Source organism: Terrihabitans rhizophilus (genome assembly GCF_033898525.1).
GTDB classification, from domain to species: domain Bacteria; phylum Pseudomonadota; class Alphaproteobacteria; order Rhizobiales; family Methylopilaceae; genus Flaviflagellibacter; species Flaviflagellibacter rhizophilus.
In genome coordinates, this window is sequence record NZ_JAXAFJ010000007.1 from 110933 (window position 1) to 165250 (window position 54318).

56 protein-coding genes and 1 tRNA gene (2 of these 57 only partly in view) are annotated in these 54318 nt (G+C 65.9%); 28 read left to right on the top strand and 29 right to left on the bottom strand.

Going from position 1 to position 54318, the window contains the following annotated elements:
* From SCD90_RS12250 to SCD90_RS12280, 7 genes are all read right to left on the bottom strand, one after another.
* Positions 1 to 357: the 5' end (the start) of a sulfate ABC transporter substrate-binding protein gene (locus SCD90_RS12250; protein ID WP_319844970.1), read on the bottom strand. It extends 636 nt beyond the left edge of the window; 357 of the gene's 993 nt are visible here — the first part of the coding sequence; it begins with the start codon at positions 355 to 357; its stop codon lies off the left edge, out of view.
* Positions 358 to 481: 124 nt separating this feature from the next.
* Entirely contained in the window at positions 482 to 1198 is a 717-nt protein-coding gene (locus SCD90_RS12255) for a phosphoadenylyl-sulfate reductase (protein WP_319844971.1), read from the bottom strand.
* 1 nt (position 1199) lies between these two features.
* Positions 1200 to 2630, bottom strand: coding sequence for a siroheme synthase CysG (gene cysG, locus SCD90_RS12260; protein WP_319844972.1), 1431 nt, complete (start codon positions 2628 to 2630; stop codon positions 1200 to 1202).
* A gap of 74 nt (positions 2631 to 2704) precedes the next feature.
* Positions 2705 to 3562 (bottom strand): LOG family protein, encoded by an 858-nt coding sequence (locus SCD90_RS12265; protein WP_425265683.1) that lies wholly within the window; start codon positions 3560 to 3562, stop codon positions 2705 to 2707.
* Between the two features lie 58 nt (positions 3563 to 3620).
* Complete coding sequence (locus SCD90_RS12270; protein WP_319844973.1) at positions 3621 to 4157, bottom strand: hypothetical protein; 537 nt, start codon at positions 4155 to 4157, stop codon at positions 3621 to 3623.
* 100 nt (positions 4158 to 4257) lie between these two features.
* Positions 4258 to 5526: an NAD(P)/FAD-dependent oxidoreductase gene (locus SCD90_RS12275; RefSeq protein ID WP_319844974.1), complete on the bottom strand. Its 1269-nt coding sequence runs from the start codon at positions 5524 to 5526 to the stop codon at positions 4258 to 4260.
* A complete protein-coding gene (locus SCD90_RS12280; protein WP_319845034.1) occupies positions 5523 to 6917 on the bottom strand; it encodes a glutamine synthetase family protein in 1395 nt (464 codons plus the stop codon). The genes SCD90_RS12275 and SCD90_RS12280 overlap by 4 nt, the downstream gene beginning before the upstream one ends.
* Positions 6918 to 7212: 295 nt before the next feature.
* Here SCD90_RS12280 and SCD90_RS12285 point away from each other — a divergent pair, with 295 nt between their 5' ends.
* The 4 genes from SCD90_RS12285 to SCD90_RS12300 are packed head-to-tail and all read left to right on the top strand — an operon-like array spanning position 7213 to position 11272.
* Positions 7213 to 8280, top strand: coding sequence for a polyamine ABC transporter substrate-binding protein (locus SCD90_RS12285; RefSeq protein ID WP_425265686.1), 1068 nt, complete (start codon positions 7213 to 7215; stop codon positions 8278 to 8280).
* A 55-nt stretch (positions 8281 to 8335) separates the two neighbouring features.
* A complete protein-coding gene (locus SCD90_RS12290; protein WP_319844976.1) occupies positions 8336 to 9496 on the top strand; it encodes an ABC transporter ATP-binding protein in 1161 nt (386 codons plus the stop codon).
* A 10-nt stretch (positions 9497 to 9506) separates the two neighbouring features.
* Complete coding sequence (locus tag SCD90_RS12295) at positions 9507 to 10427, top strand: ABC transporter permease subunit (protein WP_319844977.1); 921 nt, start codon at positions 9507 to 9509, stop codon at positions 10425 to 10427.
* Positions 10424 to 11272 (top strand): ABC transporter permease, encoded by an 849-nt coding sequence (locus SCD90_RS12300; protein WP_319844978.1) that lies wholly within the window; start codon positions 10424 to 10426, stop codon positions 11270 to 11272. The genes SCD90_RS12295 and SCD90_RS12300 overlap by 4 nt, the downstream gene beginning before the upstream one ends.
* Before the next feature lie 55 nt (positions 11273 to 11327).
* Here the strand turns inward: SCD90_RS12300 and bfr are convergent, their stop codons facing one another.
* From bfr to SCD90_RS12315, 3 genes are all read right to left on the bottom strand, one after another.
* The gene (bfr, locus tag SCD90_RS12305; RefSeq protein WP_319844979.1) at positions 11328 to 11810 is read right to left on the bottom strand and encodes a bacterioferritin; all 483 of its coding nucleotides are present in this window, start codon (positions 11808 to 11810) and stop codon (positions 11328 to 11330) included.
* Between the two features lie 89 nt (positions 11811 to 11899).
* Positions 11900 to 12187: a (2Fe-2S)-binding protein gene (locus SCD90_RS12310; protein WP_319844980.1), complete on the bottom strand. Its 288-nt coding sequence runs from the start codon at positions 12185 to 12187 to the stop codon at positions 11900 to 11902.
* An 81-nt stretch (positions 12188 to 12268) separates the two neighbouring features.
* Positions 12269 to 14818 carry a PAS domain-containing sensor histidine kinase gene (locus SCD90_RS12315; RefSeq protein WP_319844981.1) on the bottom strand — a complete coding sequence of 850 codons (2550 nt, stop codon included), beginning with the start codon at positions 14816 to 14818 and terminating at the stop codon, positions 12269 to 12271.
* Between the two features lie 189 nt (positions 14819 to 15007).
* Here SCD90_RS12315 and SCD90_RS12320 point away from each other — a divergent pair.
* The 3 genes from SCD90_RS12320 to SCD90_RS12330 all read left to right on the top strand — a co-directional run bounded on the left by SCD90_RS12320 (position 15008) and on the right by SCD90_RS12330 (position 16651).
* Positions 15008 to 15084, top strand: a tRNA-His gene (locus SCD90_RS12320).
* Between the two features lie 44 nt (positions 15085 to 15128).
* Positions 15129 to 15341: a DUF4287 domain-containing protein gene (locus tag SCD90_RS12325; protein WP_319844982.1), complete on the top strand. Its 213-nt coding sequence runs from the start codon at positions 15129 to 15131 to the stop codon at positions 15339 to 15341.
* A 107-nt stretch (positions 15342 to 15448) separates the two neighbouring features.
* On the top strand, positions 15449 to 16651 hold the full coding sequence (locus SCD90_RS12330; RefSeq protein WP_319844983.1) for an MFS transporter: 1203 nt from the start codon (positions 15449 to 15451) through the stop codon (positions 16649 to 16651).
* Here the strand turns inward: SCD90_RS12330 and SCD90_RS12335 are convergent.
* Positions 16629 to 17525, bottom strand: a complete 897-nt coding sequence (locus tag SCD90_RS12335) for a LysR family transcriptional regulator (RefSeq protein WP_319844984.1) — start codon at positions 17523 to 17525, stop codon at positions 16629 to 16631. The genes SCD90_RS12330 and SCD90_RS12335 overlap by 23 nt on opposite strands.
* A 93-nt stretch (positions 17526 to 17618) precedes the next feature.
* On the opposite strand from SCD90_RS12335, the gene SCD90_RS12340 reads away from it, so the two are divergent.
* Both SCD90_RS12340 and SCD90_RS12345 read left to right on the top strand, forming a co-directional pair.
* Positions 17619 to 19115, top strand: coding sequence for a CoA-acylating methylmalonate-semialdehyde dehydrogenase (locus tag SCD90_RS12340; protein ID WP_319844985.1), 1497 nt, complete (start codon positions 17619 to 17621; stop codon positions 19113 to 19115).
* A gap of 76 nt (positions 19116 to 19191) precedes the next feature.
* Complete coding sequence (locus SCD90_RS12345; protein ID WP_319844986.1) at positions 19192 to 20451, top strand: cytochrome P450; 1260 nt, start codon at positions 19192 to 19194, stop codon at positions 20449 to 20451.
* A gap of 14 nt (positions 20452 to 20465) precedes the next feature.
* Here the strand turns inward: SCD90_RS12345 and SCD90_RS12350 are convergent, their stop codons facing one another.
* The 3 genes from SCD90_RS12350 to SCD90_RS12360 all read right to left on the bottom strand — a co-directional run bounded on the left by SCD90_RS12350 (position 20466) and on the right by SCD90_RS12360 (position 22743).
* Positions 20466 to 21755 carry a Gfo/Idh/MocA family protein gene (locus SCD90_RS12350; protein WP_319844987.1) on the bottom strand — a complete coding sequence of 430 codons (1290 nt, stop codon included), beginning with the start codon at positions 21753 to 21755 and terminating at the stop codon, positions 20466 to 20468.
* 176 nt (positions 21756 to 21931) lie between these two features.
* Positions 21932 to 22423: a BA14K family protein gene (locus SCD90_RS12355; protein ID WP_319844988.1), complete on the bottom strand. Its 492-nt coding sequence runs from the start codon at positions 22421 to 22423 to the stop codon at positions 21932 to 21934.
* 125 nt (positions 22424 to 22548) lie between these two features.
* Positions 22549 to 22743: a hypothetical protein gene (locus SCD90_RS12360; RefSeq protein WP_319844989.1), complete on the bottom strand. Its 195-nt coding sequence runs from the start codon at positions 22741 to 22743 to the stop codon at positions 22549 to 22551.
* Positions 22744 to 22839: 96 nt separating this feature from the next.
* On the opposite strand from SCD90_RS12360, the gene thiE reads away from it, so the two are divergent.
* Entirely contained in the window at positions 22840 to 23475 is a 636-nt protein-coding gene (gene thiE / locus SCD90_RS12365; protein ID WP_319844990.1) for a thiamine phosphate synthase, read from the top strand.
* A gap of 48 nt (positions 23476 to 23523) precedes the next feature.
* Here thiE and SCD90_RS12370 read toward each other — a convergent pair whose 3' ends face one another.
* Complete coding sequence (locus tag SCD90_RS12370) at positions 23524 to 24282, bottom strand: L,D-transpeptidase (protein WP_319844991.1); 759 nt, start codon at positions 24280 to 24282, stop codon at positions 23524 to 23526.
* 212 nt (positions 24283 to 24494) lie between these two features.
* Here SCD90_RS12370 and yihA point away from each other — a divergent pair, with 212 nt between their 5' ends.
* The 7 genes from yihA (at position 24495) to SCD90_RS12405 (ending at position 29756) form a co-directional block, all read left to right on the top strand.
* A complete protein-coding gene (gene yihA / locus SCD90_RS12375) occupies positions 24495 to 25157 on the top strand; it encodes a ribosome biogenesis GTP-binding protein YihA/YsxC (RefSeq protein ID WP_319844992.1) in 663 nt (220 codons plus the stop codon).
* Positions 25154 to 25525 carry a DUF423 domain-containing protein gene (locus SCD90_RS12380; protein ID WP_319844993.1) on the top strand — a complete coding sequence of 124 codons (372 nt, stop codon included), beginning with the start codon at positions 25154 to 25156 and terminating at the stop codon, positions 25523 to 25525. The genes yihA and SCD90_RS12380 overlap by 4 nt, the downstream gene beginning before the upstream one ends.
* 54 nt (positions 25526 to 25579) lie before the next feature.
* Positions 25580 to 26470, top strand: coding sequence for an acetylglutamate kinase (gene argB / locus SCD90_RS12385; RefSeq protein WP_319844994.1), 891 nt, complete (start codon positions 25580 to 25582; stop codon positions 26468 to 26470).
* Positions 26470 to 27192 (top strand): pyrimidine 5'-nucleotidase, encoded by a 723-nt coding sequence (locus SCD90_RS12390; RefSeq protein WP_319844995.1) that lies wholly within the window; start codon positions 26470 to 26472, stop codon positions 27190 to 27192. Before argB ends, SCD90_RS12390 begins: the two co-directional genes overlap by 1 nt.
* Before the next feature lie 199 nt (positions 27193 to 27391).
* Positions 27392 to 27679, top strand: coding sequence for a co-chaperone GroES (gene groES, locus SCD90_RS12395; protein ID WP_319844996.1), 288 nt, complete (start codon positions 27392 to 27394; stop codon positions 27677 to 27679).
* 48 nt (positions 27680 to 27727) lie between these two features.
* Positions 27728 to 29383, top strand: coding sequence for a chaperonin GroEL (groL, locus tag SCD90_RS12400; protein WP_319844997.1), 1656 nt, complete (start codon positions 27728 to 27730; stop codon positions 29381 to 29383).
* Between the two features lie 196 nt (positions 29384 to 29579).
* Entirely contained in the window at positions 29580 to 29756 is a 177-nt protein-coding gene (locus tag SCD90_RS12405) for a DUF1328 domain-containing protein (protein ID WP_319845035.1), read from the top strand.
* A 69-nt stretch (positions 29757 to 29825) separates the two neighbouring features.
* Here SCD90_RS12405 and hisG read toward each other — a convergent pair whose 3' ends face one another.
* On the bottom strand, positions 29826 to 30809 hold the full coding sequence (hisG, locus tag SCD90_RS12410) for an ATP phosphoribosyltransferase (protein ID WP_319844998.1): 984 nt from the start codon (positions 30807 to 30809) through the stop codon (positions 29826 to 29828).
* Entirely contained in the window at positions 30806 to 31957 is a 1152-nt protein-coding gene (locus SCD90_RS12415; RefSeq protein ID WP_319844999.1) for an ATP phosphoribosyltransferase regulatory subunit, read from the bottom strand. The genes hisG and SCD90_RS12415 overlap by 4 nt, the downstream gene beginning before the upstream one ends.
* A 121-nt stretch (positions 31958 to 32078) precedes the next feature.
* On the opposite strand from SCD90_RS12415, the gene SCD90_RS12420 reads away from it, so the two are divergent.
* On the top strand, positions 32079 to 32357 hold the full coding sequence (locus tag SCD90_RS12420) for a hypothetical protein (protein WP_319845000.1): 279 nt from the start codon (positions 32079 to 32081) through the stop codon (positions 32355 to 32357).
* Here the strand turns inward: SCD90_RS12420 and hisS are convergent.
* Positions 32354 to 33823 carry a histidine--tRNA ligase gene (hisS, locus tag SCD90_RS12425; RefSeq protein ID WP_319845001.1) on the bottom strand — a complete coding sequence of 490 codons (1470 nt, stop codon included), beginning with the start codon at positions 33821 to 33823 and terminating at the stop codon, positions 32354 to 32356. The genes SCD90_RS12420 and hisS overlap by 4 nt on opposite strands.
* Positions 33824 to 34026: 203 nt before the next feature.
* Here hisS and SCD90_RS12430 point away from each other — a divergent pair, with 203 nt between their 5' ends.
* Positions 34027 to 35310, top strand: coding sequence for an MFS transporter (locus tag SCD90_RS12430; protein ID WP_319845002.1), 1284 nt, complete (start codon positions 34027 to 34029; stop codon positions 35308 to 35310).
* A gap of 2 nt (positions 35311 to 35312) precedes the next feature.
* On the opposite strand, the gene SCD90_RS12435 is transcribed toward SCD90_RS12430, so the two are convergent.
* Entirely contained in the window at positions 35313 to 35762 is a 450-nt protein-coding gene (locus tag SCD90_RS12435) for a hypothetical protein (protein WP_319845003.1), read from the bottom strand.
* Positions 35763 to 35916: 154 nt separating this feature from the next.
* Between SCD90_RS12435 and SCD90_RS12440 the strand changes: the two genes are divergently transcribed.
* Complete coding sequence (locus SCD90_RS12440; RefSeq protein ID WP_319845004.1) at positions 35917 to 36780, top strand: TIGR01459 family HAD-type hydrolase; 864 nt, start codon at positions 35917 to 35919, stop codon at positions 36778 to 36780.
* Between the two features lie 8 nt (positions 36781 to 36788).
* Here SCD90_RS12440 and xseA read toward each other — a convergent pair whose 3' ends face one another.
* On the bottom strand, positions 36789 to 38465 hold the full coding sequence (gene xseA / locus SCD90_RS12445) for an exodeoxyribonuclease VII large subunit (RefSeq protein ID WP_319845005.1): 1677 nt from the start codon (positions 38463 to 38465) through the stop codon (positions 36789 to 36791).
* Between the two features lie 94 nt (positions 38466 to 38559).
* Between xseA and purD the strand changes: the two genes are divergently transcribed.
* Positions 38560 to 39846: a phosphoribosylamine--glycine ligase gene (gene purD, locus SCD90_RS12450; RefSeq protein WP_319845006.1), complete on the top strand. Its 1287-nt coding sequence runs from the start codon at positions 38560 to 38562 to the stop codon at positions 39844 to 39846.
* A 42-nt stretch (positions 39847 to 39888) separates the two neighbouring features.
* Positions 39889 to 41733 carry a monovalent cation:proton antiporter-2 (CPA2) family protein gene (locus SCD90_RS12455; RefSeq protein ID WP_319845007.1) on the top strand — a complete coding sequence of 615 codons (1845 nt, stop codon included), beginning with the start codon at positions 39889 to 39891 and terminating at the stop codon, positions 41731 to 41733.
* Positions 41734 to 41750: 17 nt separating this feature from the next.
* Here the strand turns inward: SCD90_RS12455 and SCD90_RS12460 are convergent, their stop codons facing one another.
* Positions 41751 to 42065, bottom strand: coding sequence for a DUF1127 domain-containing protein (locus SCD90_RS12460; RefSeq protein WP_319845008.1), 315 nt, complete (start codon positions 42063 to 42065; stop codon positions 41751 to 41753).
* 119 nt (positions 42066 to 42184) lie between these two features.
* Here SCD90_RS12460 and SCD90_RS12465 point away from each other — a divergent pair, with 119 nt between their 5' ends.
* A complete protein-coding gene (locus SCD90_RS12465) occupies positions 42185 to 43066 on the top strand; it encodes a LysR family transcriptional regulator (RefSeq protein WP_319845009.1) in 882 nt (293 codons plus the stop codon).
* Between the two features lies 1 nt (position 43067).
* Here SCD90_RS12465 and SCD90_RS12470 read toward each other — a convergent pair whose 3' ends face one another.
* The 6 genes from SCD90_RS12470 to SCD90_RS12495 all read right to left on the bottom strand — a co-directional run bounded on the left by SCD90_RS12470 (position 43068) and on the right by SCD90_RS12495 (position 48294).
* Positions 43068 to 43985 (bottom strand): DMT family transporter, encoded by a 918-nt coding sequence (locus SCD90_RS12470; protein ID WP_319845010.1) that lies wholly within the window; start codon positions 43983 to 43985, stop codon positions 43068 to 43070.
* 35 nt (positions 43986 to 44020) lie between these two features.
* Entirely contained in the window at positions 44021 to 44440 is a 420-nt protein-coding gene (locus tag SCD90_RS12475) for a DUF4345 domain-containing protein (protein ID WP_319845036.1), read from the bottom strand.
* Positions 44440 to 45810 carry a glutamate--cysteine ligase gene (locus SCD90_RS12480; protein ID WP_319845011.1) on the bottom strand — a complete coding sequence of 457 codons (1371 nt, stop codon included), beginning with the start codon at positions 45808 to 45810 and terminating at the stop codon, positions 44440 to 44442. The genes SCD90_RS12475 and SCD90_RS12480 overlap by 1 nt, the downstream gene beginning before the upstream one ends.
* A gap of 71 nt (positions 45811 to 45881) precedes the next feature.
* Positions 45882 to 46580: a L,D-transpeptidase gene (locus SCD90_RS12485; RefSeq protein ID WP_319845012.1), complete on the bottom strand. Its 699-nt coding sequence runs from the start codon at positions 46578 to 46580 to the stop codon at positions 45882 to 45884.
* Positions 46581 to 46672: 92 nt separating this feature from the next.
* Positions 46673 to 47473, bottom strand: a complete 801-nt coding sequence (locus SCD90_RS12490; RefSeq protein ID WP_319845013.1) for a 16S rRNA (uracil(1498)-N(3))-methyltransferase — start codon at positions 47471 to 47473, stop codon at positions 46673 to 46675.
* An 8-nt stretch (positions 47474 to 47481) separates the two neighbouring features.
* Positions 47482 to 48294 (bottom strand): lytic murein transglycosylase, encoded by an 813-nt coding sequence (locus tag SCD90_RS12495; RefSeq protein WP_319845014.1) that lies wholly within the window; start codon positions 48292 to 48294, stop codon positions 47482 to 47484.
* A 95-nt stretch (positions 48295 to 48389) separates the two neighbouring features.
* Here SCD90_RS12495 and ubiA point away from each other — a divergent pair, with 95 nt between their 5' ends.
* Complete coding sequence (gene ubiA / locus SCD90_RS12500; protein WP_319845037.1) at positions 48390 to 49340, top strand: 4-hydroxybenzoate octaprenyltransferase; 951 nt, start codon at positions 48390 to 48392, stop codon at positions 49338 to 49340.
* Here the strand turns inward: ubiA and SCD90_RS12505 are convergent, their stop codons facing one another.
* Complete coding sequence (locus SCD90_RS12505) at positions 49341 to 49907, bottom strand: DUF6101 family protein (RefSeq protein ID WP_319845015.1); 567 nt, start codon at positions 49905 to 49907, stop codon at positions 49341 to 49343.
* 318 nt (positions 49908 to 50225) lie between these two features.
* Here SCD90_RS12505 and SCD90_RS12510 point away from each other — a divergent pair, with 318 nt between their 5' ends.
* From SCD90_RS12510 to lpxK, 4 genes are all read left to right on the top strand, one after another.
* The gene (locus tag SCD90_RS12510; protein WP_341849674.1) at positions 50226 to 50993 is read left to right on the top strand and encodes a 3'(2'),5'-bisphosphate nucleotidase CysQ; all 768 of its coding nucleotides are present in this window, start codon (positions 50226 to 50228) and stop codon (positions 50991 to 50993) included.
* A 61-nt stretch (positions 50994 to 51054) separates the two neighbouring features.
* Positions 51055 to 51768: a lysophospholipid acyltransferase family protein gene (locus SCD90_RS12515; RefSeq protein ID WP_319845017.1), complete on the top strand. Its 714-nt coding sequence runs from the start codon at positions 51055 to 51057 to the stop codon at positions 51766 to 51768.
* Positions 51761 to 53050 carry a 3-deoxy-D-manno-octulosonic acid transferase gene (locus tag SCD90_RS12520; RefSeq protein WP_319845018.1) on the top strand — a complete coding sequence of 430 codons (1290 nt, stop codon included), beginning with the start codon at positions 51761 to 51763 and terminating at the stop codon, positions 53048 to 53050. The genes SCD90_RS12515 and SCD90_RS12520 overlap by 8 nt, the downstream gene beginning before the upstream one ends.
* Complete coding sequence (lpxK, locus tag SCD90_RS12525) at positions 53050 to 54078, top strand: tetraacyldisaccharide 4'-kinase (protein ID WP_319845019.1); 1029 nt, start codon at positions 53050 to 53052, stop codon at positions 54076 to 54078. Before SCD90_RS12520 ends, lpxK begins: the two co-directional genes overlap by 1 nt.
* Before the next feature lie 7 nt (positions 54079 to 54085).
* On the opposite strand, the gene SCD90_RS12530 is transcribed toward lpxK, so the two are convergent.
* On the bottom strand, positions 54086 to 54318 hold the 3' portion of the coding sequence (locus tag SCD90_RS12530; RefSeq protein ID WP_319845020.1) for a DUF2093 domain-containing protein. It continues 10 nt past the right edge of the window; only the last 233 of its 243 coding nucleotides appear in the window; the start codon falls outside the window, past its right edge; the stop codon is at positions 54086 to 54088.

Sequence of the window (54318 nt, forward strand, 5' to 3'; positions counted from 1 at the left end):
CACGATGGTCGAGGTGTAGGGTGCCGCATTGTCGGGCAGGCGCTTCTGCCAGTCCTTCGCGATGTAGCCCTTGTCGGAAATCGCATCCACGTCATAGGCGAGCGCCAAGGTCACGACGTCGGACTCGATGCCGTCGATGACGGAGCGGGCCTGCTTGCCCGAGCCGCCATGGCTCTGCTTCACCGTGACGGTGTCCTCGGGGTGCTCGGACTTCCACTTGGCGGCGAACGCCTTGTTGAAGGCGACGTAGAGCTCGCGCGTCGGGTCATAGGACACGTTCAGCAGCGAGATATCCGCCGCGAATGCGGGAGCGGCGATGAGCGCCGCTGCCACCGTCAAGGTCAACTTCCTGAACATCGAAGCCCCCTAATCCGTCTATTCGGATGTTGTTCGAAGGCGCTATGTCTACCCAGCTGGTACCGGGTGTCAACATTAAACATCACAGGATTGGTAGATTTATTATTCTACACACTTAAGATGTTTAACCCGGAATGTGGATGCCGCATTCGGTCTTGCCCGTGCCTCGCCAGCGGCCGGCACGCGGCGCCTCGCCGTCCTTCGTGCGGCTCGTGCAGGGCATGCAGCCGATGGAGGAGAAGCCAAGGGGCTGCAGCGGATGCAGGGGGAGGTGATGGCTTACGAAATAGGACTGGATGTCCTGCGCGTTGAAGTTGGCGAGCGGGTTCACCTTGATGCGGGGCCCATCGGCTTCGACCATCGGCAAGGCAGCGCGGCTGTCGCCGTGATAGCGCTTGCGCCCGTTCAGCCAGGCGCCGAAACCGTTCAGCGCCCGCCCGAGGGGCGCGACCTTGCGGAAGCCGCAGCAGGCATTCGTGTCAGTGGCCCACAGCATGTTCTCAGGGTCGAGCCGCGCCTGTTCCTCGACATCCGGTGTGAAGATACGGATGTCCTTCAGGCCGATCTCCTCACGCAACTGATCGCGATAGGCGAGAGTCTCCTCGAACAGCATCCCCGTATCGAGAAACAGCACCGGCACATCCGGGTCGATCTGCGCCACCATGTGCAGCAACACGGCGGATTCCGTGCCGAACGAGGAAACGGAGGCGATGCCGCCTTCGAACCGCTCTGCGAGGATGGCCTCAAGCACCTGCAGAGGCTGCTTGTCGGTGAGGCGCGCATCCAGATCGCGCGCTCTCTCCACGAGGTCTGCGGACGAGGTCTCAGCAAGATCGAACATGCTAGTTCACGCTTTCCAGTGAAGCTGTCTGTGGTGATGTGGCGGTGCCGGCACGAGAGCGCCAGGGCCGGGACCGGCGCACCACCTGCCCGACGATGAGGAGGGCTGGGCCGTGCCCGGCCTGTTCCACCAAGGCTGGCAGTTCGTGGAGCCATCCCGCCACGTAAGCCGCGTCCGGCCGTGTTCCCCGCGCCAGAACGGCCACCGGCGTTTCCGCGCTCATGCCCGCGCCGATCAGCCCGTCCGAGATCAGGGGCGCACTGGCCTTGCCCATATAGATGGCCAGTGTCGTGTCGGTGCCGGTTAGGCTTGCCCAATCGACGGCCGCCGCATCGGCTGCGCGGTGGGCGGTGAGGATCGTCAGCCGCGCGGCTTCCCGGCGCTGCGTTAGGGGAAGCTCGGCCTCAGCGGCGCAGCCGAGCGCGGCGGTGATGCCGGGAACGACGACCACCTGGATGCCTGCGTCCTGCAGGGTTTCCATCTCCTCGCCGCCGCGTCCGAAGACAAAGGGATCGCCGCCCTTGAGGCGAACGACGCGCAGCCCGCGCTGGGCCGCGGAGACAAGTTCGAAATTGATGGCGTCCTGCGCCACGCACGGCATGCCGGCACGCTTGCCGACGAAGATGCGCTCGGCGTCGCGCCGCGCGAGATCAAGCACCTCGGCACTGACGAGGTCGTCGTGAAAAATGATATCGGCATCCTGCAGCACGCGTAGTGCCTTCAGCGTCAGCAGTTCCGGGTCGCCGGGGCCGGCGCCCACGAGGTAGACCGTGCCCTGCCGCGGCACGGGACCTTCGGCCTCGGTCTGCGCGATCAATCCGTCGAGCGCAGCCGTGCCCTCTTCCATGCGGCCTGCGAGCACCGACGCACCGATCGGGCCGTCCACAACGGTCTCCCAGAACTTGCGGCGGTCCGCGACGTCCGGGGCCGCTTGCCCCAGCCGCTCGCGGCGGGAGCCGATGAGGTCGGCTAGGGCGCCGAGGCGAGCAGGAAGCAGGCTTTCCAGCCGTGCGCGCAGGCGTCGCGCCAGCACGGGTGCCGCGCCCTCCGTGCCGATGGCAGCCAGGACAGTGCCGCGATCGATGATGGCCGGCGTGATGAAGCTGCACAGTTCGGTGCGATCCACCACGTTCACCGGTACGCCGAGTTCTCGGGCGCGGGCGGAGATGGTGCCATCCACCGGGTCGCCGGCGGAACTCACCACGAGGCTCGCGCCGGTCAGGTCGACCGTCTGCGGGTTGCCTGCGGGATGAAGGGTAACGTGCCCTTCCTCCGCCAGCTCCTGTATCTCGTGCGAAGGGGAATCCGTATGGACGCGGATGTGCGCGCCCGTCTTCATCAGCAGGCGGATCTTGTTCAGCACCGGCTCGCCGCCGCCGAACACCAGCACCGGACGATCCTTGAGATCGATGAAGATAGGAAAATAGCGCATCGGTCCCGGCCCGGCCCCGATTTGGGCCCAGCCGGTCACATAACACCGCGCCTCTGCCGGTTAAAGGGGCTGAACTACAGGTCTGGATTGTTGAACGATGTGAGGCCGCGCTTCATCAGGCAATCCCAGGCCTCCTCGGCACTCGATGCGAACTCGAAGAGCTGGAGATCGTCGGCCTCGATCATGCCTTCCTCCAGAAGGGCTTCGAAGTTGATGATCCGCGTCCAGTAGTCCCGGTCGAACAGGACGATGGGAACCGTCGGTGCCTTGCCGGTCTGCCTCAGCGTCAGGATCTCGAACAATTCGTCGAGCGTGCCGAAGCCGCCGGGAAACACGACGAGCGCGGATGCCCGCATGGCCAGATGCATCTTCCGCATCGCGAAGTAGTGGAAGAGAAAGGTGAGATCGGGCGTGGAATAGGCGTTCGGCTCCTGCTCGAAGGGCAGGCGGATGTTGAACCCCACCGAAGGCGCGCCGGCGTCGCACGCGCCGCGATTGGCTGCTTCCATGATGCCGGGTCCGCCACCGGTCGCAATCACATTGTGGCGCTTGCCGTCCTTCGGATGGAGCGCGCCTCCCTCCCGCGACGCGATTTCGGCAAAGCGGCGAGCTTCCTCGTACCAGCGTGCCGAACTGCTTCCCGGCCGTGGGCGTGTTCCCGCCGGTAGCGGTGCGCTGGCGTCCCGGGGATGAGGGCTTCCGCCCGGCAGGATGCGCGCGCTGCCGAACACGACGATGGTGGAGCACACGCCCCACCGGCGCAGGCCTTCCTCCGCCTTGGCGTATTCCAGCAAAAAGCGCACGCCGCGCATCGAATCTCCCATGAGGAAGGCCGGATCGGCGGCGGCGAGACGGTAGGCCATGGCCTCCATCTGCGGATTGTTGTGCGGGTGCGGCCCGGCCTCGGGCGGCTTGCTATCGAACGGTTTCATGAGTGCAGGAACGCAAAAGGCCGGACCAAAGGTCCGGCCTTGTTCGTCGCGGAGCGGATCAGTAGCCGGTGCGGGCGCTGACCAGATAGCCGCCTTCGGTGTGGCACACCACGTTCGAGGTGCGCTCGTAGCGCGGATAGATCAGGGTGACTTCGGCTTCCACGCGATGGCCGCCATCCGGCTTCGGGCTCACCGAATCGATGGCGCCGACTTCCGAGTCGAAGGCTCCGTCGCGGCGGGCGGTGTCGAGCAGGCCACGGGCGCAGGCGCGCACGGCCTCGTCGGCGGTTTCATCCACGCGCCGTTCAACATAGACGCGACGCGGAGGCGGGGGAGGTGCTTCCTCGATGTAGACGCGATCCGGCTCACGAGCGGCGCTGGCAATGGCGGCACCCGCGATGAGGCCCACCCCGAGACCGACCCCGACTGCGGCACCGCTTCCGTGGTGATGGCGATGATCGACCTTGATGAGTGCGGGCGCGGACTCGATGGCTGCTGCACGCAGCGACACCGTCGGCATGGCGCTGGCCGGAAGGCTGGCGAAGACAATCGCGGAAGCGGCCGCCGAAGAGATGAGGAGACGAGAGAGACGCATGACAGATGACCCTGTGCCCCGTCCGGAGCCGGTGCGGCCCCCCTCGGACCGCTGATGCCGTATCATGCGGGAATATGGCTGAATGACGGGTGAACGCCGGTCAGAACCTGTCGCGCGCCGCATAGTAGAGCATGGCCAGCACCAGCAATGGCTGGCGCAGCGCCGCGCCGCCCGGAAATGCCGGAACCGGCAGGCGGGAGAGCAGCTCGAAATCCCGGCTGTTGCCCAGCACCGTCTCGGCCAGCACCGCACCGGCGAACGGCGCGAGCGCGACGCCCTGACCGGAATAGCCGGCGGCGATCAGAACATTGCCGTCCATGCGCCGCACCAGCGGATAGCGCGTCTGGGTAATGCCGACCACGCCGCTCCAGGCATAGTCGAACCGCAGCGCCGCATGATCCGGGAACACCCGCTTCAGCGCCTCGTGCACCAGCCGGGCAGGATCCCGGACGGGTGTGGTCGAATAGCTTTCACCGCCACCGAACAGGAGACGGCGATCTTCGGTCGGCCGAAAATAGTTCACGACGAAACGGCTGTCCGCCACCGCCATGTCGGTGGCGAGGTAATCGTCCAGCCGCGCGCCCAGCGGTTCGGTAACCGCAACGGTACTGGCGATGGGCAGGATGCGTGCATCGGCGTCCGCGGAGAGGCCTTTCATCAGGCTGTCGCCCGCCAGGATCAGCCAGTCGGCGGTGACGACACCGGCCGGCGTGTGGATGCGAACCGGACTTCCCGGCTCCACGCGCAAGGCTTCCGTCTGCTCGTGCAGCGCCACGCCCAGCCCGGCTGCGGCTTCTGCAAGGCCGCGCACGAAGGCCAGCGGGTTCAGATGTCCCCCGCCATAATCCACCATGCCGCCGTGATAGCCGGGAGCTTTTACAAGCGCCTGAAGTGCGTTGCGGCCGATGGGCGCCACGCCTTCATACCCGTACCGCGCCCTTAGATGCTCCGCATAGGCATGCGTGTGAGGCACGAACCTGGCGCGATGGTCGGCATAGATGAGGCCGCGTTTCCGGCCGCATTGAATATCGTACCGGCTGATGCAGCCGTCGAGATGGGCGATGGCTGCCTGGCCGAGGTCCCAGAGCTGGCGCGCAACCTTTTCGCCGAAGGCCTTCTCCAGCGCGAACTGGTCCCGTCTCAGGCCGGAATGGATTTGTCCGCCGTTTCGCCCCGAGGCTCCGGAGCCCGCCGCTCCTTTCTCGAGGACGACGACGCGCAATCCACGCTCGGCCAGCCGCAAGGCAGCGCCGAGCCCGGTGAAACCCGCCCCGACCACGCAGACATCGGCCCGCACATCACCGTCGAGAGGCGGAAAGGCCCTGAGCGACGGGGTCGACGCGTCGTAATAGGTGGCGGGCCGGCTCACACGTTCAGCAGGAGATATTCCCGCTCCCACGGGCTGATCACCCGCATGAACGTCTCGTATTCACCGCGCTTCAGGGCCGCATAGGTCGACGTGAAGGTGGGCCCCAGCAGTGCGCCCAACTCATCGCATTCCTCGAACGCCGAGACCGCCTCGAGCAGCCCGCGTGGAAGGGCGTAGTCCAGCCCGTGCGCGGAGCCTTCGACGGGCGCCGTCGGCTTCTCCGCCTCGATCAGGCCGAGATAGCCACAGGCGAGGCTCGCTGCGAGCGCGAGATAGGGATTGGCATCGGAGGAGGGGATGCGGTTCTCCACGCGCCGTGCGGCGGATCCGGCGGGCGGGACTCGAATGCCCGTGGTGCGGTTGTCGTAGCCCCATGCCACGTTGATGGGCGCGGTCGCGGCCTTGGTGAGCCGGCGATAGGAGTTCACGTAAGGCGCAAGGATGCACATGACCTTGGGCAGGTATTTCTGCTGGCCGGCGATGAAGTGGAAGAAGGCTTCCGTCGGCTCGCCGTCCTCGCCGGAGAAGATGTTGCGGCCCTTCTCGTCCCACACGGATTGGTGGATGTGCATGGCCGAGCCCGGCTCGTTGGCAATCGGCTTGGCCATGAAGGTGGCGTAGATGTTGTGTGCCAGAGCCGCCTCGCGGATCGTGCGCTTGAACATGAACACCTGGTCGGCCAGCGCCAGCGGATCGCCGTGGCGCAGGTTGATCTCCATCTGCGCCGCCCCCTCCTCATGGATGAGGGTGTCGATGGCGAGGCCCTGTGCCTCCGAGAAATCGTAGATGTCCTCGAACAGGTCGTCGAACTCGTTCACCGCCGAGATGGAGTAGGAGACGCGCCCCGTTTCCGGTCGACCGGAGCGGCCGATGGGTGGCTCGAGCGGGTAATCGGGGTCGGTGTTCGGCTTGACGAGATAGAACTCGATCTCCGGCGCGACGACGGCATTCCAGCCCTTCTTGGCGTAAAGATCGATGACGCGCCGCAGCAATTGGCGTGGCGCCACCTCCACCGGCTCACCGCGCCGGCTGAAGCAGTCGTGGATCAGCTGCGCGGTGGGGTCGCTCGCCCACGGCACCACGGCGAGCGTAGAAAAGTCCGGAACGAGGACGAGATCGGCGTCGGCCGGATCGCCCGCGCCCGGCACGTCGTCGTCCGGGTACTCGCCGGAGATGGTCTGGTGGAAGATGGACGAGGGCAGGTTCATCGCCGGGGCGTTGAAGAACTTCGACACCGGCATGATCTTGCCGCGTGCCACGCCGGCCTGGTCCGGCACGACGCATTCAAGTTCCTCGATACCGCGTGCCTTCAGCCACGTTCGGGCTTCGTTGACATCGGCAACGCCGCGCAGGGAAGCGGCGGTATCCTTGGGGGCTTTTTTCTTGCTCATCATACTTTGCGTCGGCCAAAGCCTTGTCCCCAGTCATTGGACAGGCATGGCCCGGACCCGAGGTCCGGTGGCGCTCCGTTCTGGTGCGGCGGGCGATGTCGCCCTCCGATCAGGCGGCATGGTGCCGGTCGGCGGCGAGGGCGTCAACCGCGGCGCGCGATGTTGAAGCGTCAGCCGACTGGATGCTTGTGCGATGCGCAGGGGCTTCGTAACCTGCGGCCACGACTTGGTTCTTCCTTTCGTGAAGTGAGCCCGGAACATGAGATTTCGCCTGCTTCGACCCTTCGCCGCCGTCATGGCTGCCGCAATCTCGCTCGGGGCCGCCGGCGGCGCCGCGGCCGAGGAAATCCGCATCTACAACTGGTCGGACTATATCGACGACCAGATCCTGAAGGATTTCACGGCCGAGACGGGCATCAATGTCGTCTACGACACGTTCGACACCAACGAGTTGCTGGAAACCAAGCTGCTTACCGGTTCGACCGGCTACGACATCGTGGTGCCGACGGCGACCTTCCTGAGCCGCCAGATCAAGGCCGGCGTGTTCCAGAAGCTCGACAAGTCGAAGCTGCCGAACCTCAAGAACATGTGGCCCGAGATCCAGGAACGCGTGGCGGTCTACGACCCGGGCAACGAGTATTCCATCACCTATATGTGGGGCACCACCGGCATCGGCTACAATGTCGACAAGGTGAAGGCGGCGCTGCCGAACGCTCCGGTGAACTCCTGGGGTCTCGTCTACGATCCGGCAAACGCCGAAAAGCTGGCATCCTGCGGGATCATGGTGCTGGACTCGGCCGAAGACGTCCTGCCCTCCGTCATGAACTTCGTCGGCGTGACGCCTGACTTCAAGAACAACGCGGACATCGAGAAGGCCGGGGAGCAACTGGACAAGGTGCGGCCGCACATCCGCAAATTCCATTCGGACGAGTGGAAGAACGCGCTGGCCGATGGCGACATCTGCGCGGCGGTGGGATATTCCGGCGACGTCTTCCAGGTGGCCACCCGCGCCGAGGAAGCCGGCAAGGGCGTCAAGATCCAGTACGTGATCCCGAAGGAGGGCGCGCAGCTCTGGTTCGACCAGTTCGCGATCCCTGCCGACGCCCCGAATCCGGAAGGCGCGCTCAAGTTCCTCGACTACATGATGCGGCCGGAGGTCATCGCCAAGGCGACCAACTACGTGGCCTATGCCAACGGCAACCTTGCCTCGCAGCAGTTCGTGGACAAGGAAATCCTCGACAATCCGGCCATCTATCCGGACGCCGAGACGCTGAAGCGCCTCTACACCGTGTCCACAGTCGAGGATCCTCGCCTGCAACGTGTCATCACGCGGACATGGACGCGGGCCAAGACCGGCCAGTAATCCCGATCTCCAGTGGCGTGGCGGGCGCATCTGCCCGCCACCGGAGCCTCCCACCATGCCGTCTGCGCCCACCAAAGCCGCGCTCGGTCCGGTTCGCCGAGCTTTCAGTCCATGGAACGACCCCTCTGCCATCCCGCTGATCCGGTTCGAGAACGTCACTAAGAGGTTCGGTGATTTTACGGCGGTCGATGACCTCACCCTGAACATCTACGAGCGCGAATTCTTCGCGCTGCTCGGCCCCTCGGGCTGCGGCAAGACCACGCTCATGCGCATGCTCGCCGGCTTCGAGGAGCCTACATCCGGGCGCATCCTGCTGGCGGGGCAGGACCTTGTCGGCGTGCCGCCCTACAGACGGCCTGTGAACATGATGTTCCAGTCCTACGCCTTGTTCCCGCACATGAACGTGGCCGACAACGTGGCCTTCGGCCTGAAGCAGGCCAAGATGCCGAAGCCGGAGCGCGAGGCGCGTGTCGAGGAGATGCTCAAGCTGGTGAAGCTGGAGTCCTTTGCCCGCCGCAAGCCGCACCAGCTCTCCGGCGGACAGCGCCAGCGCGTGGCGCTGGCGCGGTCGCTGGCCCTGAAGCCCAAGGTGCTGCTGCTGGACGAGCCGCTAGGCGCGCTGGACCGAAAGCTTCGCGAGGAGACCCAGTTTGAACTGACGGATCTTCAGGTCACGCTCGGCATGACCTTCCTCATCGTCACGCACGACCAGGAAGAGGCTATGACGGTGGCAGACCGCATCGCGCTCATGAATGCGGGGCGCATGGTGCAGGTCGCCACGCCCGGAGAGATCTACGAGCAGCCGGCCTCCCGCTACGTCGCGGACTTCATCGGCGACGTGAACATCATCCCCGGCCGCTACGATGCGGGGGAGGGCGATGCTCGCCTCGTCAGCGAATGGAGCGATGCGCCTATCAAGGTGCCGTTTGCGCCCCAGTTGTCATCGGGAGCGGAGACCTGGCTGGCCCTGCGCCCTGAGAAGATGTCCATTTCGCTGGATGCCCCGCCGCCGGGCACCACCAATGTGCTGCCCGGCGAGGTGTGGGACATCGGCTATCTCGGCGACCTGTCCGTCTACCGGGTGAAGGTGGCGAGCGGTGACATCGTGAAGGTGTCGGTCGCCAACCGCACCCGTCTCGTCGAGCGTCCCATCAGCTGGGAAGACAAGGTCTGGCTTACCTGGTCGCCCGAACAGGGCGTTCTCCTGACCGCCTAGGGGTCCAGACATGGCCGAGAAAAGCTTAGCGGGCGGCTGGATGCGGCGGCTGGAACTGTGGGTGCCGTTCCTCTGGCTGCTCGCGTTGTTCCTCGTGCCGTTCCTGATCGTCGTCAAGATCAGCCTGTCCACCGGCGCCATTGCACAGCCGCCCTACACGCCGGCGTTCAACCTTGCGGTGGATGGTCTTGCGGGCACCTGGGTGAAGATCAAGAGCTTCTCGCTCGACAGCTACCTCTTCCTCGGCAGCGACGAGCTCTACCTGAAGGCCTATCTGTCGAGCCTGCGCATCGCCGCCATCTCGACCGTGCTGCTGCTCCTGATCGGCTACCCCATCGCCTATGCCATGGCGCGCGCGCCGAAAAGCATCCGGCCCATGCTGCTGATGCTGGTGATCCTGCCGTTCTGGACCTCGTTCCTGATCCGCGTTTATGCCTGGATCGGGATCCTGAAACCGGAAGGACTGCTCTCCACCTTCCTGATCCATCTCGGCGTGATCGACCAGCCGCTCGCGATCCTCAACACCGAAACCGCGGTCTTCATCGGCATCGTCTATTCCTACCTGCCGTTCATGGTGCTGCCGCTCTATGCCAGCCTGGAGAAGCTGGACGACACACTGCTGGAAGCCGCCGCCGATCTGGGCTCGCCGCCGGTCCGGGCGTTCTGGCAGATCACCTTTCCGCTTTCGCTGCCGGGCGTCGTCGCCGGCTGCTTCCTGTGCTTCATCCCCGCCGTCGGCGAGTTCGTCATCCCCGATCTGCTCGGCGGCTCCAGCACGCTGATGATCGGGCGCACGCTCTGGAACGAGTTCTTCCTGAACCGCGACTGGCCGGTGTCCGCTGCGGTGGCGGTCCTGCTCCTGCTCGTCCTCGTCGTCCCCATCGTGATCTACCAGCACTACCAGCAGCGGCAGATGGAGATCGACCGATGAGGAAGGGCCTGACCTCCTTCAACCTCGTGGCCCTGACTTTGGGCTTCGCCTTCCTCTACATCCCCATCCTCATCCTGGTGATCTACAGCTTCAACGCATCGCGGCTCGTGACGGTCTGGGGCGGTTTCTCCACGCAATGGTATGGCGCCATGCTGCGCAACCAGGGCCTGCTGGATGCCGCCTGGGTCACGGCGCGCGTCGGCCTGCTCTCGGCCACCGTTGCGACGGTGCTCGGCACCTTGGCCGCCCTGGCGCTGGTGCGGCACGGGCGCTTTCGCGGGCGGACAGTGTTCTCGGGGCTGATCTATGCGCCGCTCGTCATGCCGGAGGTCATCACCGGTCTTTCGCTGTTGCTGCTGTTCGTTTCCATGGATGTCGCGCGCGGCTTCTGGACGGTGGTGCTGGCCCACATCACCTTCTCCATGTGCTACGTCGCCATCGTCGTGCAGTCGCGCCTCTTGAGCTTCGACCGCTCGCTGGAAGAGGCCGCGCAGGATCTCGGGGCCACGCCGGCGAAGACGTTCTTCGTCATTACCCTGCCGATCATCGCGCCGGCCGTGATCTCGGGCTGGATGCTGGCCTTCACCCTGTCGCTGGACGATCTCGTCATTGCCAGCTTCACCACCGGCCCGGGCGCGACGACGCTGCCCATGCGCATCTACTCGTCCGTGCGGCTGGGCGTGACGCCGGAGATCAACGCCGTCTGCACCATCCTCATCGGCATTGTGGCCAGCGTCGTCATCGTGGTCTCCATCATGACCAAGCGCGCCGCCGTGGAGCGTGAGCGAGCGGAGCGGATGGCTGCGCAGGGTGGCGCTGCCCCTGTTCTCGCGAAGGCCGGCTGACATAAAAAAGCCCGGGCACTGGCCCGGGCTTTTGCATTGTCTCTCGCAGAAGAGATCAGTCGTGATCGAGGCTGCCGATGTGGTGCTGCGAGTAACGCTCCACGCCTATCTGGCGGATCGTCTCAAGCTGCGTCTCGAGGAAATCGATGTGACCTTCCTCATCGGTCGCCAGTTCCTCGAAGAGGCCCTTGCTCACGCGGTCATTGATGCTGTCGCAGTACTTCGCGGCTTCGAGGTACAGCGAGCGCGCCTCGTTCTCGGCGGCAAGGTCGGCCTCGAGGATCTCTACGACGGACTGGCCGATGCGCAGCGGATCGAGCACCTGCAGGTTCGGGAAGCCGTCGAGGAAGATGATGCGGTCGATGAAGCGGTCGGCATGCTGCATCTCCTCGATGCTCTCCGCGCGCCACTTCTTGGCGAGGTCCTTGAACCCCCAATCGTCGAACAGGCGATAGTGAAGCCAGTACTGGCTGACGGCGGTCAGCTCGGAACGAAGGCCGCGGTTCAGGTACTCAATGACTTTCTGGTCACCCTTCACGGTGAATTCTCCTCGCCTGCAACGTTAGAAGCGTTCTAAACAAGCGGCGGGGCGAAAGCAAGCGCCTGCGGGCTTCTGTCCGCTAGAATTCACTCGGCAGCGTCGAGTTCCGCAAGCTCGCTGATGTGGGGGAGAACGTCGTTGTCCGCATGCACGTCATGCGCATGGTCATGGTTGGGACATACGGCGCAGGCGGCGGGGCAAACGGCCAGCGCTTCATTGATGATGGAGCGGATGGTGCGCGAACAGCGGCCGCACTGTGGGCTGCAGCCAAGGCAGCGATAGACCTGCCCGGGCGTGCGCGGAGCCTGCTCGGGAGACGTGCACGCGTCGCGGATGGCGCGTTCGCTCAGGACGTTACAGGAACAGACGATCATCGGACCCGCTGCAAACTACGCAGTTTAGAAGAAATCTAAACTACAGCTACTAGCTGTAAAATAAATATTCCGGCGGCGGAGTCAATGAGGTCGGTTGATCACTTGCGCGGGAGGGAACACCACCTCGGCGAGGGTGCCGGAACCCACAGCGCTTTGCAGTGAAAAGCTGGCGCGATTGGCTTCGACGAGCGCTTTGGTCAGCGGCAGGCCGAGCCCCGTGCCGCCCTGCGTGCCGACATTGCCGACCTGACGGAACGGTTCGAGGGCAGTGCTGATCTCCGCTTCCGTCATGCCGAGCCCGGTATCGCGAATGCGAATCATCGCCTGACCCATCTCGGTCATCGCCGTGGAGACGATGACCTGTCCACCCGACGGCGTGTACCGCACCGCATTCGACAGCAGGTTCAGCGCGATCTGCTTCAGGCTGCGGGCATCGCCGAGCACCTGGGGCAGCTCCCCTGCCAGCATGGTGCGGATGATGATGCGGCCCCGGCTTGCCTGTGGCTGCAACAAGGCCACCGACTGGGTCAGGATCTCGTTCAGATCCACCTTTTCGAAGTCCAGTTCGAGGCGGCCGGCCTCGATCTTGGAAAGGTCGAGGAGGTCGTTCACCAGACTGATGATGTGCTGCCCCGACGCGTGGATATCGCGCAGATAGTCGCGATACCGGTCGTTGCCGAGCGGGCCGAACCGCTCCTCGATCATCAACTCCGTGAAGCCGGTGATGGCATTCAACGGCGTGCGGATTTCGTGGCTGATGCGTGCCAGGAAGTCGGACTTCTGCCGGCTCATGCGCTCCGCCTTCACCTTGGCGGAGCGCAATTCCTCTTCGGTCCGTCGCACCGGCGTCAGGTCTCGCATCACGGCGCAGAAGCGCGGTTCGCCCGCTTCGTCGATGCGCCCGCATGTCATGAACAGGGGCATGGTGCCGCCGCGGCGCGCGATGCCGACGACGTCACGGCCATCGTTCAGCACGGCTGCGAGGCCGTTGCCGCGCAGTCCGGCGAGGTAATCGAGCGTCGTCCTGTGGCTCTCGGCGGAAAGCAACATGGAGACGTCGCGGCCTTGCAGCTCCGCTGCCTCGTAGCCGAACAGGGCCTCGGCGCTGCGGTTCACCGACAGGATGCGGCCCTTGCCGTCGAGGACGAGGACGCCGTCGGTCGCCGTGTCGAGGATCGCGGAAAGCTCGCGTTCGCCCGACGACCTTTCTTTCGCAGGCTCGGTCTGCCTGACGATGATGAGGCTTGCGGGGAGGCCGCCCCAGAGCACGCTTTTCAGCCGCGCTTCCACAGCGACCGAGCGTCCGTCGAGCCGACGCAGCCAGACGCCACCACCTTCATCGTCCCTCCGGTTGCCGTCGATCAGTCCGTCCGCGCCTGCTTCCTCCAGGTCTGCAAGGGTGCCGGCCCCGACCAGATTGAGGAAGGCTGCATTGGCGTGGAGCGGCTCGCCGGATCTGTGAACAAGAAGCGCCCCCGGCAACATATCGAGCAAGCCTCGGAGCTCGGACTCGGCGTCCCTTTCGCGCTTCGACGGAGCGGCATGGGCCGGCTCCGGCAGATCTGCTGGCAGATCATCGGCCTGCTCCGCGTGTTCGCCCCGGCTGGGCCACGCCGCTCCAAGTGCCTGAGCGATCTGCTGGAAGGCCGATCGCTCGCTGGGCTGCAGGTTCGGACGTTCGACGCCGGGGAAAACGATGATGGGCGAGGGCGCCTGCTCGTTGTCCTGCTCGGCGGTCGGGGCTGTTTCGGCCCCTTCCGCAGCCAGTGCGCGGTCGTCAGCCGGGCCTTCGCCCAGGCTGTCTTCGTGGTCCCGCTCCGTGAACGAGGGAGCGGTTTGCTCCGGCTCGACGGCATTCGCGGAGGTGGCAGGTCCGATCTCCGGAGGGAGCGCAACCGGGTCTGTCGGCGATAAGGCCTCTGCCCAGGGTTCGTCACGGACGATCCCGAACCCGCGAAAGCCGATGAAGGCACGGTCGCGGTCGAACATCGGCAATCCGGAGAGCTCGACCGTCGCTGACCGCTCGCGGGCGGCTCTCCAGCCGATGCTCACGCCGCTCCACGTGTCGCGCCCGTTTAGCAGGGCGCGCAGGCGGGAGGTGTCCGAGAGGGCGGATCGCTCCAGCAGGCCCTCCCAGTTCTCACCGGGCGAACAGCCAAGTTCATCCGGGAAGTGGGTGATCCGGCCATCCTGATCAGACTGCCAGGTGAAGCGGCGAGGAGGCCGGACCTCGGCTACTAGCCGCTCGGGCAGTGGTGCCGGATGGGGGCGCTCGTCGGCAGGCGGTGCCACCGGCCTCGCCGGCACGTAGCGGTCGAGAGCGGTGACCAGAAGGGCGCCCAGTCCCGCAACGTCGATGCGTTCCACGCGCACAGTCAGCAAGGGTGCGTTCCCGCCATCGTGGAGTCGCACGCGCACCAGTCGGAAACCGGCTCCCTGCAATGGCCATCGCCGCACGTCCTGCAGCAGCGAAGACCAGGCCGTGGCGCAATCGAGGAGATCCCGTGCCGCGGCATTGGCCCACATCGGCTCGTCGCTCGACGCATCAACCACGAACGCAGGCAGATCGCTTTCCACCCGGGAGGCAAGCTGCGGAAGCGCCCCGAGCAGTGGGCGGGAGGGATGGGCCATGTTCGCCAAGGTTAATAAGGATTTAACGGATTAGATCATGCTTTCCCGATGTGCGCACCAGCCCCTGTGGTGCACAGGGTATTTCGCTGATCGCATGGTTAACGCCGCGACGGCTAAAAACGCGCGAGGATCACTCTTGCCCGCAGGCGCGAATTCTCCTAGGTAAGCGCGGATCGGCCAAGCCGTCGTGCAGCTATAGCTCAGTTGGTTAGAGCACCAGATTGTGGATCTGGGGGTCCCCCGTTCGAGCCGGGGTAGCTGTACCATCTTCCTCCATTGGCACCGCTGATGCCGTCGAAGCTGAACCTCCATGGCTGACGAGCCCGTCAAGGGACCTGCATCCTACTTCCCGTCCATCGAGAAGAAGTACGGCAAACCGATCGCGGAATGGCTTGAGGTGATCCGTACTCACCAGCCTGCGAAGCACATGGAATTAGTCGCCCTGCTGAAGACGGACCACGGCCTGGGGCACGGCCACGCCAATGCGCTCGTGGCCTATGCTCTCGCCGCGGAGAAGGGCTAGTCCCCTCGTCGGTGATAGCTCCGCATCCGGCGGACCAAGACCATTTCTGTATTGACCGTTAAGTGCCGTTCCTGTCCAAGCGTGGATCTTTCACGCATGGTCAGAGCATGACGCGCCGAACATTGAGCCGCGAATCCGCATTCTGGGTATCGGCAGCTGTGGTCGTTCACACCCTGTGGACCAGCGCGGCCCCCAGCATGACTTATCCTCTCTACGCGGAGAGGTGGGACCTGACTCCGACGATGACGACGGCGATCTTCGCCGTCTATCCCATCGCTGTGGTCGCGGCGCTGATCCTCTTCGGGGACCTTTCCGATCATGTGGGCCGCCGCACGGCCATGCTTCTCGGTGTGGCGAGTTCGGCGCTTGGCGTGTTCCTGTTCGCCGTGGCGCCGGATTATCTGTGGGTGCTTGTCGGTCGTGCGTTCATGGGCGTCGGCGTCGGACTCTCGACCAGCCCCGCCACCGCCGCGCTTGTCGAGTTCGGTCCACCCGACAGCGGTACCCGGGCAAGTGTCGTGACCACGGCGGCTCAGGCCGTAGGGCTCGCGCTGGCGCTTCTGATCGGCGGAGCGCTCATCGAATACGCGCCGTTTCCGACGCACCTGAATTTCTGGGTGCTGTTCGGCGTCCTCGCTGCGATCTTCATGGCTGCCTGGTTCTTGCCTCATCACACATCGGGAGAGGCGAAGGGACGGTGGCGGCCGCGTGCGCTGTCGGTGCCGCGCAGCCTGTGGAAGATCTTCGCGGCTTCGACCATCGCGGCTACGGCAGGCTTTGCTATCGGAACGCTGATGCTGTCCCTCGGCGCCCAGATCGCTCGCGATCTGGTGGGCTCCGACAATGTGCTGGTCAACGGTGCCTGCCTTGCCTTGTTCGCAGGCGTGGTGGGCGTGGCGGCCCTTGTCTCGAAGCGGTTTTCCGCGCGGATCCTCATCGTCGCGGGCGGGCTTGCAGCGGCCTTGTCCATGGCGCTCATCGCAATCTCCGCGGCGCTTCATTCATTGCCAATTTTCCTGGCGGCGGCGGTTGCGGCTGGGGCCGGCTACAGCCTGATGTTCGTGGGTGGGCTCGCGCTCATCAATGCCCACGCGCCGGTGCATCACCGCGCCGCGACGCTCTCCGCCCTCTACTTCGTGGCTTATCTCGTGCAGGGCGTGTCGGCGCTCCTGCTTGGCCGCGCCGCCACCCTGTGGGGGCTTGAGCGCGCAATGGATCTCGGCGGCGCCACGACCGCTGCTATGAGCCTTGCCGCCGCCGGGCTTGCGCTTCTCTATGCCCGCCCGGTCAGCCCGCCGCTTCGCGGATGAAGGTCTCGCGATCCCGTGCCACGGCTTGCAGGATGCATGCGTAGACCTCCTGGACGCGCCGGGTGCCGTGGGTGTCCGGATGGGTGGTCATCCAATAGCTGCGGCGAAAGTGGAGGTGCGGAAGCACACGCCTGAGATCCTGGTGCCGTGCGGCCACGTAGTCGTGAATGATGCCCACGCCGTGGCCAGCGCGGATGGCCGCCAGCTGTCCGGCCACGCTGCCGCATTCGAACCGTCGCGGCATCAGGCGGCGCAGGGTCGCGGCGTAATCGAGCGCACTGCTGTAGGAGAATTCCTCCACCTGCGTCACATGCAGGCGCGTTCGCAGGTCCTCCTCCGAGACGATCGCTCCGATCCGCTCTAGGTGCGATGCCGCTGCGTAGACCCCGAGCGTGTAGTCGCTGAGCTTTCGGGTGACGAGGCGTCCCCGGTTCGGCCTGTCCAGCACGATGGCGATGTCGGCTTCACGCCGCGACAGCGAGAAGGTGCGGGGCAGGGGCACCAACTGCACGACGAGGTCCGGATGCTGTTCGCCCAAGCCAGCGAGGGCCGGCGCCAGCACGCTGTTGCCGAGACCCTCGGGCGCGCCCACTCGAACGGTACCGCTGACGGCGGTCGAGGTGCCGGAGAGGGCCGCGGCTGCGCGGAGAAAAGCGCTCTCGGCGGCCTCGGCGGCCACGAGGAACTGTTCGCCCGCAGGTGTCAGGGCGCAGCCGGCGTTGAGGCGCTCCACAAGCTTGGTGCCGAGATCCGTTTCCAGCGCGGTCAACTGCCGTGCCACGGTGGCGTGGTTCACCCCCAGCCGTCGTGCGGCACCGAGCAACTGTCCCGTGCGGGCGACGGCGAGAAAGATGCGGGCCTGATCCCAGTCCATCGGCTACGGTTTCCGCACAACAAGGCTGCATTATCGCGCCTTGAGCTGCAGTTCTCAACTTGCTCTGCTGCAAGAAAGCGGAGCTCGGCAGCAATGATCACGATCAACCATTTCATCGGTGGCCGTCAGGCCGAGGGGCGCGGCACCCGCACGAGCGCCGTCTACAATCCGGCGACCGGCGCGCAGACGGGCAGCATCACCATTGCGGATGCCGACGAGGTGCGCGCCGCCATAGCCCGGGCGCAGGATGCGTTCCCGAAATGGGCCGCCACGACGCCGCTGCGCCGCGCCCGCATCCTCAACGCCTTCCTGCGCATTCTGGATGAACGGATCGACCAGCTTGCCGCCGTCATCACGGCCGAGCACGGCAAGGTGCTGAGCGACGCCAAAGGCGAGATCCAGCGCGGCATGGAGGTGGTGGAGTTCGCCACCGCAGCCCCGATCCTGCTGAAGGGCGAGTTCACCGAGAATGTCGGCACCCGCGTCGACAGCCATTCCCTGCGCCAGCCGCTTGGCGTGGTGGCCGGCATCACGCCGTTCAACTTTCCGGCAATGGTCCCGATGTGGATGTTCCCGGTCGCCTTGGCCTGCGGAAACTGCTTCGTGCTGAAGCCTTCGGAGCGCGATCCTTCGGCTTCGCTGCTCATCGCGGAATGGCTGACGGAGGCCGGGCTTCCGGACGGCGTGTTTACCGTCCTGCAGGGCGACAAGGAGACGGTCGACGCGCTGCTGGCCGATCCCGGCATCGTGGCCGTCAGCTTCGTCGGTTCGACGCCGATCGCACGTCACATCTACCAGACCGCCACGGCGGCCGGTAAGCGCTGCCAAGCCTTGGGCGGCGCCAAGAACCACATGATCATCATGCCGGATGCCGACATGGATCAGGCCGTCGATGCCCTGATGGGCGCGGCCTATGGCTCCGCCGGGGAGCGCTGCATGGCGATCTCGGTCGCCGTTCCGGTTGGCGAGAAGACGGCCGATGCCCTGATGGAGCGGCTGGTGCCCCGCGTTCGCGCCCTGAAGATCGGACCCGGCACCGATCCCGAGGCCGAGATGGGGCCGGTGGTGACGAAGCCGCACATGGAGCGCATCAAGGGCTATATCGATGAAGGAGTGGCCGCTGGCGCGGAGCTCGTCGTCGACGGGCGCGGCTTCCGGATGCAGGGCTACGAGGACGGCTACTTCGTCGGCGGCACGCTGTTCGACCGCGTGACGGAAGATATGTCGATCTACCGCGAGGAGATCTTCGGGCCCGTGCTGTCCGTGGTGCGCGCCGACAGCTACGCCACCGCCGCGCGACTCATCAACGAGCACGAATTCGGCAACGGCACGGCCATCTTCACCCGCGATGGTGATGCAGCGCGCGAGTTCGCCCACCAGATCCAGGTCGGCATGATCGGCATCAATGTCCCGATCCCGGTGCCGATGGCGTTCCATTCCTTCGGCGGCTGGAAGGCCTCGATGTTCGGCGATCACCACATGCACGGCTCCGAAGGCGTGCGCTTCTACACGAGGCTCAAGACCATCACGACGCGCTGGCCGACGGGCATCCGCTCGGGCGCCGATTTCATCATGCCGACCATGAAGTAGGCCCGTGCGGGAGGGTACCGTCCGGAACCCTCCCATCCGCCGCTTGGTTTTCCGGTCTGAAGGCCGGGACACCACTTTGGCAGTTAGACAGACCATCCCGCGTGCGCGGGAATTCGACAGCTCGCTCGCCTTCCTGCGCGAGGGCTACACCTTTGTGTCCAGCCGCTGCGACGCGCTGGGAAGCGACCTGTTCCGCACGCGCATCATGATGTCGCCTGTCGTGTGCATGCGAGGCGCCGAGGCAGCCGGCAGATTCTACGAGGGCGATCGGTTCACACGGAAGCGCGCAATGCCGCCCCACGTGCTGTGGCTGCTGCAGGACCAGGGCAGCGTGCAGACGCTGGACGCGGAGGAACACCGCCATCGCAAGCGTGTGTTCCTGAGGATGCTGCTGGATCCCGAGGCCATTGCGCGGTTGGCCCGGACGTTCCGGGGTGAACTGAACCGTGTGGTGCGCAGCGACGGGGCGCATTCCGCGCTGTCCGTGCAAGACATGATGCAGGAGGCACTGGCGCGCGCAGCGGCCCTCTGGGCCGGCGTTCCCTTTGCCGAGGAGGAAGCCGCTGCCCGCATGCGTGAACTCGCCGCGATGGTGGAGAATGCCGGCTCGATCGGCCCCTCGAACTGGGGCGCCATCCTCCTGAGGCAGAGGACCGAACGCTGGGGCAAGGGCAAGATCGAGGATATCCGCGATGGACGTCTGAGCATCGCTGACGATGCTCCGGCCGCGATCATCGCGTCGCACCGGGACTTGGGCGGCGAATTGCTGCCTGCGTCTATCGCGGCCGTAGAACTCATCAACATCCTGCGCCCGACTTTGGCCGTGGCGAACTTCATCACCTTCGCGGCCTTGGCCTTGCACGAGCATACTCGCTGGGTCGAAATATTCCGGGAGGACGGCCATGACGAGCTCCGCCCCTTCGCGCAGGAGGTGCGGCGCTATTACCCGTTCTTCCCGGTCGTTGCGGGACGTGTGCGCAAGCCGTTCGACTGGAGCGGCCATCACTTCGCCGCGCGTGATTGGGTGATGCTGGACCTCTACGGCACCAATCACGATGGCCGGATCTGGGAAGAGCCCGGCAGCTTCCGCCCCGAGCGCTTCCGTGACTGGAGCGGCGATGCAAACACGCTGATCCCGCAGGGCGGGGGATTTGCCGACACTGGACACCGGTGCCCGGGCGAAGAGATCACCCTGGCGCTCATCGAGGAAGCTGTCGGCTTCCTCACCCGCGATATCCGCTACAGCGTGCCGCCGCAGGACCTCGACTTCAGCCTGTCCAGCTTGCCGGCGCTGCCGAAAAGCCGGTTCCTGATGGCGGACATCGCACCCGCCTGATCTGCGGGCGCGCCCTATTTCTCTTCGGGCAGCGCGGGACCGCGGAATGCGTCGAGGTGCTTCGGAGCTTCCAGCGCCACCTTGCTGCCGGTTTCGGCAGAGCGGTAGATCGCCTCCATGACGCGGTGATCCTGCAGGCCTTCCTCGCCCGGCGTGCGGGGCTTGCGGCCGGTCAGTACGCATTCCGCCATGTGGTCGATCTCCAGCGCGAACTGGTTCTTCTGCGGGATCGTCAGGCTGCGGTCTGTCTCGACACCATCCTCCACGCCCGACACCCGGAGTTTCTGGCCACGATAGGCGAAGGCGTTCTCCAGCAGGATCGCCGCCTGCGGCGTGTGGGCCAGCAGCGTCTGCGCCTTGTGCACGCCGTAGTGCGTGGTCGAGGTGGCGTGTACGCCGGAAGGGAAGCGCATCAGCCAGGTGACGGCTTCCTCCACCTCGGTGAAACGGGGATCGCCGGGCGTGGAGAACAGCTGGGCCTGAACCTCCACCGGCTCCTCGCCGGTGATTGCGCGGATGGTGTTGAGGCAGTAGAGGCCGATATCCGGCAGCGCGCCGCCGCCGGCGAGAGCCTTCTTGAGGCGCCACTGGTCGGGCGGGCCCTGGTTCTGGCCGTTGACGGCCTCCAGCAGCTTGAACTCGCCGAAGGTCTTCTCGCGCGCCATCTTGATCACGCGCCGGTTGTTCGGCTCGTACTGGCAGCGATAGGCGATCATCAGATGCACGTTGGCGGCCGCGCAGGCCTCCACCATCTCCTGCGCCTCGGCCGATGTGTTGGCCATGGGCTTCTCGCACAGCACATGCTTGCCGGCCTTCGCCGCACGCAGCGTGAACTCGTGGTGCATGGCGTTCGGCAGCACGATGTAGACCGCCTTCACGTCCGGATTGTCGGCGATCCGGTCGAATTCCTCGTAGCTGTAGCGGCTGCCTTCCGGCACGTCGTGCGCATTGCCGAGCGCCTTCAGCTTTTCGGGCGATCCCGAGACAAGCGCGGCCAGCTTCGCCTTCTTCGTCTCGCCAAAAGCCGGCAGCAGTTCCTCGAGCGTCAGGCGTCCCAGCGCCACCACGGCGAACCCGACCTTTTCCTTGTCGGACAGCGGCGGCTCCTCAGGATTCTGCGGAGCTTCGGTTTCTGTGTTGTGGATCGCCGGCATTTTCGGCTTTCCGCCCTCAAGGCTTCCCCGATCGATCCCGCTTGGGCCGGGCACGGCGGCCAGGGAGGGCAGGGGCAGGGTGAGCCCGGCCAGGCCGAGGCCCCCGGCCTGCAGCATGTGGCGGCGGGAGAGGCCGGAAAACGTGCTCATGCGGGATCCTGTCGGTTGGCGGTTCTCCACCTCAACGCGACGAATGCGGTTCAGTTCTCATCTTGCGAAGACGGTACGTACTGCGCCCGATCCGTACCGGTGCGGCATGGATGCGGTCGCCTCGCCGCAACAAAAAAGCCCCGCCGAAGCGGGGCTTTCAGGATCAGGCAAGCCGATCAGGGGCAGGAATGGCGACGGCCATCATAGCCCAGATAGGTGCGGCTACGGCGGTCGTAGGAACGGAACCGCGACTCGCAATAGGCGTGGCTGCTGCCTGCATTGGCCGAGCTGGCGATTGCCGCACCTGCGGCAAGCCCGAGAACGCCCGCTGCGATGGCAACGCCATCATTGCCGCGACGATAGCCGTAGTAGCGGCGATTATTGTAGTAGCGTCGCCCACCGTAATAGCGGCGATTGCCGTAATAGCGCCGGCTGCTGTAGCCGCGATTGCGGTAATAGCCGCGGCCACCACGATAGTGACGGCCGCCACGGTAGCTGCGACCTTCACGCCAGCGACGGTTGTACTGAACCGTTTCGACATTGTTCGAGACATCGGCCGTCGCCGCGGCCACCGGTGCGCGCGTCCCTGCGATCTGGGCTGAAGCGGGCGCGACGAACGTGCCCGCAGCCATCGCTGCCGCAACGCACCAGGTAATGAACTTCCTCATACTTCTTCCTCCTTGGTCCCAGCCCCGGTCAGGAAGACCTTGAACTGATACGCAGTGTGCCCGTTCGCCCTGCGCTGCGGATCGCGTGATGGTTTACGGATCTGTCGGTGCGCAGTGACGTGAGCCTAGCCACGCTTGATCTTGCTCTTGTCGATGACCTCGGGCTCCGTGATGCCGCTGCCCGGCTGCGTCTCGGACGGCGGGTCACTTGCCGGAAAGGTGTCCTCGACCGCCTTTTCCAGCTTGGCGTCCTCCGTCGTGCTCGTCCCGGGGGATGGGGCGCGATGGGCGTCCTGTTCGCTGCGCTTCTCGCTCATCATGGCTCTCCCATAGGTGTCCATGGGGAAAACGCAGGCGGAGGCTGAAGGTTCATGTCGGCTTGCGGTGGCCTCGTCCCGCTGCTTATGGTTTGCGCCATGACGCTGCCAGACCTCTCGCTTTATCTCGTCGCAGGCCGCCCGGCCTGTTCCCGCAGCCTTGAAGAGACCGTGGCTGCAGCCGTGCGCGGCGGCGTCACGATCGTACAGCTTCGCGATCCGGATGGCGCGACGCGCGACCTCATCGCGGACGCGGGAGCGCTGCTGAACCTGTTGAGGCCGCTCGGGATCCCGCTGATCATCAATGACCGCGTGGACGTGGTGCTGGCGACCGGGGCCGATGGCGTTCACCTCGGGCAGGACGACATGACGGCGCGGGATGCGAGAACGGTGCTGGGCCCCGACCGCATCATCGGCCTGTCGGTGGGGTCGTCCGGCGAGGTCGAAGGGTCACGCGAGGATCTGCGCCACGTGGACTATGTCGGCATCGGACCGATACGTGGAACCTCCACCAAGGCGGATGCCGGGGCGGCGATTGGCGTCGACGGTTTCCAGAAGGTGCTGTCCTTGGTCGACCGGCCGGCGGTCGCCATCGGCGGGCTTGGCCTTGGTTCCGTCGGCCCGGTTATCCGGGCCGGCGCCCGGGGCGTTGCCGTGGTGTCGGCGATCTGCGGAGCCGATGATCCCGAAACGGCAGCGCGCCGGATCCGCGAGGAAATCGCGGCGGCGCGCTGACACTGTCCGGAAGCCTTAAGCGGAGCGGGCCCGCTTCAGGCTCAGGTTCTAGAGAACGATGACGCGGGCGCCGACAGGCACGCGCTCGTACAGGTCCTCGACATCCTCGTTGGTCATGCGGAAGCAACCGGACGACACGGCCTGTCCGATGGTCCAGGGCTCGTTGGAGCCGTGGATACGGTACAGGGTGGAGCCGAGATAGAGCGCGCGCGCGCCGAGCGGATTGTCCGGTCCGCCTTCCATCTTCACCGGAAGATCGGGCCGACGGGCACGCATCTCGGCCGGCGGATGCCAGGTCGGCCATTCGCGCTTCGCCGTCACCTTGTGCGATCCCGTCCATGCGAAGCCGTCGCGGCCGACTCCGACGCCGTAGCGCAGGGCGGTGCCGCCATCCTGGACCAGATAGAGGTAGCGCTTCCGGGTATCGACGACGATGGTTCCGGGCGCTTCCTTCCCGCTATAGCTGACTTCCTGCTTCAGGAACTCCGCCGGCACGGCGCGGCGCATGGGCTCCGTCACGCGCGGGGTCGTCACCGAGGCGGTACGCCGTTCTGGACGCACATAGGTCGGGCGGTCGCGGGTATAGCGGCGCTCGCCGGGGACCACGTAGATGCGCGGTTCGCGGTAGGACGGTTCCACCTCGTAGAGCGGCTCGCGGCGGCTGTAGCCGGGGACCACATACTCCACATAGGGCCCGCGCTCTCGCACATAGCGCTCGCCGCGATCGCGGTAATAATAGTCCTGGGCGAGCGCAGGCGCGCTGACGCTGACAAGTCCGAGGACGAAGAGGGCAAGTCTGGCTTTCATGGGCGTACTCTCAACCTGGGCGCCGTAATTCGTTGCAGGATAGCTGGCCTACCCACAACCGTTGATGAACGACGAGGGTCCCGCAGCCGTTCCGGCGTTCTGTAGCGGCATGACCGTAAATCGTGGTTAATCAGAGGTGAAGACGGCGGCGTGCGCGTTGTCCTGGTCACCGGGGTGTTGACGCAGGTGCCGAGCCGGCGCATGTCCGCGTGATGACCGCCGATAGCCCCGACACCGCCCCGGATCCTCACAAGGAAGAAGGCCGGCTCATGTTTGCCGGCGAGTGCTCCTTCATCAAGGGCGCGGTGCATCTCGACGGGGTGCCCGCCACGGCCGGCGTCGAGATCGCCTTTGCAGGCCGCTCCAATGTCGGCAAGTCCAGTCTCGTGAACGCACTGACCGGCCGCAAGACGCTCGCGAAGGTCTCGAACACGCCCGGACGCACGCAGGAACTGAATTTCTTCCAGATCGGGCCGAAGCTCACGCTCGTGGACATGCCGGGTTACGGCTTCGCGGCTGCGCCGGAGGCGAAGGTCAACGCCTGGACCCGGCTCATCAGGCGCTATCTGCGCAGCCGCCCACAGCTTGGCCGTGTCTATGTGCTGATCGACAGCCGCCACGGCATCAAGAACACTGACGAACCGATTCTCGATCTGCTCGATGCCTCCGCTGTGTCCTATCAGGTCGTGCTGACCAAGGTTGATCAGCTGAAGGCTGCGGAACTCGAGGCGCGCAAGGATGAGGTCCGCACGGCCCTGTCGCGGCGGCCGGCCGCCTATCCGGAAATCCTCGCGACTTCATCGCGCGAAGGTGAGGGGTTGGCGGAGCTGAAAAGCGCCATCGCCCGCCTCGTCTCCGAGCTTCCGTCGGCATGAGCCGGCTGTTCCTCCTCATCGCCGGGCTGTTCGGTGCATCGGGCGTTGGTCTTGCGGCTGCGGCTGCGCACAGCGATGGGCCGTTCCTCGGCTCGGCCTCGCAGATGCTGCTGGTCCACGCGCCGGTGTTGCTGGCGCTCGGCCTGTTCGGAGCTTTCAGCGGCCCCCGTGGCCGTGCATTGGCGATCGGCGGGCTGGTCGTGCTGGCGGGGGTGGTGCTGTTCTCCGGCGATCTCGCCTTGCGGAACTTTGCCGGCCGCAGCCTCTTCTCCATGGCAGCGCCCACGGGAGGCACGCTGATGATGGGCGGATGGATCATTCTCGCCATCTCCAGCCTCCTGCCGCAGGGCGCCGCACGCAGCCATTGAGCCCCGCCGGATGAGCCGGTAAGGAGGGGCACCCACCTCACCGGATGTTCAGGCATGGCAGGCATCGACGTTTCTCCCCTCGACCGCGCACGCATCCTGGCCGAGGCGCTGCCGCACATGCAGCGCTACGACGACGCAACGGTCGTGGTGAAGTATGGCGGCCATGCCATGGGCGAGGAGGGCGCTGCTCGTGATTTCGCTCGCGACATCGTCATGCTGAAGCTGGCCGGCCTGCACCCCATCGTGGTGCATGGCGGAGGACCGCAGATCGGCTCCATGCTGAAGCGGCTGAACATCGAGAGCCACTTCCACGAAGGGCTGCGTGTCACCAATCAGGAGACCATGGAAGTGGTCGAAATGGTGCTCGGGCTCGTCAACAAGAGCATTGTCGCCGCCATTAACGCAGCAGGGGGCCGCGCCATCGGCCTTAGCGGCAAGGACGGCAATATGGTGACCGCGCGCAAGCATGCGCCGCTCAACAAGACAAGTTCCCCCGGTACAGGCGAGGATGTCGACCTCGGCTTTGTGGGAGAGCCGGAGACGGTGGACCCGACCGTGCTGAACCTCGCCTCGGGCTCCGACATAATCCCGGTCATTGCGCCGGTCGCGACATCGCGCTGGGGCGAGACCTTCAACGTCAATGCCGACACCTTCGCGGGTGCCATCGCAGGCGCCATGCGGGCGCGGCGGCTGCTGTTCCTGACCGATGTGTCGGGCGTGCTGGACAAGGACCGCAACCTCATCCGGAAGATGACGATCAACGAAAGCCGTATGCGCATTGCCGACGGCACCATCACCGGCGGCATGATTCCCAAGGTCGAGACCTGCATGGATGCGCTTGAGCGGGGGGTGGACGGCGTCGTCATCCTCGACGGCAAGGTGCCGCACATCGTGCTTCTGGAACTCCTGACCGACCACGGCGCCGGGACGCTGGTAACCCGCTGATGTCAGTGTCGGACACGCCGGTGCGGCGCGGCTTCGGGGAGGTGGACACCTGGATCTTCGATCTGGACAACACCCTCTATCCGCCGTCGTGCCGGCTGTTCGAACTGATCGACCAGCGCATGGCGATGTTCATCGCCAACATGTTTGGCATCGACGGCCTGTCGGCGCGCGCGCTGCAGAAGGACTATTACCGCCGGTACGGCACAAGCCTGCGCGGCCTGATGAAGGTCGACGGCGTGGACCCGCACGAGTTCATGGACTTCGTGCACGACGTTTCGCACGAGCGGCTGGTGCCGAACCCGGCGCTGATTGAGGCCATCGGCGCTCTGCCGGGCAAGCGCTACGTGCTGACCAACGGCTCACGCGGCCATGCCGAGCGATGCGCGGCGTCGCTGGGGCTGGGCGACCTGTTCCACGACATCTTCGACGTGGCGCAGGCCGACTTCGTGCCGAAGCCGGAGCAGAGCACCTATGATCGCTTCGTCAGCCATCTCGGTGTCGAACCGCAGCGTGCGGCCATGTTCGAGGACCTGGCGCGCAACCTCGCCGTTCCTCACGCGCTGGGCATGACCACCGTTCTGGTGGTGCCGGCGGACGGTGATGTCGAGGAGCGCGCGATGCACGCCGACGACAGCGTACAGGGCGCGCATGTGGATCATGTCACCGATGATCTTGCCGGGTTTCTCTCTGGGGTGCTGAGCGCCCGCTCCCGCACGAACTGAGCGGACGACCGGTCACACTCCCGGCACTATCACGTTCTAGAACCGCCTGGATCAGGACGTTTGGGCGCCGTTCTCCACGGCCCTTCCTTGACAAAAATCCCGCAGCAACCTAAGTCCGGCACGCTTTAGCACTCACCTCGCGAGAGTGCTAACAGCACCGAATTCGACGCTCGCTGCGCGCGAACATGAGGAATACACCATGAACTTCCGTCCGCTGCACGACCGCGTGGTCGTCCGCCGCCTCACCGCCGAAGAGAAGACCAAGGGCGGCATCATCATCCCCGACACCGCCAAGGAGAAGCCCCAGGAGGGCGAGATCGTCGCCGCCGGTTCCGGCGCTCGCGATGAATCCGGCAAGCTTGTCCCGCTCGACGTGAAGGCTGGCGACAAGGTGCTGTTCGGCAAGTGGTCGGGCACCGAGGTCAAGATCGACGGCGAAGACCTGCTGATCATGAAGGAATCGGACATCCTCGGCGTCATCGCCTGAGCATCCGCTTCTTCTCCTAATCTCTGAATTCAGACAAGGAACACACACATGGCTGCGAAAGACGTTCGTTTTTCCGCCGACGCACGTGAGCGGATGCTCCGTGGCGTCGACATTCTCGCCAATGCCGTCAAGGTAACGCTCGGTCCCAAGGGCCGTAACGTCGTCATCGACCGCTCGTTCGGCGCTCCCCGCATCACCAAGGACGGCGTCACCGTCGCCAAGGAGATCGAGCTCGAGGACAAGTTCGAGAACATGGGCGCCCAGATGGTGCGCGAAGTGGCCTCGAAGACCAACGACATCGCCGGCGACGGCACCACGACCGCAACGGTCCTGGCGCAGTCCATCGTCCGCGAAGGCGCAAAGTTCGTTGCCGCCGGCATGAACCCGATGGACCTGAAGCGCGGCGTCGATACCGCCGTTGCAGCGGTCATCGAGAGCCTCAAGGCCTCGGCCAAGAAGATCAACTCGTCCGATGAAGTCGCGCAGGTCGGCACCATCTCCGCCAATGGCGAGAAGGAAATCGGCGACATGATCGCTCACGCGATGCAGAAGGTCGGCAACGAGGGTGTCATCACCGTCGAGGAAGCCAAGACCGCCGAGACCGAACTCGAAGTCGTCGAAGGCATGCAGTTCGACCGCGGCTATCTCTCCCCGTATTTCATCACGAATGCGGAGAAGATGATCGCCGACCTCGAGGATCCCTACATCCTCATCCACGAGAAGAAGCTGTCTGGCCTCCAGGCCATGCTGCCGGTTCTCGAGGCTGTCGTGCAGTCCTCGCGCCCGCTCATCATCATCGCTGAAGACGTCGAAGGCGAGGCCCTGGCCACGCTCGTCGTCAACAAGCTGCGTGGCGGCCTCAAGGTCGCAGCCGTCAAGGCTCCGGGCTTCGGCGATCGCCGCAAGGCCATGCTGGAAGACATCGCCATCCTCACGGGCGGCCAGGTGATCTCCGAGGACCTCGGCATCAAGCTCGAGAACGTGACGCTCCAGATGCTCGGCCGCGCCAAGAAGGTCGTGATCGAGAAGGAGAAGACCACGATCGTCGACGGCGCCGGACAGTCCGAGGACATCCAGGGCCGCGTTGGCCAGATCAAGGCGCAGATCGAGGAGACCACCTCGGACTACGACCGTGAGAAGCTGCAGGAGCGTCTGGCCAAGCTCGCGGGCGGCGTTGCCGTCATCCGCGTCGGCGGCTCGACGGAAGTCGAAGTCAAGGAGCGCAAGGACCGCGTCGACGACGCCCTGAACGCGACCCGCGCGGCTGTCGAAGAAGGCATCGTGCCCGGCGGCGGCATTGCGCTGCTCCGCGCCCGCAAGGCCATCGACGGCCTGACCGACGAGAACCCGGACATCCAGGCCGGCATCAAGATCGTGCAGCGCGCGCTTGAGGCCCCGATCCGCCAGATCGTCGAGAACGCCGGTGTCGAAGGCTCCATCGTTGTCGGCAAGGTGCTCGAGAACGACAGCCCGACCTTCGGCTTCGACGCCCAGAAGGAGCAGTACGGCGACATGATCCAGTTCGGCATTGTCGACCCGGTGAAGGTTGTCCGCACGGCCCTGCAGGACGCGGCTTCGGTTGCCTCGCTCCTCATCACCACCGAGGCCATGGTTGCCGATGCTCCGAAGCGCGAAGGCGCTGGCGGCGGCATGGGCGGCATGCCCGGCGGCGGCATGGGCGGCATGGGCGGCATGGATTTCTGATCCAGCAAGGCTCGCTAATTTGATGAAGGGCGCGGCTCAGGCCGCGCCCTTTTCTTTGCGCCAAAGGTCGTAGTTCTGCGGATTGCCCTTTAGGGGAACTGTCGCTCCCTGCGGCGAGTTGATGCATCAAGGAACGGCGAAGATCGTTCCAGGCAACACGGGGAGAATGCGTTCTCTCCTGCACGGAGCTACCGAGATGCTTTACTGGGCTGTCGTTTTTCTCGTCATCGCACTTGTCGCAGCCGTGCTTGGTTTCGGCGGCATCGCTGGCACGGCCATCGGCATTGCGAAGATCATCTTCTTCGTCGCGATCATCCTCTTCCTGATCTCCGCCATCTTCGGCTATCGCGGCCGCGGCACCCCGCGCCTCTGAGCGGCAGCGGCTGGGACAAGAAAGGCCCGCTCTTGAGCGGGCCTTTTTTCATACCAGAGCTGGAAATGCTCAGGCGTTCGGGAGCGCGGCCAGCAGGGCCTCGTGCAATGGGTTCTTCTTCTCGAACACATCATCGAGGTTGGTCGTCTGAACCGTCTGGGCCCCCTGGCTCATCAGCCAGTCCGCCAGCGGGAAGATCATGTCCTTGGGTGCGTGCAGGACAAGCGGTCCACCGGACTGGACGCCGTAAGGAGCCACGGCCCTGAACTCGCGAAGGGCCTCTGCCGCCAGCGCCGCAAAGTCGCCCTCCGGCATCGCTTTCACCTCCTGCACTGCACGGGCGCGGGCGGCGGCCCCGAGGCGGGCGAGGATGGCGCGGGCAGCCTCGCGAGCCGTATCGCCCCACGGCGCACGCAGCGATGCCACAAGATTGGCCTGGCTCTTCAGGATGACGCCGTCGTCGAGGATCTTCAGCGCATTGGCCGCGAGCGTGGATCCCGTCGTGGTGATATCGACGATGACATCGGCCGTGCCCGATGCCGGAGCACCCTCGGTGGCGCCGAGGCTTTCCACGATCCGGTAATCGCCGAGACCATGCCGGGCGAAGAAGGTCCGCGTCAGTGTGATGTATTTGGTGGCGACCCGCAGCGGGCGGCCCTGCCGGCTGCGGAAGGCGGTGGCCACGTCGTCCAGATCGGCCATGGTGCGGACGTCGATCCAGGCCTGCGGAACCGCGACAACGACGGTCGCGGGTCCGAAGCCGAGCGGGGCCAGCAGCAGCACACGCTTGTCGGCTTCCGGCACGGTTTCGCGGATCAGGTCCTCGCCGGTGACGCCGAGATGCACATTGCCGGCGCTGAGTTCCTTGGCGATCTCGGATGCCGAGAGGAACAGCACCTCGGCCGCGCCGTTCAGCCCGGCCACCACGCCACGGTAATCCCGCGCACCGCGCGGCTGCACCAGCGGCAGTCCGGCCTGCGCGAAGAAGGCGAAGGCGTTTTCCTGAAGACGGCCCTTTGAGGGGACGGCGAGGAGAAGCGGTTCGGTGCTCATGACTGCGCCTCCCTCATGCGCTCCACGAAGATGGCGCAGCCCACCGCCGGCACTGCTTCCGCAGCGCCGAGCCTGCGGATGAGGTCGTCATAGCGTCCGCCGCCCACAAGCGGCGCGGCAATACCGGGACGGCAGAACTCAAAAACGAGGCCGGTGTAGTAGTCGAGTTGCCGCCCGAAGGCCGTGGAAAACCGGACGGCATCGAGGTCGAGGCCGCGCCGGCGCAGATGCGCGGCTCGTGTTTCGAAGGCCAGCATAGCCGCCCGCAGGGGCTCCGCTTCGCCGTCGGAGGCCGACAGGGCCCCGGAAAGCCGGGCCTCCACGATCAGCGACCTGATCTGCGCAAGCGCCGAGAGCGGATCACCCTCGATAGCGAGGAAGGCGCTCAATGCCTGATGTGTCGCGGCGGGTAGGGCGGAGGATGCACGAAGCCGCGCCTGTTCAAGAAATCGTTCGGCGATGTCACCGGCCGTGCGGCCACCGACCTGGCTGATGCCGGCGATGGACAGCAAATCCTCCACCACCGCCTTGGCGGCTTTGGGATCGGCGCCATCCAGCGCGGCGAGGAACGCCGTGTGATCGCTGCTGCCCACGGCGGAAGCCGGGGAGAGGCTTTGCAGGTCGCGCCCGAGCTCGCCATCGCGGCCGGCATCCTTCGAGAGGCGCCGCTGCCAGGCGGCAGGGATGTTGAGAGCGTCGACGAAGGCCGTGAACAGGCCCCGGTCGCCAAGCCGCAGTTCAGCATCCGTGACGCCATAAAAGGAGACAGCCTCGGCGGCGCGGGCGATCACCTCGGCGTCCGCTTCCTCGCGATCCTCGCGTCCAAAGATCTCGATGCCGCCCTGCAGGAACTCGCCACCGCCCTGCTCACGATGCCGGAACACCGCTCCAAGATAGCAGTAAGCGGCTTCCTGGGCGGGGGTGCCGCGCGCGATGTGATGGAGCGCGGTCGGGATCGTAAGATCGGGCCGCAGGCACAGTTCGGAGCCATCGGCATCCGCCGTGAGGAACATGCGGCGCCGCAGATCCTCGCCGGAGACGTCGATGAAGGCGGCGGCTGGCTGAAGGATCGGCGGATGGACGTGCGCGTATCCCACCGCCACCAGGCGATCCAGGAGTTCCGCGTCAACTTGGGAGGGGGAGGACATGATGAGGCCGTATGGATGATTGCCCGCTGTCTAGCAATGTCGCATGACACAGGCGAGGCTTTTCCGGACACGCTGCGCGCTCAAACACCGGCGGCCGCCTGAAAGACGAAGGACTGCGGGAATGGGGCTCTTCTCGCTCGGCCGGCGCCGGGACAATGCTTCCTCCGAAGCCTCGCGCGCGGTCGCCGCGCAGGTGCGGGAAATCATGGCTTTGACGCCGGAGGATGCCGTCACCGTCAGCGAAATCGCCTGCGGCGATCCCGGCTGCCCCGGAGGTGCGGAAACCATCATCCTGCTGATGCAGAAGGGACGGCGCACCCGGGCGGCCAAGATCCGCAAGGGGTTGGTCTATGTCGTTGAAGACGACGTGCGCGAGGCGCTGGCCGGCTTGGCCGATTAGCGCGCCAGCATAGTGCGCACGGTGGCGACCAGATCCGCCTCCGGCACCGTGACCTGTGCGGGCCGGCTTTCCGTCCACTCCGAGCGGTCGGCGATGTTGGCCGACATCTGCTCGCCGAGGACGAGGTTCTTCACCGTGATCTCGCCGGCGGCTTTCTCGTTCGAGCCCTGGATGACCGCGACCGGCGAGCGCCTGCGGTCGGCGTACTTCATCTGCGCCTTCATGCCCGCCGAGCCGAGATAGATCTCGGCGGCGATGCCGGCCTCGCGCAGCGTGCGGGCGAGGGCCAGGTAATCGCCTGCGCGATCCTTGTCCATCACCAGAACGACAACGGGGCCGGGCTGCTCCGGCTGCGCGCGGCCGAGCGCCGAGAGGGCGGCCTGCAGCCGCGAGACGCCGATGGAGAAGCCGGTTGCGGGAGCGGCTTCGCCCCGGAAGCGAGCGACAAGGCCGTCATAGCGCCCGCCGCCGCCCACGGACCCGAAGCGGATGGGACGCCCGTGCTCGTCATTGACCTCGAAGGTCAGTTCGGCCTCGTAGACTGGGCCGGTATAGTATTCGAGTCCGCGAACGACCGAGGGATCGATGATGACGCGGTCGGAATAGCCGGCGGCTTCGATGGCGGCCGCGATCTCCCCGAGTTCGGCAACACCCTGTTCTCCAACGGTGCCGTTCACCAGCATTCCGAGCGTCAGGATGGTGTCGGTGGCGGCTTCCGCCTTGGCGGTGACGAAGGAGACGATGCGCGTGGTGGCGTCCTCGTCCAGGCCGGCGCCTTTGGTGAAGTCGCCGCTCTCATCCTTGCGGCCGGGTCCGAGCAGGGCGCGCACGCCATCAACCCCGAGCCGGTCCAGCTTGTCGATGGCGCGCAGCACGGTCAGCCGGCGGCCGCCATGTTCCGCGCCGCCGAGACCGATGGCCTCCATGATGCCGTCGAGCACCTTCCGGTTGTTGACCTTGATGGCGTACTGGCCGCGCTCGACGCTCAGCGCCTCCAGCGTGTCGGCGGCCATCATGCACATCTCGGCATCGGCCAGCACGCTCGCCGATCCGACGGTGTCGGCATCGAACTGCAGGAACTGGCGGAAGCGGCCCGGGCCCGGCTTTTCGTTGCGGAAGACGGGGCCGAACCGGTAGCTGCGGAACGGCTTGGGGATGCGGTCCCAGTTCTCCGCAACGTAGCGAGCCAGCGGCGCAGTCAGGTCATAGCGCAGGCTCAGCCACTGCTCGTCATCGTCCTGGAACGAGAACACGCCCTCATTGGGACGGTCGAGATCCGGCAGGAACTTGCCCAGCGCATCGGTGTATTCGATGAACGGTGTCTCGAGCGCCTCGAAGCCCCACAGCTCATAGATCTGGCGGATCTTGTCCGTCATGGCGCGGGCGGCGGCGAGTTCGGCGGGACCGCGGTCGGCGAAACCGCGCGCGGAACGCGCCTTCAGTGAGGAGCCTTTATCTGTCGACATGCCGGGCGTGGTAGCGCGGGCGCCGCACGGGAGCAAGCATGCATCGCCGAGCCCCGGTCGCCGTGAAGTCCATGAGGCGGCTCTTTGGCTTCTTGCCTATTCCGCAGGTCGTCGGAAGGGTCTAAGAGCACCCACGAATATTGATCATCCAGATCTGCGATATTGATCGACGCCCTGCCGATCGCAGGGACCCGGGTTCCATCATGACGGACGCTGCCCTCGATACTTCCCGCGCACTTGGCCGCAGGGACTACAGGACGCTTGGCTTGGCCGCTCTCGGCGGCGCGCTCGAATTCTACGACTTCATCATCTTCGTCTTCTTCGTGGCGGTGCTGGGCGAACTGTTCTTCCCGCCGGAAGTGCCGGACTGGCTGCGCCAGTTCCAGACCTTCGGCATCTTCGCCGCCGGCTATCTGGCCCGCCCGCTCGGCGGGATCGTCATGGCGCATTTCGGCGATCTTCTGGGCCGCAAGCGCATGTTCGCGCTCAGCATCTTCCTGATGGCCCTGTCCACGCTCGGCATCGGGCTCCTGCCGACCTACGAAACGGTGGGCATCATCGCGCCCATCCTGCTGCTGCTGTTCCGCATCGCGCAGGGCGCGGCCATCGGCGGCGAAGTGCCGGGCGCATGGACCTTCGTGGCGGAGCATGTGCCGGCGCGCCATGTCGGTTATGCATGTGGAACGCTGACTTGCGGGCTGACGGCGGGCATCCTGCTGGGCTCCCTTGTCGCCACCGCTTTGAACACGGTCTACACCCCGGCCGAAGTGCATGACTTCGCTTGGCGCATCCCGTTCATCCTCGGCGGCGTCTTCGGGCTTGTCGCGGTCTATCTGCGACGCTGGCTGGAGGAAACGCCTGTCTTCGAGGAGTTGAAGCGCAAGAAGGCCTTGGCCGCCGAGCTTCCGCTGAAGACGGTGGTGCGCAACCATCTCGGCAGCATCATCGTCTCCATGCTGATGACGTGGCTGCTGTCGGCAGCCATCGTCGTGGTCATCTTGATGACGCCCACGATACTGCAAAAGCAGTACGGCTTCTCCGCTGTGACCGCGCTGGAGGCGAACAGCCTCGCGACCTTGTGCCTGTCCATCGGCTGTGTGCTGGCCGGCATCATCGTGGACCGGGTGGGGGCAGGGCGGTTCTTCGTCGTCGGGCCCATCCTGCTCGCTGCCGCCAGCTACGCGCTGTACACGCAGCTTCACACCCATCCGGAATGGCTGTTCCCGCTCTACGCCCTGGCGGGTTTCGCCGTCGGCACCATCGGTGCCGTGCCTTACGTGATGGTCACGGCGTTTCCCGCGGCGATCCGCTTCACCGGGCTGTCGTTCTCGTACAACGTGGCCTATGCGATCTTCGGTGGCCTGACGCCGATGTTCGTGACCTTGATGATGCGGAGCGATCCACTGGCTCCCGCGCATTACATGGTTGCGGTTTGCGCGGTCGGCTTCCTGACCGGTCTCTACCTTCTCCTGCGCCGTCGCGCCTGAGGTTATTCGGCCGCCTGTGCGCCGGGCAGGCACGCCGCCGCGCCGGCCAACCGGCCGCGCGCCTGTTGTTCCTCAACCCGTGCGGCCAGTCGCTGCGCGGCAAGGTGTGGTTCGATGCCGCCGATCAGCACATCGTCCGCACCCGCCCGCATCGCGTCCATGGCGTCGGTCATCTCGGGTCCGGATGCGATGATCAGCACGCCCTCGAGGAGCGGGCGGAGCCTGACGACGGCACTGTTGGATGGATGCGCGAGATCTGCGCAGGCGATGACGGCGCCGAAGTCCTCATCCAGCAGCCGGGTCTCGGCACGTGTAAGCGTCAGGGCAATCTCGACTTCGCTGTTCGGCATGCGGGCCGCGACGGCTGCCGCAGTCAACCGCGCGCGTCGGGTGTCTGCATCCACTACGAGGACGCGCACACGATTGGTAGCGAAGAGATTCCACGCCCTCATGATGTGAACTCCGGAACACGGCCCCCGCACGTCGCTCCAGCAGCGATGGTGGGCCTCGATCGTTAACGAGACCTTAAGAGGGCCGCTCAATTCCGGCGGTTTTTCGGCCCTCCGGAAGCTTGACCTTGCCGCGCCCGTCCGGTCAGGTCTCCTCATGAATCAGATCTTCACTTTGCCGCCGGGATCCGGCCTGTCTTCCCTGGTGGCGAACTACGACGTCGTTCTCTGTGATGTCTGGGGAGTGCTCCACAACGGAGTGGCTGCCTGGCCCTCAGCTTCCGAGGCGCTGGTGAAGTTCCGCGGCATGGGCGGGACGGTCGTTCTCGTCTCGAACGCGCCGCGGCCGGTGCGCGATGTCGAAGCCATGCTCGACCAGCTGGGCGTGCCACGGGGCGCCTATGACGCCATCATCACCTCGGGCGCGGTGACCCGCACCGAGATCGACCGTCGGGGTATCAAGTTCATCCACCCCATCGGCCCGCAGCGGGACAACGGCCTGTTCGACGGGCTGGAACTTGTGCCCGTGGAAGAGGCGCAGCTGGCAGTGGTGACCGGCTTGGAAGATGACACGCGCGAAACACCGGAGGATTACCGCACCCGGCTGACCGACATGCACGCGCATGGGCTGGATCTGATCTGTGCCAACCCCGACCGGGTCGTGGAGCGGGGCGATCAGCTTGTCTGGTGTGCCGGGGCCGTGGCTGAACTCTATGAGCAGGTCGGAGGCGAGGTGCTGTACATCGGCAAGCCGTTCCCCGGCATCTACGAACGGGCGCTTGAGATTGCATCGACGCTGCGCGGCTCGCCTGTGCCGAAGGCGCGTGCTCTCGCTATCGGCGACAGCATGATCACCGATGTCGCCGGTGCCAATGCGTTCGGCGTGGATTGCCTGTTCGTGACGGGCGGCATCCATGGTGCCGATATCGGGCATCCGCCCGTTACCGAGGCGTACAACCACATCCTGCGCACCGCCAAGCCCATGCCCGTGGGCTGGACTCATCGTCTTAGCTGGGACTAGCGCCAGGTTCAGCCGAACAGGTCGTCCTGCTCGGCAGGCACCCGCTTGGCGCGAGCGGGACGGGCCGGGGCCAACGGCTCAGGAGCCGGGCGCGGAAGGTCGTCCCGGGACCGCGCAAGCGCCGGCCCCTTGGCCGAGGCCGGCACCTCACCATCGGCAAAGCGGAGTGTGAGCGCCTCGCCATCGCCCACGGCCGCCGCTAGACGGATCAGTCCGCCCGAGCCATCCAGCACGACCGCGAATCCGCGCTCGAGGGTGCCCTGATAGGAGAAGGCGCGCAGCAGCCCGAAGGCAGCATCCAGGCGCCTGGCTTGATCCGCCAGACCGCGCTTTGCCAGCGCGGGCGTCAGCCGCGTTTCGGAGACGTCGAAGCGCCGCCGCCACGCCCGGGTAGACGTGGTGAGGGCGAGGTGCTTGCGGCTTGCAAGCACCTGCAGCCGCTCCCCGCATCGTGCCGTGCGGGACAGCAGCGCCTCCGGCTTCAGCCGGGCCGAGGACCCGCTGAGCCGCTGGCGCCAAGTCTGCGTGTTCGACTTCAGCGCCCGGCAGGCATGGCGATGCAGGCTCTCCACCTGCTCGGCACGTCTCTCGAGCTTGCTGCGCACCAGCGACGGCTGAAGCCGTGCCGCTGCCTGAGAGAAGAGGATGCGCTTGTTGCGCTCGTGCGCGACCAGAGCGGGAGCAAGCCGGCCGGCCAGAATGTCGAGCCGCTGCCGTGGTGTGGCAAGCAGCGCCTCGGCGGATGGCAGCGCGCGGGCCGCCGAGCGCAACTCGGTCCGGCGTCCGTTTACCAGCCGGCCCAGAGCTCCGAGCATGCGCGCGCTGCACGCGCCGACACCCGCCAGCAATTCGCTGCGCACCGGCACCGCCATCTCGGCTGCGCCGGTTGGCGTTGGAGCGCGGACATCGGCGGCGAAGTCGATCAACGTGGTGTCGGTTTCGTGCCCCACAGCCGAGATCAGCGGGATGGTGCTCTCCGCTGCCGCGCGCACCACCGCCTCCTCGTTGAAGCCCCAGAGGTCTTCGAGACTGCCGCCGCCGCGCGCCACGATCAGAACGTCCGGGCGCGGCACGGGGCCGTTCTGCGGCAGAGCGTTGAATCCCCGGATGGCCGCCGCCACCTCCGCCGCGCTGGTCTCGCCCTGCACCCGCACCGGCCAGACGATGACGCGGCGGGGAAAACGGTCCGCGAGCCTGTGCAGGATGTCGCGGATCACGGCGCCGGTAGGCGAGGTGACGACGCCGATGGTTTGCGGCAGGAAGGGGATCGGCCGCTTGCGGGACGCGTCGAACAGCCCCTCGGCCGCCAGCTTGCGCCGCCGCTCCTCCAGCAGCGCCATCAGGGCGCCGACGCCCGCGGGCGCGATGCTGTCGACAACGATCTGGTAGCTCGACTTACCGGCAAAAGTGGTCAGCTTGCCGGTGGCTATGACCTCGAGCCCTTCTTCGGGCTTGAACTTCATGCGCGAAAACGTGGTCTTCCAGACCACCGCGTCGATGCGGGCGCTCTCGTCCTTCAGGCAGAAATAGGCATGGCCCGAGGAATGCGGTCCGCGATAGCCGGAGATTTCTCCGCGCACCCGCACATAGCCGAACGCATCCTCGATGGTGCGCTTGAGGCTGGCGGACAGTTCGGAGACCGTGATCTCCGGTGCGTTGGACGGTGCTGATTCCGGGCCGGGCATGGCGGCAATCTAGCACTGCGGCTTGTGCCGGGGAAACCGCGCCCGCTAGAAGGGCACAAGGGCGCCCGGCAGGGGTGCGGCGCGGGGATATGCGATGAATGTGCTTCTGATCGGCTCGGGCGGGCGTGAGCATTCCTTGGCGTGGAAGCTGGCCCAGAGCCCGCGCCTGACCAAGCTCTACGCCGCACCGGGCAATCCCGGCATAGCCGAGCATGCCGAGATCGTCGCGCTCGATCCGGCGGACCATGAGGCGGTGATCCGCTTTTGCCTCTCCAACACCGTGGACCTCGTGGTCATCGGCCCGGAGGTGCCGCTGGTGGCGGGGCTCGTCGACGATCTGGAAGCCGCCCGCATCCCGGCCTTTGGGCCCCGCAAGGGCGCGGCGCAGCTCGAAGGCTCCAAGGCCTACACCAAGGAGCTGTGCGCGACCTACGGCATCCCGACCGCACGGCACCGCAGCTTTGTCGAGCCGGCCGGTGCCAAGCATTATATCCGCTCGGTCGGCGCTCCCATTGTGGTGAAGGCGGACGGCCTCGCGGCGGGCAAGGGCGTGGTTGTCGCCATGACGCTGGCGGAGGCGGAAGCCGCCGTGGACATGATGTTCGAGGGCGGCCTCGGCGAGGCCGGCGAGCAGATCGTGGTCGAGGAATTCATGACCGGCGAGGAGGTCAGCTATTTCTGCCTCGTGGACGGCGATCATGTGCTGCCCTTCGGCAGCGCGCAGGACCATAAGCGCGTCTTCGACGGCGACGAGGGGCCGAACACCGGAGGCATGGGCGCCTATTCACCCGCCCCCATCTTCACCGCCGAGCTGGAGAAGAGGGTGCTGGACGAGATCGTGCGTCCCACCGTCAAGGCCATGCAGGCGCTCGGCAATCCGTTTCGCGGGGTGCTGTATGCGGGCCTCATGCTGACGCCGCAGGGGCCGAAGCTCGTGGAGTACAACACCCGCTTCGGTGACCCCGAGTGCCAGGTGCTGATGCGCCGCTTCCGGGGAGACTTGCTCGAACTCCTGCTCGCCACCGCGAGGGGTGCCTTGAACGGGCATCGCGCGGAGTTCTCGCCCGAGCCGGCGATGATCGTGGTGATGGCGACCAGGGGCTACCCCGGCGATTACGTGAAGGGCTCGGAAATCAAGGGTCTAGAGGCCGCAGGACGCGGCGAGGGCGTGGAGATATTCCATGCCGGCACACGCGCGGATGGCGAACGCCTGCTGGCTTCGGGCGGGCGCGTGCTCGGCGTGACCGCATGTGGCCGCGACCTTCAGGACGCCCGCGACAAAGCCTACACCGCCGTGGACGCAGTGGAGTGGAGCGACGGCTTCTGCCGCCGGGACATCGGCTGGCGCGTGCTCGGCTCGTCCAGACCCGACGCGCACTAGAAGCTGGCGCAGGGCGGGGTTCGGGAGGACACTGCAGGGATCATGGAACACACGTCGGGCGTTCCCTTCCAGATCCTGGTCTTCCTGCTCGCCGCTGTCCTGGCGCCGCCCTTGTTCAACCGCATCGGCCTTGGTGCCATCGTCGGCTACCTCTTCGCCGGCGTGCTCTTGGGGCCAGCGGGCATGTCCTTCTTCGAGGATGCCGAAGGCACGATGCGCTTTGCCGAACTTGGCGTGGTGCTGCTGCTGTTCCTGATCGGCCTCGAACTGGAACTCTCCCGCCTGCTCGAGATGCGGCGTGACATCCTCCTTTTCGGGGGCGCGCAGCTTGTCGTGACGACCTCTGTGCTTTCAGCTTGCGCCTGGCTGCTGGGCGTGCCGCCGGTGGCCGCCGTCATCGCGGGCTTTGCGCTGTCCCTGTCCTCGACCGCGGTGGCCAGCCGCATCCTCGACGAACGCGGCCACCTGACCCGGCCCTACGGCCAGCGCACCTTCTCGGTGCTGCTGGCCCAGGATCTCGCGATCGTTCCCGCATTCGCCCTGCTGCCGGCGCTTGCGGCGCAGGGGCATGGAACCGCGGACCCTTCCTCCATCGCGTTCCGCGTGGTGGCCGCGCTCCTAATCCTCGCCGGCATCGTCCTCGCCGGCCGCTACCTGATCGATCCGGTTCTGCGCTTCATCGTGCGCCATGGCGGTCCGGAGGTGATGATCGCGGCCACGCTGCTGCTGGTGTTCGGCGCGGCTGCGCTGTCTGCCGTGGCCGGGCTGTCCATGGCGCTGGGCGCCTTTCTCGCGGGCCTTCTGCTGGCCGAGTCGAGCTATCGCCATGCGCTGGAAATTAATGTGGCGCCGTTCCGAAGCCTGCTCCTCGCCCTGTTCTTCATGGGCGTGGGGATGAGCCTCGACGTCGGCGTCGTGTCTCGGCACTGGGTGCTTCTTCTCGCCGCCCTGATGGCATTGACCCTCGTCAAGATCGCCATCGATGCCCTGCTTGCCCTGCGGCTCGGCTCCGGGCTGCCTGACGCCGCACGGATCGCGACACTGCTCACTCCCACCAGCGAGTTCGCTTTCGTCATCCTTCCCCTTGCTGCCGGTGCGGGGCTGATGACATCCGATATGGGGCAGGTGGTTCTGGCACTTGGCGTGCTTTCCATGATGGCCGGTCCGCCCTTGATCTCGGCGGGCGAGGCCATCGCACGCCGCCTGAAGCGCAGCGATGGGGGTGATGGTCTGGACCGGGCGGAAGACCTCGACGGAAGTGGCCGAACCGCACTCGTCATCGGCTTTGGACGCTTCGGGCAGACCGCCGCGCAATTCCTGCTCAGCGAAGGCGTGGAGACGATCCTGATCGACCGCAATGTCGATGGCATCCGCCTTGCCGGACGCTACGGCTTCAAGGTGTATTACGGCGACGGCGCAAGGCTGGACGTGCTGCGGGCGGCCGGTGCTGCGGATGCCCAGATCATCCTTGTCTGCGTGGAAAGCCCGGCGCTCTCGCTCAAGATCGTGGACCTGGTTCGGCGCGAATTCCCGCTCGCCAAGGTGCTTGTGCGCTCATTCGACCGCAGCCACTCGCTTGCGCTGATGGAACGCAATGTCGACTTCGAAGTCAGGGAGATGTGGGAATCGTCGGTGCTGTTCGGTCACGCCGCGTTGCGTGCGCTGGGCTATCCGGAAGACCGCGTGGAGCAGGTGGAGCAGGATATCCGCCGCCGCGACCTGGCGCGTCTGGAGCTTCAGCGCGCGGAGGGAGTGGACGCTGGCGGAGACCTGCTTCATCAGCGCTTCCAGCAGGCCGAGCCACTGGTCAGGATCGATGCCGAGCCTGTCGCGCTGAACGCAGGTGCGGCGCGTGCCCTCGCAGGAGGAAACGCGCCGCTACCTTGATAAAGGAAGACTTGGGGTCAGTCTTCGCGGCCGAGCAACTGGCGGCGCAGGGCGGAGCGGCGGCTGGCGGCGCGCCGTTCGATGGCGATCACCGACAGCCGGATCGTCGGATCCTTCCAGACCGGCTCGGAGAACGCCGAGGAGACATCGCCGCGCGTCAGGCCGATATCCGAGAGCATCCGATCGTCGAAGCCCGCAAGGGTGCGTCCTGCAACGTAGCGGTTGATGATGGCGGCAGCTGTCGCGGACACGAAACGCATCACATCGCGCCAGGTGTTGGTGGACGTGCCGGCTGCGGCCCAGACAGTCGAATTCTGTTCGGTGTGCGACATGATGGTCTCCTTTCGTGCCGGACAGAGCTCGTAGGCGCTGCGGCTGAGACATGGATGCTCCTCTTGCGCCGATCAGGAAAGTGAATAGGTTTCATGGTACCCATCAACTCTGGTGATGCATGACCGCGCTTCTCGACGTCGACCAACTGCAAACCTTTGTGGCCATTGCCGATACCGGCTCCTTCACCCGGGCGGCGGACATCGTGTTCAAGACGCAATCTGCGGTGTCCATGCAGATGAAGCGGCTGGAGGAACGTGTCGGGAAGCCGATTTTCGTACGCGACGGACGGCAGTCGCGCCTGACTCAGGAGGGGGAGAGGCTGCTCGTCTACGCGCGGCGCATCGTGAAGCTGTCGGACGAGGCGCTGGCCGCGCTTGCGGATGCCGAGGTCGCCGGACATGTGCGGCTGGGCGTGCCGGATGATTACGCCGACCGTTTTCTGCCGGAGATCCTGGCGCGCTTTTCACGGTCCAATCCTCGCGCGGAAGTGACCGTGCTGTGCTTCCCTTCGGTCGAACTCATCCACTGCATCGGCAATGGATCGCTCGATCTTGCCATCATCACCCATGCGGCCTCCGTGGTCGCGGAGGCGGAGGTGATCCGGCAGGAGCAGCTGTACTGGGTCACCTCGCAGCGCGGCACCGTCCATGAGGAGGACCCCTTGCCTTTGGCCCTGTCCAACGGCGTGTGCGAATGGCGGCGCAACGCGGAAGCGGCCCTGAACGCGCAGAACCGTGCCCACCGCGTGCTCTATGCCAGCCCCAATTCAACGGCGATCAGCGCCGCCGTTCTCGCAGGTCTGGCCGTGTCCGTGTGCGCCGAATCCTCGCTGCGCCCGGGCATGCGAGTGCTGACATCAGCCGACGGGTTCCCGCCGCTGCCGCCCATCAAGATCGCATTGCTGCGCGGCGTCCATCAGCCGACCAAAGTGCGTGAGGCGTTGGCGGACCACATCGTCGCCAGTCTCGACAACCTGTCCGATGTGGTGGCCGCCGAATAAACTAGCGACGCCACAGGACCAGCACATTTCCCGCGGCGACAGCTGCGAGTCCGGCCAGGGACCAAAGACTCCACTGATAGCCTTCGACCACGGACGAAATCGCCAGCGCGAAGACGGGCAGGAGCACGGTGAGGTAGCCGACCCGTGCGGGACCGATCCGGCTCATGAGCGACAGGTAGGACATGAAGGCCAGCACCGAGGCGACCAGAGCAAGATAGACCAGCGAGCCCAGATAGGCTGACGTCCACTCCACCGTGAAGGGCAGGCCGCGCAGCAGCGAGCTGCCCCCAAGCAGGGCTGCCCCATAGATCATGCCCCAGGCATTCGCAGGGGCCACGGAGATGCCGCGGCCCTGCAGCTTGGCCGAGATGAAATTGCCGGCGCAGAAGACAAGGGTGCCGGCAAGTGCGAGCAGAAGGCCGGAGGCATGCCCGATGCCCGACGCGATGAACTCCGGCGCGAACAGAGCCGCCACGCCGGCAACCCCGACGACGGAGCCCAGCACCACTGTCGGCGCCACTGGGCGCTTCAGCAGCACGGCCTGCATCAGGACATTGCCCGGAGCGGCCAGCGCGAAGACCACCGAGAGCATGCCCGACACCAGTTGCATGCCGGCATGATAGAACAGCACGAAGTTGACCGAGAACAAGGTCAGCCCGAGCAGCGCGAACATCAGGTGCTCGGCCGCCGTGTAACCGCGCAGGCGCTCGCGCCGGATGACGCACCACCCGGTCATGAACAGGCCGGCCAGCAGGAAGCGCCACGTCACCGACACTTCGGGCGGCACGCTTCCCAGCTGAAGATGCACGCCGATCCAGCTCGTGCTCCAGGCCAGCACGACAAGCAGGCCGAGGCCGATATCGACCGGGCCAAGGACGGCGCCCGGAGCGGCTGGCGATGAGGTTGAGGGCAAAGCCATGGCTGGTTGTGCATCAGCGCCGCGGCGCGCGCCAATCAGCCTTGATGATGAGGGGGATCAGGATTGTTGATGCGAGCGATCCTGGCCTGCCAAAGGCAGATCAGAGGTGTGACAACCAGCTCCATCACCAGCCCGAACAGCATGGGCACGGACGGGAGGCCTTTCATCAAGCCAAACAGCCGGGCGACGCCTCCCACGAAGACGATGAGGGTGAGCAGCCTGAACCGGCCGGTATGAGCTTCCACATGCGGGATGGACGCCCAGAACAGAAGCCCCATGGCGAGCAGCAAGCCGGAGAGGTAGCGCACATGGCTGTCGAGCGAGATCCCCGCCGGAACGCCGTCCGGCACCATGGACGCGCCGGCGATCACGCCGAGCAGACCCGCACCCACTGGCACGATGCCGCCGAGTGCAACCGCGATCTGCAGCAGGCGCCGTTCGCTCGCGGCTGTGATCAATAGGTTTCTTCGAAGAACACAGGATCCACCGAGCGGCCCCATGGCCCGCGCCAGCGGTCCAGCAGATCGTCCGCATTGGTGCGGCCACCGCTGACGATCTGGTCGAGCGTCGCGAGGTAGATGGTCTCGTTGTCGCCCAGCCCGTTGTCGCGGGCACGGGCCGCGAGGCCGGCGCGGGAGAGATCCAGCACGTCACGGGAGATCTCGCGAACGGTGCGGTTCCCGATGCGAGCGTTGAGCCCCTCCTTCGGCACGGCGACGCGCAATGCCTCGCGCTCTTCAGCCGTCCAGTCCTTGACGAGGTCGAGCGCACCATCGAGCGCGGCCTCGTCGTAGAGGAGGCCGACCCACAGCGCGGACAGCGAGCAGATGCGGCTGGTGCGGCCGACATCCGCGCCACGCATTTCGAGGAAACGCTTCGCGCGAACCTCTGGGAAGATCGTCGTCAAATGGTTCGACCAGTCGGAGAGGGTCGCGCGCTCGCCCGGCAGAGCATCGAGCTTCCCCGCCAGCAGGTCGCGGAAGGAGGCGCCCGTCACATCGTGGTAGGTGTCGCCCCGTTTCACGAAATACATCGGCACGTCGAGCGCGTAGTCGACATAACGCTCATAGCCCATGCCGTCCTCGAACGCCCAAGGCAGCATGCCTGTGCGGTTGCGGTCGGTGTCGAGCCAGATCTCGGAGCGCATGGAGAGCATGCCGTTCGGCCGCCCCTCGGTGAAGGGCGAGTTCGCGAACAGCGCGGTGGCGATGGGCTGCAGCGCAAGGCTCGCGCGCAGCTTCCGCACCATGTCGGCCTCGGACCCGAAATCGAGGTTCACCTGCACGGTCGCCGTGCGGAACATCATGTCGAGGCCACGGGTGCCGACCTTGGGCATGTAGCCGGCCATGATCTCGTAGCGGCGCTTGGGCATCACCGGCGTTTCGGCGAGCGTCCATTTCGGGCTCATGCCAAGCGAAAGGAAGCCGATGCGCAGGGGCTCGGCCACTTCGCGGACCTGCGCCAGATGGGCGTGCAACTCGCGGCAGGTGCCGTGAAGGTCGGCGACCGGAGCGCCCGACAGCTCGAACTGTCCGCCGGGTTCCAGCGAGATGGCCCCGCCGCCGGTGACATCGAGAAGGCCGATGATGTTGCCGTTCTCGATGATGGGTTCCCAGCCGAGCCGGGTCTGCATGCCTTCGAGAAGGGCCTGGATGCCGGCCGGGCCGGCATAGGGCACGGGGGAATGGTCGTCCCGCCGGAAGGGCACCTTCTCGTGCTCGGTTCCGATGCGGAAATCGTGGGCGGGCTTTTCACCCTCTGCGAGCCACGCGACCAGTTCGTCGCGCGACTCGATGGGCGTCATGTCGATCTGGTCGCGGGCCATGAAGTCCTTCGCCGGCTAGGGGCTGGACACGTAGGCGCTTCGGGACCCTTCGTCCAGACCGGGCCGTCGCTTCAGGCGACGCCGGTCTGCAGCACGACCACTTCGGTGCCGATCGGCACGCGGTTGTAGAGGTCGATGATGTCCTGGTTGAACAGGCGGATGCAGCCGGACGACATGGCCTTGCCGATGGAGTTCGGCTGGGTGGTGCCGTGGATCCGGAAATAGGTATCCTTGCCGTTCTGGGCGAGGTAGAGCGCGCGTGGGCCGAGCGGGTTGGTGATGCCGCCGGGCATGCCCTCTGGCCACTTCGCAGCCTCGGGATCGCGCTCCATCATCTCCTTGGGCGGGTGCCACTTCGGCCATTCCTGCTTGCGGTCGATGATGGCGCGGCCATCCCACGAGAAACCCTGACGGCCCACGCCGACGCCATAGCGACGAGCGGTGCCGCCCTCTTCGACGAGGTAGAGGAACTTGTTCTGCGTATCGACCACGATGGTGCCCGGCTTTTCGCGGGTGGGGTTCGACACCACCTGGCGCAGGTAGCGCGGATCGACCTTGGTGGTGTCGATCGCCGCGATCGGCCACGGCTCGGTGGTGATCGCGCCGTAGCCTTCCACGACCGGCGTGCGGCCGGTCACGGGCGCCGCAGCCGGTGCGGGCAGGGATGCCGACGGGGTCGACGTGCCGGTGCTCTGGCAAGCAGCCAGGAACAAAGGCAGGCCGGCGACGAAGGCGCGGCGGCTGAGGCGTGAGTCGAACTTCTGCGGCATGTCCGGAGAGACCTTAAGAACCGATTGATTCGGGATGCATGTTGCCGCAACGCATACTGCGACCAACCGCCGCCTCACCAGAGCTAAAGCCGTCACGAGACTGTGTGATGAGCAGAACCGGCAACAGTGTTGCCCGGCGGGCACGATGCGGTTGTCAGCCAGTCGCCTGCTTGCGCCTGCACCACAGCCAGCGCCGCCACCGCTGCGGTGTCGGCTCGCAGGATGCGCGGACCAAGCGAGATGCGGATCACCTCCGGCATGCGGAGCAATCGCGTACGCTCGGCATCATCGAAGCCGCCCTCGGGGCCAATCAGCACGGCGAGGGGCTGCCCGCGAACGGCCGAAAGCTGGTCGAGCCCTTGCTCAAGTCCCGCCGCCTCGTCACAGAACACGAGACGGCGGCCCTCAGGCCACGACGAGAGCACGCTTTCCAGCATTTGCGGCTCCGCGATCTCTGCAATGGACAACAGCCCGCACTGTTCGGCGGCCTCGATGGCATTGGCTTGCATGCGCTCAAGATTGACGCGGCTTGCCTGCGTGCGCCGCGTCATCACCGGCGCGAGCCGGGAGGCTCCCATCTCGACCGCCTTCTGGACCATGTAGTCGAGGCGCGCATGTTTCAGCGGCGCGAACAGGTACCAGAGATCACCCGGGAGCGTTTGTGGCCGCGCCTGCTCACGTGGCTGGAGCGCCATGCGCTTTTTGCCGGCTTCTGTGATCTCGGCCAGCCACTCACCGTCGCGCCCGTTGAAGACGAGGACGCGGTCTCCGGAACCAAGCCGCAGCACGTTGCGTAGATAATTCTGCGCCTCGGGCGTGGGCGTGATCGAGGCGCCGCCTTCCAGCGGTGCCTCGATGAACAATCTTGGTGCGGAAAAGTCGTAGCCCGCCATGGTCCCGCTCAGGAGCCGGCAGCGACCTTGTCTGCGAACAGGGCGATGGCGCGCTGGTAGTTCGGGCTCTTGTTCCACTCGGACAGAACCGCGAAGTTCGCGCTGCCCGGCTGCCAGTTGCCGCCCCTCTGCCAGCCATAGCCGCGCAGGTAATTGGCGGTGGAGGCGAGCACGTCGGTGGAGCTGCGCATCAGGTCCTTCTTGCCGTCGCCGTCATAATCGACCGCGAACTTCAGGTAGGACGAGGGCAGGAACTGCGTCTGGCCCAATTCTCCGTGGCCGGCACCGCGAAGTTCCGACACGCTCAGGATGTTCTGGTCGACGATCTTGAGCACCGCGATCAGCTCGCGCTGGAACAGTTCGGGGCGACGGCAGTCGGAGGCGAGCGAGGCCAGGCCGTTGATGATCGGCTTCTTGCCGGTCACGGCGCCGAAATCCGTTTCCATGCCCCAGATCGCGAGGATAACGGGAGCCGGTACGCCGAACTGGCTCTCGATCTTCGTGAACAGAGCCGCATGCGACTTCAGGTAGGAGCGTGCCTTGCTGACCCGGCCCGCGGTGACGCGGGAAGCCGCGAACTGTTCGAAGCTCCCCTTGAAGCTGGCGCGGACCTTGCGGTCATAGGAGATGACGCCCGCATCGTAGGATACGCTGTTCAGCACTGCGAGGCCCTTCTGGCCCACACCCTGTGCCGCTGCTTCGGACTTCATCTGCGTGATGAAGCCCGAGAACCCGCCCGGCTGGACGCACTGTGCCGCCAGGGCAGGAGACGCCGTCACGGCTGCACCAACAACGACCAACCACTTTGCAAACCTGTTCATTCGGCGACTCCCTGAAGCCGTGCGAAGATAAAGCTTTTATCGCCGTCAGCCAGACGGCACTTGAAGCAGCCACCGGCTTGAGGCTTATCGGCAACATGTCGAACGCCGCTCCTCATGTCGCCGACGCTGCGCCGGGCAATTGGGTGGACAGGCACGCCCCCCGATGGCTGAAGCCGTTCGCGAGGCTGGCACGCTGGGATCGCCCCATCGGTGCCTGGCTTCTGTTCTGGCCATGTGCGTGGGGTGCGGCGTTGGCCGCGATCTCGGCCGGGCATGGACGGGACGAGCTTGCCGGGGACACCTGGCACATCCTGCTGTTCTTCGTCGGCTCGGTGGCCATGCGTGGTGCGGGCTGTACGTGGAACGACATCGTCGACCGCAAGATCGACGCCCGGGTGGCTCGCACGGCTAGCCGACCGATTCCGTCGGGCCAGATCGGCGTGCGTGGCGCGTTGGCCTTTCTGGCGGTGCAACTCGCGGCCGGCCTCCTGGTGCTCCTGCAGTTCAACGCCTTCACGATTGTTCTTGGTTTTGCTTCGGTGATCCCGGTTATCTCCTACCCGTTCATGAAGCGCATCACCTTCTGGCCGCAGATAAACCTGGGTGTCTGCTTTGGCTGGGGCGCGCTCGTGGCCTGGTCGGCTGTGTTCGGCGGTCTCCAGGCAGCACCGGTGCTTCTCTATGTCGGGACGATCTGCTGGATCATCGGCTACGACACCGTCTACGCGTTGCAGGACATCGAGGACGACGTGCTTGCCGGTGTGGGATCGACCGCGATCCGCTTTGGCGAAGATGTGAAGTCCTGGCTGACCGGCTTCTATGCCGCCGCGGTGCTGCTCATCGGGCTTGCGCTTGGTGCGGCCGGGGCGGGGGTGGTCGCCTTCATCGGTCTTGCGGCATTTGCCGCGCATCTGGGCTGGCAGGTGTGGAGACTGCGCCGGGACGATGCCCGCCTGTGCCTCCGGCTGTTCAAGGCGAACAACCATGCCGGCCTCATCCTGTTCGCCGGCCTCGCCGTGGAAATCGTGCTCCGCGGGATGTCCTGATCAATTGTCGTTCGCAGCCGCTGCGCTGGATGTCGGCGTGCCGGCCGTCGCGCGTCCGGTCCGGCGGCGGGATGCGAACCGCGTCCGGCGATCCTTCAGGAAGGCGTGACGCCGGCGCGGACGAACATCGGCCACCACGAGCCCGCCGAACCGGTTTTCGGTAGCGACCGCGTGGCCGTCCAGCCCTTCGATCAGCAAGGGCAGGTTGAGCGTCACCGCCCATAGCCGCCACTCGGCGATGATATCGGCATCGTCTTCCGCTTCGAAGAGCGTCAGGTCGAGGGCCTGGTCGGGATGGATCAGCACGACCTGCATGCGGTCCTCGGCCTCCGTGGCACCGGGCACGATGCGCAACGAAACACCGCGATAAAGCTGGACAGGCAGTTCGATGTTCATCGCCAGCTTGCCGAGGCGGCGGGCCATGACCACACGATCCGTGTCCAGCATTACCGAACGCTCGGCGCCGCTGGCGATGTCGGGGCTCAGGAAACGGGCGGGCAATGCGGCAGGATCGACGCGGCGCGTTGCAGGAAATGCAGGAGCCTGAAGGTCGGTCTGATGTTTCACGCTGTTCTCCCCAACGCCTTTCGGCGGCTGGCCGGTCTGTTGTTGACCGCAATGTGCCAGTCGAGTGGGGAGGAACACCTTAAGGGGCGTAGTTAAGCAGAACTAACCGCAGGTGTTGGTAAAAGATGCTTTGCCAAAGCTCTAACAACATCTTGCCGGGCATGATGAACAGGATGTGTCGGTCCGGCATGCCATGAAGCTTGCCCCAGCCGGCTTCAGGGGGTAACCCACCGGAAACTGACGCGTCAGGAGCACCTCTTGCCCTCCGGCTTTTCAAGCGCCGACCTTCAGACCATCAAAGCAGATGTTGCGAGGATCATGCGTGAGGCAGGATCCATCGCGCTCGATTTTGCGCGCGATGGCGCCCAGCGGTGGACCAAGGGCGATGCCTCCATCGTCACGGAAGCCGACATCGCTGTAGACCGCTTCCTGCATGAACACCTCGGGGCGCTGAACCCGGACATCGGCTGGCTGTCGGAAGAGACAACCGACACTCCCGAGCGCCTGGCCCATGAGCGGGTGTGGGTGGTCGATCCTATCGACGGCACGCGCGCCTTCGTGGAGGGCGTGCCTGTGTGGGTGATCTCGGTTGCGCTCGTCGAACGTGGACGGCCCGTGCTCGGCATGATCTTCAACCCCACGCGGGACGAGATGTTCGAGGCCATCGTCGGGGAGGGCGCCCGCATGAATGGCCAGGTGCTGAGCGCGACCGCACAGACCTCGATCAACGGCGCCAACGTCATCGGGCCGCGTACCATGATGGAGGGGCTCGAGGGCCTCGGAGCCTGCGTCGGAATCGCACGCGCGCCTTATGTCTATGCGCTGGCCTATCGGATCGCCTCGGTGGCCGCCGGCCGCGTGGATGCGGCACTTGCCAGCACCCGCGCCAAGGACTGGGACATCGCGGCGGCGGATCTCATCCTCCACGAGGCAGGCGGGGAACTGCTGGAATTCGATGGCACGAAGCCTGTCTACAATCGTCCATCGCCTGTCCATCAGCCGCTGATTGCGGCGCCTGAGGTGCTGAATGCCGCGCTTCGTGCCGCGCTGACCGATGCGGCGCGGCAGTCGAACACCTGGGCCTGAGGGAACAGCCATGTGCGGCAGCACGCCTGAACAGACTGTGCGCGGGCCGGCAGCCTGACCCATGCTCAAACAGCTTGGCCGAAAACCCTTTGTGCTGAACGCGCTCGGCGGCGTCTTTGCCGCATATGTGCGCATGGTTCAGAAAACAACGCGCTGGACCTTCGAACCCGGCGATCTGGCCAGCACCCTGGAGTCGGACGCGCCGGTCATCCTGTCGCTCTGGCATGGGCAGCATGTCTTCGTGCCGATCGGATGGCCCTCGCACCTGCCGGTGGCGGCGCTTGTGGCGCGCCATGCGGATGGTGAGATCAACGCCGTCGCCCTCGAAAAGCTGGGCTTCGGCACCATCCGTGGTGCCGGCGGCGGTGGTGACCAGCGCAAGCTCATCAAGCGTGGCGGCATGCGTGCCCTGCGCGGCATGGTGCGCGCCCTGAAAGGCGGTACCTCCATCGCGATCACGGCGGATGTGCCGCAGGTTGGCGGCATCGTCGGCGAAGGGATCGTTCTCCTGGCCAAGCTATCGGGACGCCCGATCCGTCCGCTCGTGGTGGTGACGCGGCGGCGGCGGCACTTCAATTCGTGGGACAAGGCCACATTGAGCCTGCCCTTCGGCCGGGGTGCCATCGTGCTGGGCGACACCGTGCGGGTCGGTCCGGACGCCGACGAGCAGGAGCTCGAGAACGCACGCCTCGCGGTCGGCGACGCGCTGAACCGCGCCCATGCGCGCGCCTACCAGATCACCGGCGGAGATGTCTGGGTCGACCGTCATGGCTGACCGGCCGCTGCTTCTTTCAGTCTATCGCTCCCTGCTGGCGCTCATCGGCACGCCGGTGGGCACGGTGCTGCTGCGGCGTCGTGAGAAGCAGGGCAAGGAGCTTGCGGAACGCCTCGGCGAGCGGCGTGGCCGCGCGGGACTGCCGAGGCCCGAAGGCCGCCTGATCTGGGTGCATGCCGCGAGCGTGGGCGAGTTCAATTCCGTGCAGCCGCTTCTGGCCGCGCTGGCAGATCGCGGCTTCGCGGTTCTCCTGACCACCGGCACCGTCTCGTCCGCGCGTCTGGCGGCAGACCGCTTGCCGTCAGGGGTAGTCCACCAATTCGTGCCGCTCGACGTCCCGTCCTTCGTGCACCGCTTTCTTGATCACTGGCAGCCCGATCTCGTGCTGTTCACCGAGTCGGAGTTGTGGCCCGTGATGCTCGGTGCGCTGGCGGGGCGCGAAGTCCCGGTCGTCATCGTCAATGCGCGCATGTCGGATCGCTCGATGCGGCGCTGGAGCCGCGCGAAGAGTTCGATAGGTTATCTTCTGGATAAGGTGGACCTGTGCCTTGCCCAGAGCGAGGGTGATGCCGAACGCCTCCGCGCATTGGGAGCGCACAGGGTACAGAACGCGGGCAATCTCAAATTCGACGTTCCCCCGCCGGAAGCATCGGCAGAGGCGCTGGCGCGCGTGAAATCGGCCACGTTCGGGCGCCGGATATTACTGGCAGCCAGCACGCACCCGGGTGAATCCGAGGATCTCGTGGCGGTGCATACCGGCCTCAAGGAGACCGTGAGGAACCTGCTCACGGTCATCGCGCCCCGGCACCCTGGCGCGGCTGATTCCATCAAGGCCGCAGCCGAGGAGGCCGGACTGCTGGCCGTGCGGCGTTCGGAGAAACCGGAGCCGGCCTACAACACCGATATCTTCATCGTCGACACCATCGGTGAACTTGGTCTGTTCTACCGCTCCGCTGATCTGGTCTTTGTCGGCGGCTCGCTTGTGCCGCATGGCGGGCAGAACCCCATAGAACCGGCAAAGCTCGGCGTGCCGATCCTGCACGGCCCTTCGGTCCACAATTTCGTGGACATCTATGCCGCGCTGGACATGGAAGGCGGGGCTGTCCGTGTCGAGACGCGGGATCGTCTCGCGGAAGCAATTGCCCGCCTGTTCTCCGCGACGGGCGAGCGCGACGCCATGCGCGAGGCCGCCAACGGGGTCGTGCAGAGGCATGCTGGCGCTCTCGAGCGCACGCTGAACGCGCTGGAGCCCTATCTCATGCAAATGTCGCTGAGCCGGTGATGCGCGCGCCCCGGTTCTGGTCGCAGACGCCGCCGCATCTGGCAGCGCGGCTTCTCGCTCCGCTCGGCGGTGTGGTCGGCCGCGAAACGCTGCGCCGCATGGCGCGTCCCGGGGCGGACATCGCGGTTCCCGTGATCTGCGTCGGCAATCCCGTGGCAGGCGGGGCCGGCAAGACGCCAACGGCGATCGCGCTGTCCCACATTCTGCACGGGATGGCGGAGCGTCCGGTCTTCCTCAGCCGGGGGCATGGAGGGCGGTTGAAGGGACCCGTCCTCGTCGATCCTGACACCCACGGCGCGGCCGATGTGGGCGACGAGCCGCTGCTGCTGACGCGTACGGCTCCCACCATCGTGTCGCGCGACCGGCTTTCCGGCGCGCGCGTGGCTGAGAGGCTGGACACCGTCATCATCATGGATGACGGCTTTCAGAACCCCGCTTTGCGCAAGGACCTGTCGATCCTCGTGGTGGACGCCGCGGTCGGCACCGGCAACGGCCTCTGCCTTCCGGCAGGCCCGCTGCGTGCGCCGCTGATGGAGCAGTTGCGACAGGCCGGTGCCGTGGTCCTGATCGGACAGGGCAGCGCGGGCGAGGCGGTCCGGGGCCGCGCGCAAAGCCTTGGCCTTCCTGTGTTCAGGGCAAAGCTTCACCCTATCCAGGACGGTGCGCATCCGCTCGCCGGACGCCGCGTCCTTGCCTTCGCGGGCATTGGCCGTCCGGCCAAGTTCGCGGAGACCTTGCAGGAGCTGGGTGCGAAGATCGCCGGCTTCGTGCCATTGCCGGACCATCACGTGTTCCGGGAGAGGGACGCACTGGAGCTCCTGACCCGTGCGGACAGGGAACGCCTGCTGCTGGTTACCACGGAAAAGGACCACGCCCGGCTCGCCGGTGCGCAGAGCTCCGCCTTGCGCGAACTGGCCAGCCTTGCGCGTGTGGTGCCTGTCAGCTTGCGGTTCGAAGACGAGGGCGGCGTTCAGGCGCTTCTGCACCACGCTCTGCAAAATCGGCGTGCGCGCTCAACCTTGGGCTAGAGGCCGATCAGCTCTGATCTTTTGTTGCGGGCAGGAAGCCCAGTTCCTTCAGCCGATCCACCGCGACCCGAAGGCTGGCATACGCCTCCTGCCTTTCGGCGGACCAGTAGCGCAGTTCGTCGAGAGGGATGGCCGCGCCCGTCACCGCGCAGCGCACGAAGCTGCCGGGACGCATGACCCGGAAGTCACCATCCAGATATTGCACCTGTGCCTCGGACGCGGGGCGGGGCGTGCGCTCGA

Excerpts from the sequence above, each read along its gene's own strand:
- SCD90_RS12485 (WP_319845012.1), bottom strand. The coding sequence starts at position 46,580 with ATGCCGCAGAAGTTCGACTCACGCCTCAGCCGCCGCGCCTTCGTCGCC.
- SCD90_RS12405 (WP_319845035.1), top strand. The coding sequence starts at position 29,580 with ATGCTTTACTGGGCTGTCGTTTTTCTCGTCATCGCACTTGTCGCAGCC.
- SCD90_RS12370 (WP_319844991.1), bottom strand. The coding sequence starts at position 24,282 with ATGAAAGCCAGACTTGCCCTCTTCGTCCTCGGACTTGTCAGCGTCAGC.
- SCD90_RS12335 (WP_319844984.1), bottom strand. The coding sequence starts at position 17,525 with ATGGACTGGGATCAGGCCCGCATCTTTCTCGCCGTCGCCCGCACGGGA.
- SCD90_RS12360 (WP_319844989.1), bottom strand. The coding sequence starts at position 22,743 with ATGATGAGCGAGAAGCGCAGCGAACAGGACGCCCATCGCGCCCCATCC.
- xseA (WP_319845005.1), bottom strand. The coding sequence starts at position 38,465 with ATGCCCGGCCCGGAATCAGCACCGTCCAACGCACCGGAGATCACGGTC.
- SCD90_RS12285 (WP_425265686.1), top strand. The coding sequence starts at position 7,213 with ATGGCTGCCGCAATCTCGCTCGGGGCCGCCGGCGGCGCCGCGGCCGAG.
- SCD90_RS12380 (WP_319844993.1), top strand. The coding sequence starts at position 25,154 with ATGAGCCGGCTGTTCCTCCTCATCGCCGGGCTGTTCGGTGCATCGGGC.
- SCD90_RS12350 (WP_319844987.1), bottom strand. The coding sequence starts at position 21,755 with ATGAGCACGTTTTCCGGCCTCTCCCGCCGCCACATGCTGCAGGCCGGG.
- SCD90_RS12255 (WP_319844971.1), bottom strand. The coding sequence starts at position 1,198 with ATGTTCGATCTTGCTGAGACCTCGTCCGCAGACCTCGTGGAGAGAGCG.
- SCD90_RS12460 (WP_319845008.1), bottom strand. The coding sequence starts at position 42,065 with ATGTCGCACACCGAACAGAATTCGACTGTCTGGGCCGCAGCCGGCACG.
- yihA (WP_319844992.1), top strand. The coding sequence starts at position 24,495 with ATGACCGCCGATAGCCCCGACACCGCCCCGGATCCTCACAAGGAAGAA.
- SCD90_RS12415 (WP_319844999.1), bottom strand. The coding sequence starts at position 31,957 with ATGTCCTCCCCCTCCCAAGTTGACGCGGAACTCCTGGATCGCCTGGTG.
- SCD90_RS12495 (WP_319845014.1), bottom strand. The coding sequence starts at position 48,294 with ATGAACAGGTTTGCAAAGTGGTTGGTCGTTGTTGGTGCAGCCGTGACG.
- SCD90_RS12435 (WP_319845003.1), bottom strand. The coding sequence starts at position 35,762 with ATGAGGGCGTGGAATCTCTTCGCTACCAATCGTGTGCGCGTCCTCGTA.
- thiE (WP_319844990.1), top strand. The coding sequence starts at position 22,840 with ATGACGCTGCCAGACCTCTCGCTTTATCTCGTCGCAGGCCGCCCGGCC.
- SCD90_RS12300 (WP_319844978.1), top strand. The coding sequence starts at position 10,424 with ATGAGGAAGGGCCTGACCTCCTTCAACCTCGTGGCCCTGACTTTGGGC.
- SCD90_RS12510 (WP_341849674.1), top strand. The coding sequence starts at position 50,226 with ATGCGTGAGGCAGGATCCATCGCGCTCGATTTTGCGCGCGATGGCGCC.
- SCD90_RS12295 (WP_319844977.1), top strand. The coding sequence starts at position 9,507 with ATGGCCGAGAAAAGCTTAGCGGGCGGCTGGATGCGGCGGCTGGAACTG.
- purD (WP_319845006.1), top strand. The coding sequence starts at position 38,560 with ATGAATGTGCTTCTGATCGGCTCGGGCGGGCGTGAGCATTCCTTGGCG.
- SCD90_RS12355 (WP_319844988.1), bottom strand. The coding sequence starts at position 22,423 with ATGAGGAAGTTCATTACCTGGTGCGTTGCGGCAGCGATGGCTGCGGGC.
- ubiA (WP_319845037.1), top strand. The coding sequence starts at position 48,390 with ATGTCGAACGCCGCTCCTCATGTCGCCGACGCTGCGCCGGGCAATTGG.
- SCD90_RS12330 (WP_319844983.1), top strand. The coding sequence starts at position 15,449 with ATGACGCGCCGAACATTGAGCCGCGAATCCGCATTCTGGGTATCGGCA.
- hisG (WP_319844998.1), bottom strand. The coding sequence starts at position 30,809 with ATGAGCACCGAACCGCTTCTCCTCGCCGTCCCCTCAAAGGGCCGTCTT.
- SCD90_RS12520 (WP_319845018.1), top strand. The coding sequence starts at position 51,761 with ATGGCTGACCGGCCGCTGCTTCTTTCAGTCTATCGCTCCCTGCTGGCG.
- SCD90_RS12465 (WP_319845009.1), top strand. The coding sequence starts at position 42,185 with ATGACCGCGCTTCTCGACGTCGACCAACTGCAAACCTTTGTGGCCATT.
- lpxK (WP_319845019.1), top strand. The coding sequence starts at position 53,050 with ATGCGCGCGCCCCGGTTCTGGTCGCAGACGCCGCCGCATCTGGCAGCG.
- SCD90_RS12340 (WP_319844985.1), top strand. The coding sequence starts at position 17,619 with ATGATCACGATCAACCATTTCATCGGTGGCCGTCAGGCCGAGGGGCGC.
- SCD90_RS12280 (WP_319845034.1), bottom strand. The coding sequence starts at position 6,917 with ATGAGCAAGAAAAAAGCCCCCAAGGATACCGCCGCTTCCCTGCGCGGC.
- SCD90_RS12515 (WP_319845017.1), top strand. The coding sequence starts at position 51,055 with ATGCTCAAACAGCTTGGCCGAAAACCCTTTGTGCTGAACGCGCTCGGC.
- SCD90_RS12430 (WP_319845002.1), top strand. The coding sequence starts at position 34,027 with ATGACGGACGCTGCCCTCGATACTTCCCGCGCACTTGGCCGCAGGGAC.
- SCD90_RS12310 (WP_319844980.1), bottom strand. The coding sequence starts at position 12,187 with ATGATCGTCTGTTCCTGTAACGTCCTGAGCGAACGCGCCATCCGCGAC.
- SCD90_RS12325 (WP_319844982.1), top strand. The coding sequence starts at position 15,129 with ATGGCTGACGAGCCCGTCAAGGGACCTGCATCCTACTTCCCGTCCATC.
- SCD90_RS12390 (WP_319844995.1), top strand. The coding sequence starts at position 26,470 with ATGTCAGTGTCGGACACGCCGGTGCGGCGCGGCTTCGGGGAGGTGGAC.
- cysG (WP_319844972.1), bottom strand. The coding sequence starts at position 2,630 with ATGCGCTATTTTCCTATCTTCATCGATCTCAAGGATCGTCCGGTGCTG.
- SCD90_RS12265 (WP_425265683.1), bottom strand. The coding sequence starts at position 3,562 with ATGAAACCGTTCGATAGCAAGCCGCCCGAGGCCGGGCCGCACCCGCAC.
- SCD90_RS12315 (WP_319844981.1), bottom strand. The coding sequence starts at position 14,818 with ATGGCCCATCCCTCCCGCCCACTGCTCGGGGCGCTTCCGCAGCTTGCC.
- hisS (WP_319845001.1), bottom strand. The coding sequence starts at position 33,823 with ATGTCGACAGATAAAGGCTCCTCACTGAAGGCGCGTTCCGCGCGCGGT.
- groES (WP_319844996.1), top strand. The coding sequence starts at position 27,392 with ATGAACTTCCGTCCGCTGCACGACCGCGTGGTCGTCCGCCGCCTCACC.
- SCD90_RS12490 (WP_319845013.1), bottom strand. The coding sequence starts at position 47,473 with ATGGCGGGCTACGACTTTTCCGCACCAAGATTGTTCATCGAGGCACCG.
- SCD90_RS12290 (WP_319844976.1), top strand. The coding sequence starts at position 8,336 with ATGCCGTCTGCGCCCACCAAAGCCGCGCTCGGTCCGGTTCGCCGAGCT.
- SCD90_RS12420 (WP_319845000.1), top strand. The coding sequence starts at position 32,079 with ATGGGGCTCTTCTCGCTCGGCCGGCGCCGGGACAATGCTTCCTCCGAA.
- SCD90_RS12270 (WP_319844973.1), bottom strand. The coding sequence starts at position 4,157 with ATGCGTCTCTCTCGTCTCCTCATCTCTTCGGCGGCCGCTTCCGCGATT.
- SCD90_RS12455 (WP_319845007.1), top strand. The coding sequence starts at position 39,889 with ATGGAACACACGTCGGGCGTTCCCTTCCAGATCCTGGTCTTCCTGCTC.
- SCD90_RS12440 (WP_319845004.1), top strand. The coding sequence starts at position 35,917 with ATGAATCAGATCTTCACTTTGCCGCCGGGATCCGGCCTGTCTTCCCTG.
- argB (WP_319844994.1), top strand. The coding sequence starts at position 25,580 with ATGGCAGGCATCGACGTTTCTCCCCTCGACCGCGCACGCATCCTGGCC.
- SCD90_RS12470 (WP_319845010.1), bottom strand. The coding sequence starts at position 43,985 with ATGGCTTTGCCCTCAACCTCATCGCCAGCCGCTCCGGGCGCCGTCCTT.
- groL (WP_319844997.1), top strand. The coding sequence starts at position 27,728 with ATGGCTGCGAAAGACGTTCGTTTTTCCGCCGACGCACGTGAGCGGATG.
- SCD90_RS12480 (WP_319845011.1), bottom strand. The coding sequence starts at position 45,810 with ATGGCCCGCGACCAGATCGACATGACGCCCATCGAGTCGCGCGACGAA.